We start from the raw sequence: 51,717 nt of genomic DNA, 5'->3' as shown, positions 1-51,717 counted from the left end.
GTGCTGGGGCGCTTCGCTAGGGACTCTAGCTCATCCTGTTCTGACGCGCTCAAAGTAATCGCTGGAGCAGAAAGACGGGGCATCATCGGAATCTCAGAGACGGTTCTAAAGGGTAACGCCATTTCTGCCATGCGGTACTAGGTAGCTTTAAATCCATGAGTACAACCCTTGGGAATTCATTTACTGGCGCTTGAGTAGCAGTACCTAACAGATAAGTGACGGCTTGCTCCCCGTCGGTTAAGACATCAAGTGTTCGAATAAACCTAAAATCTTGAATAGCAAGTTGTACTAACTCTATATCATTAGAATCATCCTCGATAAGTAGCATTTTTTGCGGATCAATAACCATGTTGAATCTTTATAAAAGAGCTAACAGAACACCTCTTTGCCAAATTGGCCTGAGCAATTCACATAAGTGTCCTAACGGAAAAGGTTGCTAGCTGACTATTTTTCTAAGTCGAGGGCCTAATCAAACTCGTTGTTTCTAGTAGCTGAAATTATTGGAGCTATACAAGTTTGAGGTTGATTGTTGAGAGGGCTGCCAGAGAAATAGTTCAGCTTTTCAGGACAATAAGTAGATAGCAATTACTTATTAGAGCTATAAGATTATTTTTTCATTGAACGTCCTTGAAATGGTCTATTGCCTTCAGGTTTTCAACAACTTTTATTAGAAACATGAAGCTTGAACTAGCTTAGCCACAACACTTGGCTAGGACATATGTTCCGTGTTAGGACTCCCTTAGATACTATGATGTTGATAAGTTAGGCTATAGGAAAACACAAATACACGCTTGAAATTCTTGATTCCTCAAATCCATTGCGAGTTTCAGTAGTCGTGTGCCGTGTTGTGTAGAACTTACGCGGTCACTCTCATCGAATTCCATAATTTCACGGAATCTTTAGAACTGAAATCTTCACGAAAAATCAAATTTTGCGGATTGGTGAGGCTGAGTTAGTGGATTTTAGCTCGCGCAATGGTGACTTCACAGAAGGGTAACTTCGCAGATGTCATTAAGCCAGCTTCTCAACCCTGGTTGTATCAAGGAGGGATTCAAGCTTTTTTGCTCTAAACAATAGCGTTGACAACTACGCAATTGCTGACTTTGGGACTTTGAGGCACTACTTCCATGACGTAATTTGGCCTGCTACCACTTGTAAGACTTGAGATGCGTTCAGCCATTGAGCATCAAAAGATCCGAGATGCGTTGTGGTAATTAATGTTTGGAAACGATCTTGAATGGTTTCTAAAAGCTGATTTTGGCGATTGAGATCAAGTTCTGCCAACACATCGTCCAGTAGCAATAGGGGAGGATCGCCAATGACAGATTCGATCAGCTCTAGTTCTGCCAGCTTGAGAGCAAGGACTAATGTTCGCTGCTGACCTTGCGAACCGTACTGACGAGCCGGTGTGTCGTTAATTGTAAATTCGATATCGTCTCGGTGCGGACCCACAAGAGTCGTATGCTGGTACTGTTCTGCGATCGCCCGCCGCTGAATCCTTTCCAAAAAAGCTGATTGGATAACAGTGGCATCATCTTCGTCACAGGAAACGTTCGCGGCATATCTCAATTGCAAATATTCTGTTTTGCCACTAATAGCTTCATGCCAGTATTGAGCGAGAGGTACAAGGCGCGCCAATCCCCGCGATCGCCGCCGGATCACGCGCGTTCCCAAAGCGGCCAGCTGAGCATCCCACAAGGCAAGTTGGGCTTGATCAGGTAAAACCTCTTCTTGTTTGAGTAAGGCATTGCGCTGCTTTAAGGCTTGCTGATATTGACCTAAGATATAGGCGTAAACGGGTTCCAACTGCATTAGCAGAGTGTCCAGCCAGCTTCGACGTTCGCCCGGTCCACCCCGCACGAGGTCCAGATCTAAACTGGAAAACTGAACTGCGTTCAGCGCTCCTAAAAAATCCATTTGGCGTCGTAGCTTTTCACCGTTTCGGATAGCGGTGCGTCTACTTTTGTCTCGCAACACTAAAGCAAGGTCGGCATAGCCAATATCGCGGTTCACCTCAGCGGTGATACGAGCATTAGAATGACCATCTTGAATCAAATCGCGATCGCGACTCGTACGATGAGACTTGAGCGTCGCTAGCAGTTCAACCGATTCCAATAGATTGGATTTGCCTTGAGCATTTTCCCCCAGCAGAATTGTTTTAGGCGCAGTGAAATCTATCCGCTGCTCGCTATAGTTGCGGAAATGCCTCAGTTCTAGCGTTTTGAGGAACATGAACGCTGTCAATCACCCTTGATCCTTCTTGATACAGGGTAGGGCACCGTGACCCGTTTGCCACTCAGACTAGGTTAAAGACACGCTGGTAGAAACTAAGAAAGGGGCTTTTTTAACCAGTAACTGAGCGGCTGCCTTAGGAGTCAATCCTGACACATCAACTTGAGGAATAATTTTGTTGCGTCGCTCCAAATCATGGCGATAGGTGCGGTCATAGTAGTCCAACACAACCTTACAGACCTCTCGTGGTTGCTCTTGACGAATGAGGTCAACGGCTGCTTGAGTCCGTTGTCCTCCTAATCGTTTGCGAATGCGCTCGGTGGCCGCGACCAACTCATCCCGATTGGTTTCACCATAGACTTCAACCAAGATATCGAGCCTTTCGTCTATTGAGCGCACAATTTCGAGCGTTGGCGCAATCTCCATTTGCTGAAACAGTTCAGCTGGCACACGACAAACCCCCACCCTACGGCTCTCGGCTTCAATCCATACAGGGCGTTGGGAATCGAGTTGAGACAGGCGATCGCAAATTAAATTTTCATAGTGTTCTGTAGTGGGTTGAGGCGGCATGTCCAAACTGCCAAAGCTGCTGCCTCGGTGATTAGCCAATCCTTCCAAATCAAGAACTTGTTCTCCCAAATCTTGCAGCGCATGGAGAATATGGGTCTTGCCAGTTCCCGTCATGCCACCTAGCACAATGATTTGTCGCGAAGTTTCAAAGACGTGTCGTGCCCAACGACGGAATGCTTTGTAGCCCCCTTCAAGAGTTGTGACTTGAAAGCCTGCCATTTGCAGACCCCAGCCAACGCCGCCACTTCGCATTCCTCCCCGCCAGCAGTGGACTCGTACTGTTCTGTTGGGCGCAATGTTTTTTGCCCATCTGACCATCGTCCCCAGCTTGGGTCCTAGCAGATCAAAGCCTAGTTCGACTGCTGCGTCTCGTCCCTGCTGCTTGTAGCAAATACCGACCTGAGCACGTTCTTCGTTGCTAAATAGCGGATAGCTAATAGCCCCTGGAATGTGCCCCTGGTTATATTCTCCGGGACTCCGGACATCTAGCATAGGTTCGGGAGCTGCCAGAAAATCTTGAATTTCAAGCCGTTTCACCATGCCTTAATTGTAATAGGCGGCTCTGCGTTCTTGGCAGCCACAACCGTGCCAATCCTCACGGCGGCGTATCCTAATTCGTGAAGTCGCGCGACACAGTCATCTGCACGATCGCTCGGCACCGTCGCCAATAGCCCTCCTGCCGTCTGAGGATCAAACAGAATTGGATAGTCAGGTCGGTTGGCATAGGAGACAGCATCTTTAAGCGATCGCGCGGCCTGCCTGTTCTGCGGCTGCAGTGAACTCACGATGCCGTAGTCCAAAGTGGTGTAGGCTCCCTCTAAAACAGGAAGCGACTGCAAATCGAGTTCTGCCGCTACTTCAGAAGCCGTTGTCATCTCAACCAAATGCCCTAGTAAGCCGAACCCTGTAACGTCAGTGCAGGCTGTGACGTGATAGTGCTTCAAGCACTTCATAGCCGCCTGACTAGACTGGATCATGTAGGCGATCGCGTTCTCAATCCAGCGCCCTTTTGCTCGCTTTTGCATGTCTGCCGCAAACAGCGTTCCGGTTCCCAGGGGTTGCGTCAAGATGAGGGCGTCTCCAATCTGCATTCCTTGTTTGCGCAAAATAGCATCTGGTGTGACTAGACCATTGCAGGATAACCCCAAAGCAAGTTGCTCACCTGTCGTCGTGTGGCCGCCTACTAGGGAAGCTTTAGCAGACATCAGTGATTTTTGAACGCCAGACAGCAGATGAAACAGCGTTTCGCTTTGTTTAACAGACGTGCCGTAGGGCAGTGTTGCGATTGCTAGCACGGTGTGGGGCGTTGCTCCCATGGCGTAGAGGTCATTCAGGCAGTGCTTCACCACGATTTGAGCAAACACAAACGGGTCGTCGACCAGAGCAGTGAAATAGTCCACTGTATGAACGGCAAGTTTATCAGGTGGAAGCTGAACGATCGCTGCATCATCAGGAGCCGTTAGGCCAATCAAAACGGTCTCATCAGCTAGATCAGTGGCAACAGTATCCTGCTGCAGCCGCTGCAAAGTTCGGCTCAAAACATCGCTGCCTGCTTTGGACCCACATCCAGCGCAATACATTTGAGGTATCGGAGTTGACTTTTCAGTCGTTTGTTCAGACGGCTTGGGCGACATGGTCGGAAAGTCTGAAAATAGCCGCATGAATTTGCGATCAATTCGATCTTTCCAAGCTCGCATCAGTGAGGACTCAAATGTAAACGGACCACGAGAGGCGATCGCGCTGCCATTTCCAGTATCAATAATGTTGAGATATTGCTTTTGGGGAGTAAAAGGCTGAAGCGGCTGACCGGTTAGATAGGCTTGCAAGTTGTGAAATAAGGGTTTGCCCTGCCGGACAGCAAAAACACCGGCTTTGGGACGCATATGATTCCTCATGGTGGCAACATCTCCCGCCGCGAAAATGTTGGGATGGGAACTGCTTTGTAGAGTGTCCTCGACTAGCAAAAATCCAGAGTCATCTGTCGCTAGCCCTGAGCCTTGAATCCAACCGGGAGCAGAGGCGTTTGTAACCCAGAAGACGCGATCGCACCGCACTGTTAGACCTGACTCGCAGCGTACAATTCGCTGGTGAGTGTCAGTTGGCTCGACAGCACAGACCGATTCTTGCAGGTGCAGATTAACGCCTCGCTCAACAAATCGCCGATGGAGTAGCCTACGGGTACTACGATTGCGCCCATTGGCAATGTCTTCACCCCGGTGGAAAAGGTGAACGGACAGATCTTGATGCGATTGACCCAACTGGTCCATCAAATCCCATAATCGCGCCTGCATGTTGAGTGTTAGTTCCACGCCACCAACACCACCACCCACTACTGCAAAGGAAACGGCTTTAGGTTTGGATTGGCAAATTCCGGTCAAAAATTCGTCCCATGCTTGCAAAAGATCCGGTACAGGTTTTGCAGGAATTGCATAGTCCTTAGCACCTGGTACAGCAACCGTTGCGGGCGTACTACCTGTGTCGATGGATAACACGTCAAATGCAACGGGGGGATGATGGGCACAGATTACCTGCTGATTTTCAACGTCAATGGCAACAGCCCTGTCCATCATGAGTTGACAGTGGGCAAAGCGACTGAGAGGACGCAAGTCAATGTGGGATTCATCGAAATCATACAGCCCAGAAACATGGCAGGGCAGCATTCCTGAGTAGGGGGTGTCTACAAGATTAGTGATTAGCGTTAGGCGCACTCCAGGCAGCGGCTTCATGCCAAACTTTCGCAGCACGATCGCGTGGGTATGGCCTCCGCCAATGAATACAAGGTCTTTTGCGATCGGTAGCGCAACCTGCATAACATCTCTTTGGATAGATAACCTCTTCAGGATATCGACTCTAGTTGAGAGTCAGGTGAGACGGAAAGAGGATTTAGCGCCTATTTATTTGCCATGCTGTCAACGATGATGGGAAACAAACATGCCTTTTTGGACATTGAATAGAAAAGTCTTCATCAGGCCATAGCAAAATTGGTCAAGGGGCGCTTGCTAGGATGCTGAAATCCTAAAACAATGTCTTCGGCAGGAATTCCAGCGTTCAGTAAGTCGTTGGCAACACCGTGTTGAGTCCAATCTTCTTCAACCCAGATTTTGTCATTCTCAATACGGAGATAAACGGTCACACCAAAATCTCGCCTTTTGTCATTCCATCCTATGTGGAACCAGAAGTAATGATCATGATTTTCGTCAAAAGAGACGCATTGCTTTACTCTAGATTGGTCAGCTTTTGATGCCCATTTCTGATAAGCAACTAAAACTTCTTGGATAATCCGACGATATTTCTCTAACTTATCCACTTTACAATCTCCTGTTGCTCAACAGCTATGACGAATAGAGCAATCTGGCTGTCATTAATGATGAAGGCGATACCTTCGCGCTTAAAAAAGTTTTCGTAAGTAATATCGTCAATTGCTAGATATAGCTGGTAGTCAGGCTCTGTTGCTTGAATTAGACTTCGATAGACAGCATATTGACCTATAGCATTGTGAAAATCAGTCATTGGAGATCGTCCAACAAAGCTTTTGACCTCAACAACTATCTTCTGTCCCCCCCGCTCAGCCGCAATTGGTCGTTCCGCTGCTAAGTCAGCATACAGGTCAATGTCCTTGTACTGAATACGGTAGGGATCAGCTACTATTAACCAACCATCTTTGGTCAGAGCTGCTTTCACTGCATCATGGTAGAGATCCTTTGCAGGCATAACAGCTTACTTTTTAGTCGAGCATAGTCCAGACATAAAGTATAGCTTTGGCCATCTAGGCTTGTGAACCCAATAACATCCGGGTGCTTAGCGCTATAGTCAAATGGTTCACCGTCTTACCTCAACAGAACTGGCGACGGCCTAACCCGCTCAACGTGCCCCACTATAAGGTCATGTTGAGCGGGTCGTTTAATTCACTGGAGCTATATATTACGCTTCATCTAGCGCAGCAATTCCAGGTAGGGTTTTGCCTTCTAGAAGTTCTAAGCTGGCACCACCACCTGTGGAGATGTGACTCATCTGATCAGCAACACCCACTTTTTCAACGGCTGCTACAGAGTCACCACCGCCGATGATAGTGGTGACGCCTTGGGGTGTGAGTTCTGCTAGAGTACGAGCGATCGCCTCGGTGCCTGCTGCAAACTTGTCAAATTCAAACACACCCATCGGACCGTTCCAAATAACGGACTTGCATTCTTTGAGAGCGGCTTGAAATGTGTTTACCGAGTCGGGACCAATATCGAGACCCATCCAACCATCAGGAATAGCATCAACGCTAACCGTTTGAGCATTGGCGTCGGGGGCAAAATTATCGGCAACCACAACGTCTGTAGGGAGTAGCAGATCAACGCCCTTTTCTTTGGCTTTCTCTTCCAAAGACTTAGCAAGGTCTAGCTTGTCTTCCTCAACCAAAGACTTGCCAACGTTGAGGCCGCGAGCTTTGTAGAAGGTAAAGATCATGCCACCACCAATGAGCAGCTTGTCTACCTTGTCAAGTAAGGTTTCAATGACACCAATCTTGCTAGAAACTTTAGAACCACCAATAATGGCCGCCAAAGGACGCTGAGGGCTTTCGATCGCGGCTTGGAGATACTGCAATTCCTTTTCAATCAGGTAGCCTCCAACGGAGGGACTAAGGTACTCGGTTACCCCTGCTGTGGAAGCATGAGCGCGGTGAGCAGTGCCAAAGGCATCGTTAACGTAGAGATCTGCGTTAGCCGCTAACTGCTTAGCAAATTCCGGGTCGTTGCCTTCTTCACCCGCATAGAAGCGAACGTTTTCCAACAGCGCAACCTGTCCATTCCCCAGACCATTGATTGCAGTTGCAACTGCATCGCCCACGCAGTCATCACATTTCACAACCTTCTGACCCAGTACTTCTGATAGACGATCAGCAACTGGAGTCAAGCGCATTTTGTCGACAACTTTGCCTTTTGGACGACCAAAATGACTGCACAAAACAACTTTGGCTCCTTTGCCAGTCAAGTCTTGAATCGTTGGTAGTGCGGCCCGAATCCGAGTGTCATCGGTGATATTGCCCTGATCATCCAAAGGAACATTGAAATCAGCCCGCACCAGCACGCGCTTGCCGGATACATCTGCTTCGGTTAGCGTTGCCACTGTTTTCTTTGCCACAGGCCTGAACCTCCCAGGTTGCGATTATTACGTTTATGCACGGCTCTTGCAGAGAGACCCCAACCCTTGAATTACTCTAAGATTGAAGCTGTAGCTCGCTAGCGTCAAACAAGCCACATTATTCTGTTGCCAGTGCTACAAGCTATGTCCGAGAATCATTCTACCGGAGTCTGTGTATTCGTCTGAGGGGCTATGTTCAAGACGGTTCTGTTTCCTATTGATATGAGTCCAGAGGCTCAACAAGCGGCTAGTCTAGTAGTCGACCTGGTCAAACAAAACCAGAGTCAGCTTGTTTTGTTATCTGTTGTAGAAATTCAAGAGAATGCTGAGCATCCGCAACAGGCCTCTCCTGAGGCGGTTGCCAAGCTGCTTGCTCAAGCTAAAGACCTCTTTGATCAACAAGGTGTTGAGAGCAAAGTGCTGGAGCGGACAGGACAGCCTGCCTTTGTGATTTGCGACGTTGCTGATGAGATTGAAGCTGACCTCATTGTGATGGGCTGTCGAGGGATTGGTCTAATTGAGGAAACGATGTCGGAGAGCGTTACGAATCGGGTAATTAATCTGTCGCCCTGTCCAATTTTGATCGTGCCCTGAGGTATGGGGCGAATGGAGAGATCCATGAGTTGTGCGGTCAGAACCTTGGTTTGCCACGATCTTTAACGTAATGCCACACCGATTTCGCTTACCTTCGTCAAGCTATAGCGGTATGCGTTGGAGTCAAGCACACCTCATTCCTTGCTCCCTTAGACACTGAGATGGACTCGCCCAATCTGCACCAATCTGCACAGGGCTATAGCTGAGTAAGGCGGCGTATAAGGGCTATCCCTTTATTCTCCACTGCTTTCCTCAATTCCCAGCAATCGCAACCGTACCGTATGGGATAGTGGGCTTTCAGGATCGCCGAGTTGAACCTCCAAGGTTTGATTCGTTAGCGGATCAAGATGGCTAAGGAGATTACGGAGATGGGGGGTACTGGAGCCGCTGTCTACATACACACGCTCAGCTAGCTTGTTGATCTGATTCCAAGCGCTGTAAAGCTTGGCGGTGGCCTGCTCTAGCTGAGAAGCTTGTTTAACTAAATCGGCGGTAGCATTCAAACAGCCAATGCGTAGGGCTTCTTCTAATGCCTGTTCCAAGTCGAGGTTCTCGCTGTTTAGAGCTTGCACTTGAACGGCAGCTTCCAAGTACTTAGCCAAATAACGGGCCTCGGCGGTGACTTGCTTCAGCGTATCAATATCGGGATTCAGCATGACCTCAGTTTTCAAGGTCTCTTGATGAGGTGGCGGTAGTTTCTCCATCTCTTTAACTAGGGGGGCAAGGTAGCGAGTAGGGATGGTGTTGTTTGCCGCTTTTTCTTTGATTTCTGTCGGCAGCAGATCAGATGTCATTGCGGTCCACTCATCAGAAATTTGCCGTACCTCCCGGCGAGTGATCTGCTCTCCCCGTTGCGCAGCATCGCTCACTAACTGCTGCACTTCAGGCGCTGACTGTGCTGTTTCAACAAATGCTCGTTTACTGAAATTGTTGACGGACTCTGGTTCTAGTAACCCTTCTTGGAGTAGCGTATCGGCGCTGTTTGCCAGTTCAATCAGCGAATATGCCTGGCTTTTTGTGATTTCACGATCGCGCAGCCAGTTCAAAAATCCTGTGCCCCGCCCATCACCCCCACGCTTCTCGCGATCGCGCACCGTCCGCAAAATTCGCCCTCGCCAGATATCTGTTTGTAGATCGAAGCGATCGCACACCTGCCATGCCGTCTCAATTTGCTGCTGAAATTCAAATTCGGACAGGTCTGCATCTTCAGGGTCTGGCAGCTGAAAAGTTAAATCAGTGCTAGGATCCAAAGCGGTTGCGATCGCATCAGAAGCAGGGCGAGCAGAATTCATGAGTTAAGCGCGTGAACGGCACAGGCTCATCATTGTCGCATGGATGGGTTTGAGGATAGAGGGATAAATCTTACAGGTGGCTGCTTGTTAGTTGCTAAAGCGGATCAGTTAATGCGCTGACTTATGGCCCTGTGCAGCTTGGGCAAGTACATCTTCAGTGTCTTAAGGGACAAGGAATAGGGAATGGGGTGTGCTTGATGCAAGTGCATGCTGCTATCTTCCTATAGCCAGGGTCGCGTCACTCGACCCAACTGCTCGTGTTCTTCGGCGGTCATTCTCCAACCAAGCGCACCTGCATTTTGGCGAGCCTGATGAGCATTCTTAGCACCGGGAATGGGAACGACGTTGCCTAGGCAAATTAGCCAATTGAGGGCAACCTGCGCCGGAGTTTTGTCATGGGCTTGAGCGATCGCGTTCAGGGTTGTCAGCACCAGTTCAATCTTGTCTAAGCCCTGCTTGCTAAAACGAGGGTCTAGCTTTCGCGCCCCGGTGGGAGGTTGGTAATTCTGTGTGGAATATTTACCCGTCAATAACCCTTGTGCCAAAGGGCTATAAGCCAGAATGTTCACGCCTAGCTGACGGGCCATATCTAGCACTCCGTTGCTCTCAACCTTGCGGTGTAGCAGCGAATACTGCACCTGGTTGACAGCGAGAGGCACCCCCCGGTCTGATAGGTAATGATGAGCTTCCTGCATCTGCTGAGCCGAATAGTTGCTGACCCCCACTGCTCGAATGCGACCCTGCTTGACCTCGTTTGCTAATGCATTCATCAAATCTTTCTGCTTCATGAAAAAGTCCAGAGGCCAATGCACTTGATATAGTTCGACGGCTTCTAGCTGTAGGCGCTCTAGGCTAGCCGTCAGGGTTTCAGACACAGCTTTTGTAGAAAAGCGCCACGGTAAGGGGAAATATTTCGTTGCCAGAAAGACAGGCTGATTGACCTGCTGCAAGAATCGCCCGATTAGCCGCTCCGATTCGCCAAAGCCATATATTTCAGCAGTGTCGAAAAAGTTAACCCCAGCAGCAACAGAAGCCTTGAACGCTTGCTGTAAATCTGCTTCGGTATACTCTTTGCCATAGCTCCAAAAAAGCGAATCTCCCCAGGCCCACGTTCCAACTCCCAACGCTGGAATCGTCGGTCCTTCAGGTGTAAGCGCGATCGCCTGCGGCTCAGTGTGAGACTGCGAATCCATACTTCTCCCTTTTCATAGTTTTGATACTGCTAGTCCTAAGGCCCGGAAAAAATAGCCTCTTCTAGATCTTGACGGCTGAGTGAGTACTTAAAAACGCGCTGAATATCTTCTCCACTCGACTGAGTCTTGAGATAAGACACCACGATTGAATCAACCTCCAAGCTGATATCGGCTTGCCAATTCATCTTTTCAATGTGCCATTCATGAAGTTCTTCAGCATTTTGATGACAGCCCTGCTCCCGCAGCCATTGTTCAATATCAGGTAGCGGATGATTATAGAGTGGCGTATCAGCACTTGGCATGACCATAGAGTTATTTCGTCTCCATCAATGTCTTAAATTATCTTCGGAGAAAGATTTTCGAACGGCAAGGGTTTTGGCACATCCTCTTGTGTTTTAGGTGGCGTGTCAGGCAACGGCGGAGCTCCAATAGGTCCCGTTTCTTGATCTGGGGAAGGAAGTCCCTGGTCATTTTGGGGAGAAGGCAGATCAGATACTGAGGTCCGTTCCGTTTGCAGAGGGGTAGTCTGCTCTAAAATCGCAGCTTCCGTTGAGGACGGCGATAAAACGATTTCGCCTTTCGTCCATCCGATCGCAAAGACTAAAATCAAACAGCCCACAAAAGTGACGCCCAAGATAAAGAGGGCAAAGAGTTCGCCAGGGGAAAGGGGGCGATCGGTCGGGTCTAGGTAAGCATTTTTGTTCTTGTATTTACCCCGCTCTGAAGCAGGTCGATTCAGATAAGACGGTGCTTGAATGACTGCAACTCTAGAAATACCAATGCTGTAATCATAAGCAATCCGTGCTTCTGGATTGCTGAGGGTTGCATACGCTGCGTTGAGAATTTTAAACTTCTCTGTTGCCGTTTCAGGTGGCAGCGTCGTAGTGTCGGGGTGATATAGCTTACTCAGATCCCGATAAGCACGCCGAATTTCCTGGGGAGAGGCAGTTGGCTTCACCCGCAGCAGTGTGTAGTGATTTTGGGTGGTATTGGATTCCTGCATACCCTCCCCTCTGCTAGCACCGCGCTAATTCGTAGCAGTCTCCTCGGGTGAGGCGAATTTGAGCCAGTGCAAACACAACTGGAATGATACGACTATGGTTGGTGGCGATCGCCCGCCATCCTAAATCAGCAAAAAACCAGGTCCACATCGCGGGTCCCAATACTGCAAAAAAGCTGCGAGTTGTGGCATATCGTGCGGCATTCACGGCCATTCCTCGGGAGGCCATGGCAACTGTCACTCGACCGTGAATTTGGCCCGCTATCGATAAACCTCCCCTTGTGAGCGCCTGCTTAGCCATTTGCTGTCGGGCCATCTGCATCGCAAACTGACGGGCAATCTGCTTCAGCAACCAGGGTTTCACCACCGTACTAACGGCTAAGGCGCTGCTGCCCTTAACCAAAAGCCCTAGCGGATTGTCCTGGAGTGGAATTGGCAATGCTTGATATTCAGCGCTACCTGAGATTGACTGCCGCACTCGTTTTTGTAGCGATCGCTTCTCTCTCTGCGGGAGCCGCTGCCAAGCTTTCTCCATAATGTGTAGAAAGACCTCAGATTCCAACTCAGTGGTTTCAAAAGTGTTGGAGTAAGTAATGTGGAGATGTTGGCAGACCTGTACTAATGCCTGACGATACGAAACCTGCTGACAGCGCCCTTGAATCACCGTTAGTCCATCGGCTGCTAAATAGCGAAACCGCTCTTCCAATTTGTCTAGCCACTCCTGCCGACTAGCATTGGATAGCTCAACGGCGTAGGGACGTCGCAGATAGTCCAAAGGGTTAAGTTTGGGACGAAACAGCAATTCTGTGAGAGCTTGCAATTCGTCATCGGTCGCGAGTTCAAGGGCAGAACGCAGTTCGTCCACAACAAAATACCCGAATTAGGATTGGGAGACTGTCTCATTCTAAGCATTGAGAAGTATCCCGTGCAAAAGGATTCGGAGAGATGATATGAGCAGATGACCGAATGGTAGCGTATGGAGCAGGCGTTTTACGGAAACAAAGTATGGCCCTCCAAGATGTAGTAGTTGTGGGGGCGGGCATGGCAGGACTGATCTGTGCCCGACGATTGCAGCAGGCAGGCTACCAAGTTTGTGTACTGGAAAAATCAAGAGGATTGGGCGGTCGCCTGGCAACCCGTCGCATTAATGGCGTTCCCCTAGACCATGGTGCTCGCTACATTCAACCGGAAGGAGAATGGCTGAACGCACTCACTCAGCAGCTTATTGCCCAGGGTGTGCTAACGCTTTGGCAACCCCATTGCTATGCTTTAGACCCTTCTGGGCACCTCCAGTCAGCCAAACTCACGTTGCCTTACTATGTGGCTTCCCAGGGTATGTCTGCTGTGGGCAAAGCGATCGCCGCCAATCTTGCCGTTCATCGTCAGCAACGAGTCACAGCCCTCTTACCGACGCCTGACAATACCTGGCATATTACGGCTGAACGAGTGGCAGATGGCACGTCCGTTCAGCATAGGGCGAAGGCGATTGTACTGGCTATTCCCGCTCCTCAGATTGTGCCCTTGTTAGAACCACTGCGATCGCACGCTAGCTTGGCAAAAGCCGCGACCGCTATTAGCACTGTGCAGTATGCTCCCTGCCTCACTGTGATGGCACAGTATGAGCCACCCTTTGCTTTCGTGGCTGCGCCTCTACCCTGTGATCCAACTGAGCCGTGGGCGATTGAAGGTCATCCTGATACTCCGTTCTTTTGGATTGGGTTAGACAGCAGCAAACGCTCCGTTGAGGGATTTAATGTGGTGCTTCATAGCAGCTCCAATTTTGCCCAAACCTGGCTGGATGCTGACAACCTACAGCCCGCTGGTTCAGCGCTCCTGGCTGAAGCCGGTCAATTCATTGCGTCCTGGATGATGCGTCCCCTGCGTTGGCAAGTTCATCGCTGGCGTTATGCGAGAGTTAAAGTGCCTTGTCCTGACTCCCTGCCAACCATGTCTGACCCGCTGCCGTTAGTAGCTTGTGGCGACTGGTGTGGCGATCGCCACATCAATAGTGCTTTTGAATCTGGCTGGGCTGCCGCTGATGCCGTCAATACCCTGCTCAACGGCAGTCCCCTGGCTAACTTCTCCTTGGACTAATGCCATAGCCGTCGCCACTCAGCTTGAGATGTTACAGCCTTACCCCTATTGTTGAAATACAGTCACGAGAGAATAGGGAGGAGGTGACAGGAACCAATACTCCCCGTTCCCTATTCCCTGCTCCCTGAAGACACTGAGATATACTTGACCAAGCTGCACAGGGCTATAAGTAGCGTGGTGTAAGACGTTCTGATTGGATGCGGCGTGTCGACGCTAGGATTCGCCAGCCCCCTTACTGAGCCTCTGTATCAGGCCAACTGTCTTCAATTTTGGTCAGGACGGTTGCGGCATCTGTGCCGCCCACGTAATCCACCATGCCTGTCCAAAAGGTGCCTGTACCAATCGCTCCTGGCATCAAATCAGAACCGTCAAATCGAATGACGTCAGCGTTTTTAAGAACAGCAGCCTGATTGCGAGTCAGCATGTTGGGGTAGGCATCCAGTCCAACGGCTTCATGGGGTGTGATGTAGTCTTCCTGCGCCCACAGCGTATGAGCCTCTTCAGTGGCAAGGTACTCCATCAATGCTGTCGCTGCCGGAGTATCGTTGAACTGAGCATAGACAATGCCGCCAACCAATACCGGATTGCCCTGTTCAGGCTGGATGGGTGGCAAAGCAAAGACATCTACCGTAGAGCCGGGTTCCAAGCCTTGGGGAAAAAAGTCGGCAATGAAGCTGGCTTGTCGATGCAGATAGCACCCAGGAGGTGTAGTGAAGAGAGCAGCCGGAGAATCGCCAAAGGGCGTACTAATAACAGCCGCCGTGCCGCCTCGGACCCGATTCGGGTCTTGCACAATGGTGCCGAAGGTCTCCAGGGCCTGAACGATCGCAGCATCGTTGAACGGAATTGCATTGGCCACCCACTGGTCATAGACCTCTGGACCCGCTTGACGGAGCAGAATTTCCTCTAGCCAGTCGGTACCAACCCAGCCCGTTGCAGTCCCGCTTTCCATGCCCAGGCACCAGGGCGTGTTGCCATCAGCAATCATCTGCTCCGTCAGGGCTTCCAGTTCATCCCATGTGGTTGGGACTGAGTACCCAGCCGCCTCAAACTCCGATGGGTTATACCACACCAAGCTTTTGACATCGGCCCGCATCCAAACCCCGTAGAGATTGCCATCAACGCTGGTGAGATCCAACCAGTACGGGGCATAGGCTGGCTCTAGAACCGAGCGCGACTGGGGCACGAGGTCGCCCTGCCGAGCAAAGTCCAACAGCAACCCCGGTTGAGGAAAAAGAGCAATGTCTGGTGCATCCCCAGAGTCCACCCGCACCGAAACCAAAGTCGTAAAGGCGTCTGTTCCCTCATAGACGACGTTGATGCCTGTGCGCTCTGTGAAGGGAGCGATCGCCGCCATCAGCTTCTCTTCTCCATTACCCGTCAAGGTTCCCAAGATCGTCACGGTTTCTGACGATGAATTTGATTGTTCGGCTGATCGTTCCTGAGGATTACAACCCATCAACGAGCCAATGAGACTCAGCATTGTCAATAGGAACAAGTTAAAGTGCTTCTTCATAGATGCTCAAGATCTTCGATTCACAGTCCCTGACAATCACAGTCCCTGGCAAACACTAAATGAGTAACTTCAGCTCTTCCAAGTCGGGATGTCGTGAAAAATCGATCCGTGATATGGCCCAATCAAAGTATGATTTCTGGAGAGAAATCGAATTGGGTTGTTTAATTTGCATGGCTTTTTGAATATCTTTTCCATGAAACCATACAAGGTAGTCTTTACTCTCCCAAAATCCGCCGTCGCCAAATAAAGTTCTGTAACCCTGAACATTTTGATCGAAGTTTTCTAGATTAACATTAACAATTTGTTGTCTGAACTCTTCAACTATTCGCTTACCTTGATCAAAGCAGCTTGTAAAGTCTAATGCATTAGGTAGCTTGCCATCGCCCTTTGTCCAAGTGTTTTTGACCTCTGGCCACCTCAAGCCGGGTTTGAGACTTGCTAAAGCCCAACGAATAGTCTGATAGTTGGCAATATCTCGTGCAGAACTCTCAATCCAATCATTAATATTTTCAACACCAGGAGAAGCACCATGCCTCCATTTCAAGGCTTCTCGTTCTTGCTCTTCCCAATAGGTATGAATTAGTTCGGCATTAAGTAGGTAATTTTCGATGCAGGCACGATGGGTATAGTAAACAGGCTTCTTGTCGTTAAACGGGCGAATCAATGCCACTTCATCCGAAGGTCTAGCATCAAAGTCACGATCTCTGAAAGCGATGTAATTCGGCGCTAAACCTTGCGGGTATTTTTCCAGTTCTACTTGAACGTACACCGCTAGCGTTCGTTTGCCGCCTGATGGTTTGATGACTGCATTAGCCGGAATCGCTATTTGCTGTAACAAACGTTCGTCTAGCCCTTTGGGTTTCCCTTCACAAAAGATCAGTTTGGAAGATTGGCCGATGACGCTCATAGATTAGCTATCAATTCTGAATACACAATTATCAGGAACGAGTTCCTCTATATAGTCAGAATGAGTTGAGATAATAAACTGATTATTCTTGCCTAAGCTGGGTAGAGATCGCAGAAAAGCTTGTTGCATAGGCGGATGCAAGTGCAGCTCCAACTCGTCAATTAAAACAATGGAATTATGAACATTCCATCTTACAAAATCGACCAGTATTGGAAAAATAGCTCTCTCACCGCCAGACATTTCTGAGATTTCGTATTGACGTTCTCCATCAGATAAATAGAACCAGGGTTCCTCAAGAAAATCGTCAATGTTTTGTCTTGGGACAGGTCCTTCGAAAATTCTGCTTGGAAATACTGTCTGGTAAGCGCTCTCAATCTCTTTGTACAAGTCCTTCTGTCCTGGCCGAAGTTCTTTGATTTGACCAGAAGTTAAACTTTGATGGAACTGTCTCCATTTTGAAAGCCTATCTCGCAGAACATCCTGAGTGAGGTCAATTTCTCGCCTTGGATCTTCAGGCGTCAGACTTGTAGAAGTCCGCTGCTCGGTATACCAAAGAACCGTTCCGACCTGTTCAAGAACTTTAAATCCGCGATGTCTGACTAACTGCTTAGCATACTCTCTACCTTTCAATTGAAATAGTGCTTCTTTACCATCAGGAGAAATTGCCCTGACATTTGGCTTGGTTAAATGGAGCTGAACGACCCGCCGAGTAGAAGGTATGGTCCACTTCTCTTTGTCAGAGCCAATCTCTTCGGAAAAGCTACGGGTAGCTTCTATCTCGTTTGTAGAAAACTCAATGGCCAAATCGACTCGTGAATTGAAGCCACTCCAATTGTTATCTGAGACCTCCCAATTGAATCCAGGCCAGTTTAGTTCTTCGGGATGATTTATTCGTCCACATGCAGTTCCAACGGTCGCGGCAATTGCTTGAAGAATTGAAGATTTGCCAATCCCATTAATACCAACCAAAAGTACGAGGTTCTTTGCCAAGCCTGTTTCAGGATCAGTAAAGTCAAGCGACAAATCTCTAAATCTTTTGAAGTAACTAAGCTGGGCTGTTTGAACCTTCATAAATGGAGGACAGTTTTCTAAATCAAGAATCTAAGCTTAAGTCAGCTTGAGCACTGCCATGAAGGCATCCTGTGGCACGTCCACCGTCCCGATCGCCTTCAGTCGCTTCTTACCCTTGGCTTGCTTTTGCAGCAGCTTCTTCTTTCGAGAGATGTCGCCGCCATAGCACTTGGAGAGAACGTCTTTTCGTAAGGCAGGAATGGCCTCACTGGCAACCACGCGGCTGCCGATAGAGGCTTGGAGGGGAATTTTGAACTGGTGGCGGGGAATCAATTCCTTTAGCTTTTCGACCAGCGCTTTACCGACATAGTAGGCTTTGTCGCGGTGGACGATGGTGGCTAGGGGATCGGCAGGTTCGCCATTAATGAGGATATCGAGTCGCACCAGATGATTCTCGCGGTAATCGGTGAGGTGATACTCCATGCTGGCGTAGCCCCGCGATCGCGACTTGAGTTGATCAAAAAAGTCGGTGACCACCTCGGCTAGTGGCAACTCGTACACCAAAGACGTTCTCGACTGAGCCAGATACTTCATGTCTTTGAAGTCACCCCGCCGACTCTGGCAAAGCTCCATCAAAGCGCCGACGTAGTCCTCGGGGGTAATCATTTCGACCCGCACATACGGCTCCGCGATCGATTCGCGCTCTTGAGGGGACGGCAGCGTGCTGGGATTATCAATTTCAACCACTGAGCCGTCAATGAGTTTGACGCGGTAGATGACTGACGGTGCGGTCGTAATCAAGTCCAGGTTGTATTCTCGCTCCAGCCGCTCTTGCACAATCTCCATATGCAGAAGACCAAGAAAGCCGCAGCGGAAACCGAAGCCCATCGCGCTTGAATTCTCCGGCTCATATTGCAGAGCCGCATCGCTGAGGCGTAGTTTCTCCAGAGCGTCCCGCAGATCTTCATACTGATCTGAATCGGTGGGAAACAGGCCGCAGAAGACCATCGGCTTGGCTTCCACATATCCGGGTAGTGGTTCCTCCGCTGGTTCTTTGACTAGGGTAATCGTGTCGCCCACCCGCGCATCTTCCACTGATTTAATCGCCGCTGAGAAGTAACCCACTTCGCCCGCATGAAGGACATCCACAGGAATCTGATTCGGAGATAAAACCCCAAGTTCGTCAATGGAATATTCCTTTTTAGAGGCCATCAAGCGCACAGTGTCGCCCTTTCGTAGAACACCATCCATCACTCGGAAATAGACGATGACGCCCCGGTAGGGATCGTAATAGCTGTCAAAAATGAGTGCTCGCAGCGGTTTCTCAAGGGTTTCTTGAGGCGGCGGCACGAGAAACACGATGGATTCCAAAATCTCATCGATGCCGACGCCCTCTTTGGCGGAGGCCAGAATCGCGCTGCTGCAATCCAGTCCGATGATGTCTTCGATTTCCTGCTTGATCCGGTCAGGATCCGCTCCCGGCAGGTCAATCTTGTTGAGGACCGGAATAATTTCCAGATCATGCTCGATCGCCAGATAGACGTTCGCCAGGGTCTGCGCTTCTACCCCTTGAGAGGCATCGACCACAAGCAAAGCCCCCTCGCAGGCGACCAGAGATCGCGATACCTCATAGGAAAAATCAACGTGTCCCGGCGTATCAATCAGATTTAGGACATAGTCTTCACCGTCTTTGGCGGTATAGTTCATCCGCGCCGCTTGGAGCTTGATGGTGATCCCTCGCTCCCGCTCCAGATCCATCGTATCCAGGAACTGGTCTTTCATATCGCGATCGCTCACCGTGCCCGTTTTAAGCAGCAAACGATCCGCCAGCGTTGACTTGCCGTGGTCAATGTGGGCGATGATACAAAAATTGCGAATTCTAGAAACGGGTACGTCGGTCATAAAAATGATTTTCTAAAAATCTGTTACCTAATTTTAATAGGAATTAACCCGAAGGCCAGAGTGAACAGACGAGTTTAAAGAAATTGGTGAGTCTTCACAGGAAATGTTGTTTCTCCAAAGGTCAAGCAGAAAGTCCTTTACTTCACCGTAACTCAGGGTTTTCAGCCCTTTCGGCTCCCGTGGTGATGATCATCACATTCAAAAAGTCGCATTGGTTCCCACAATAAGGACTGATTTGATTTAGCGATCGAATTCTCCGGTCTATTTGCTGAAAGAGACCATCGACAGCTCAGCATTGAATGAATGTATTCCTTTGTGAAATTTTTCGATCAGCGGTCTCAGAGCGGGCACTCTTTCGATAGATAATCCGTCCGGATAAGACAGTTTGCGATCGCCCGGTCAAAAACTTTGGGTGCTTTTGTAACGCATATGTAGGCTTCTACCCGGCAATGCCCCCTTCCAACCAATCAACTTCAACCGTGCAAGCGCATTATGGTTCTGACGTTGCTCAGACCAGCTACACCGATATGGAGAACGTGTCTTCTTGTCCATTGACAACCGCACCTCCGCTACTGTTTTGGATCGATGAGCGAGGGCATCTGCTGAGCTTAGGGTGGCCGTCGGCAAAGCAATACGATCTCGATCTGTCGGAGTGGGTTGGCCGGTCCCTTGCTCAGCTCGTCGTTGCGCCTGATCTCCATCATTTCGATTTTTGCGATAATCGTTCAACGGTTGCTGATGGTTCGTGGCAGCTACGATTTGCCCACTGCTGCATTGAGGGCCTTGTCCAGATACACCCCATAGAAGCGAACAATCGGGCGCAGCAGTGGGTCGGAACGATGCAGGTGGTGCAGGTCAATACTGAGTCTGCATGTGATCAATCGCTGGGAGAGGATGAGGCGCGATCACCCCTCACTCAGCTCACTTGGAATACTCGCCGCACGCTTGATTTGGAAACTATCTGGCGACAAACGTTAGAAGATCTGGCGAATATTTTTCCCCTGGTTTGGGGTGCGTTTTGCTCCTATCAGTCTCGTGCACCGGAGGTGTTTGTCACGGCGACGATTGCGCCCCATGCGGACCACTCTCCGCCAGCAGGAATGCTATTGCTGAACGATTATCCCGCTTTGAAAAAAGCGATTCGATCTAGGCAACCGCTCGTCACTGATGGGCTAGGTGGGGCAGAAACTGAGGGGAGCTATTTGGTTGTAGCCAATCATCATCAAGGTGAGCCAAATGGCGTCGTGATTCTGAAGTCACTGTCTGACCATGGGTGGAATAGTCTGCATCACCCACTGTTTCAAGACATTATGGATCAGGTGGGAACTGCGATCGCCCACGCCCATTCCTTCAGAGATGCTCAGGGCCTAGCGGACGAATTACAGACAGCTAACCAGCGACTTCTACAAAAGCATCATGAATTAGAAGAAGCCCGGAAGCAAGCGGAAGAGGCTTCGCGCTTGAAGAGTGAGTTTTTGGCCAATACGTCTCACGAGCTGCGGACACCCTTGAACGGCATGATCGGATTTTTGCGGCTTATTCTAGACGGCATGGCAGATGATCCGGATGAGCAGGAAGAGTTTTTGCAAGAGGCCCACAAGTCGGCCCTACATTTGCTCAACCTAATCAATGACGTTTTAGATATTGCCAAAATTGAAGCTGGCAAGATGCAAATTGATCTGTCACGGGTCAAGCTGAGTGATCTTTTTGCCGATTTGGAGAACTTTACACGACCTCAGGCCGAACAAAAAGGGTTAGAATTCACGATCAATTTGCCGGCGACCCGGGACGAAATTATTGTCAACGGTAACTATCAGCGGCTGCTACAGGTCATGCTCAATCTTGTCAGCAATGCCATTAAGTTCACCCATGAGGGCAGCATTACGATTACAGCGGAATTGAGGTCGAAGAAGGTCCAGTTTCAAAACCAAGAATGGCCCGGCATGGTTAGGGTCAGCGTCGCGGATACGGGAATTGGGGTTTCTTTGGAGAAGCAGGATCGGCTCTTTCAAACCTTCAGTCAGGTTGATGGAGAACGCACACGACAGTATGGCGGAACGGGCTTAGGACTAGCGATTTCTCAACGGCTCATTGAGGCTATGGGCGGTGTTGTACAGTTCGTCAGCATGGGGGAAGGGCTAGGATCGACGGTTACCTTTACGGCTCTGCTGTATCAGGAGCCGGTGCTGATTGAGTAAAGGCAGGCCGAACGTGATGATTTTCCGTCAGCTGAGCCGCGATCGCCTCCCAATTCTCCGCTTCGATCCAGGCCATGAGCTGCTGAATTTGCTGCTGATAAACTGTTAGCGATCGCAGCACTTCTTGGCGATTATGGCTGGCCATTAGCAACCCTAAATCGGGGTGACCGCCACCAACACGACTGGTGTCTCGAAAGCCAGAGCTGGCAAACTGTTGAGCCAGTTTTCTGACTTGCGGATCAGGTTCTTGCAAACAAGCTTGAATTAGACTGCCGCTGATCATGACCGGCAGGTGAGAAATCCAGGCAACTGCGCGATCGTGAATGGCTGGAGAACACGTGTGGACAACCGCTTTGATATCCCGAGCTAACGTTGCAAGACGATCCACGGCTGCCAGTGGCGTCTGTGCTGTTGGCGTGATGACATAAGCCCGATGGGCAAATAGATGGGGCTCGGCAACCTCAATACCAACTTCTGTTTTGCCTGCCATGGGATGGCCGCCCACGAAGTTAGGCCAGTGGCGAGTGACGGCATCCACAATCGTGCCTTTAACGGAACCGACATCCGTCAACACAGTTTGAGGCGATAAATGGGGCACCAGGGCGATCGCCGTTGACTCAATGACATGGAGCGGGGTGCAAATGAAGATGATGTCGGCATTACTTAAGGCTTGGAGGTCCATAGATGCTTGCTGAACGGCTCCTTGGGCGATCGCCGCTTCACAGGTTGCCTGACGTCGAGCCACTCCCACAACCTGATGACCTAGGCGTGTAAAGTCCAAACCTAAAGAACCACCAATCAGTCCCAGGCCAACGATGCCAATCTTCATAACGTGGACAATCCAGGGGTGAACAACAGCAAGTCTGCCAAGAGACTTTTCAGTCTAAAGCAGAGCAGGCAGTGATGGCGTCTTAGTTAAACCAGCTCACAAATCACCCTTGGGACTGATTCAAAATCACATTGGACGTCACCGCCGCAGTTTAAACTAAGGGTTAACCTCAGTGGAAACTCTATTGCCTTCTTGCGAGAAATTGACATAGCCAATTAATTTACGTAAAAACCCTGTTGTCTTTTTCATTGAGTTTTTTTGTTAGGTGCGAGTCATCAACCATCAGGACATGGCTTTTTATAGCTTGAGCCCTCTAGGCTTGCGCACCCAATAGCATTCGGGTGCTTAGCGGTATAGCCAGATGGCTTGCCGTCTTGTCCTAACGGAACTGGCAACGGCTATAACAGCCAAACATTTTAGAAAACAACAAATTTCTTGTTGAAGTCTGATTTATCGAGACGTGATGTTGGTTTATGAAGCTATCCTCCTCAAGTACGGCAGAAACCCTCCTTCAAAAATATGCCGAGGGAGAGCGGGACTTTTCTGGCAGTGTGCTAAACGAATGTGCGCTGTCTGGCGCTCAGTTGTCCCACATTGTTTTACAGAGAGCCAGTTTGAAGGTGGTCAACTTAAGTACGGCCAACCTCAGTCATAGCAACCTACGTGGGGCTATCTTAAACGTTAGTCGAATGAGCGGCGTCAATCTTAGTCAAGCTGACTTGCAACGGGCGCAGCTGAATGTAACCAACCTGATTCGTGCCGTCCTGATTGGTGCTAACTTGACTAATGCATCGCTTATTCGGGCAGAGCTTTTAAGGGCGGACCTGAGTAATGCGGATCTGACGAATGCCAATCTGCAAGAAGCTGACCTACGGGAAGCGCGTCTGCGGTGGGCGAATCTTGATAGCGCTAATCTCAACCACGGCAACTTGCGCCACAGCAGCCTGTTGGGGGCCAACCTCACCAATATTCAGGCCAACTCCGCTGACCTGGAACACGCCAAATTGAACGGTGCTTCGCTGATGGCAGCAGAGCTACGCCATGCTAATCTGCAGCGAGCCGATTTGAGCGGGGCCAATCTTCGGGGTGTGAATCTCCGGTGGGCTAACCTTAGTGGAGCTGACCTGCGTGATGCTGATTTGACCGATGCCAAGCTGAGCGGGGCCGATCTCACGGGTGCTCAACTGGAAGGCGCGATTTTGGAAGGAACCATCTTGGTTCATGCGGATCTGAGTCGCAGTAACCTGCGACGGGTGCGATGTGTCGGCTCTGACCTTTCAGGAGCCACGCTGACGGGTGCCCAGATGTACGGCATCATTGCTTATGATGTGCAAACGATTGACATTGTTTGCGACTGGATCGATCTGAGTCCACTGGCCGACCAGACCCAACACCGATATTTCAATGCTGGCATTGACGTTCACACCTTTCTGAACCAGCGTCCTCCTCAAGTCAAAATCGTCGTCGATACGGCACTGACTTGGGAAGCCAATACTGCTTTGGCAGCCTTCTATGAGCGCATTGCCAAAGGGTGTGCCGTTTTTTCCTGTCCGCCAGAGATCCAACTCACCAACCGTCGCACAGAGCTAACCTTTATTGCGGAAGATGAGATGAGGCTGTCTGCGATCGCTTACCTCGCTGTCTTACCCTTTCAAGACGGCAAAGCGATTCACACAACTCTACTAACGCTCATGTCTCAGGGACGGGAACAGGCCAGTCAGTCTTTTGCTTGGGATGAGGCTCATCGAGAGCTGCATCGGGCGATCGAATCGCTTCAGAGAAATGGGTGGGATGGTGAGCAACTGTTGCTACCTGATCTACCCTTTTTTGCCGCCTCGACCTATGTGAAGCTGGGCAATGCGTCTGGTCGATCGCTCGACCTCTATCGCAATCCTCAATTTGGGACGCGCAACTTGCAAACAACGGATGGCATCTTTTCTCTAGAAGCGAGCTTTGTGGCAACGCCTAGCTGGGAGGACTATTGGGCCTTTTTGTCTCCTATTGGCTCCTCGCTAGACAGCAACGGGAAGGTGCCAAAGCGTGACCAGCCAATAGAGCGAGGAGCTGCATTAGCTGAAAAAGCGCGAGGACAGGAGAGCCGCAAGAGAGAAGAGCACTACAACAAAAGACCGGCAAGCGAACGAGAAAGACACTGACGGTATAATTCAGATGAACTGAAACATATTACACTTGAAGTCACCTTGCGCTAGGGATGGGGTGTAAGTTGTGATAGCCATGGCGGTTTGGCTGTGGTCGGCTGAAAAGGCTCAAGGGTGTCCTAGACCGATTGAATGTTGCCCCTTGCTTCCTCTTGTGATAAAGCTTTTTTGCAGGAGAACCCTAGTGCTAGCGGTTAACTAGTATAGTAAACGCTGTCTCTAGCGGTTTCCCTCCAGCCCTGATGCATACTCCCCGCCTCCATCCCGATACCATTGCTGCAGTTCGCGACCGCGCTGATATCCTCGACATTGTCTCCGAACATGTTGTCCTAAAAAAGCAGGGCAAAGACTACGTGGGCTTATGCCCGTTCCATGAGGATAAATCCCCTAGTTTCAGCGTCAGCCCCAGCAAGCAGTTTTACTACTGCTTTTCGTGTGGGGCAGGCGGTAATGCTTACAAATTCCTGATGGAGTTGGGCAAGCGGTCTTTCTCAGATGTGGTGCTAGACCTGGCCAAGCGCTATCAGGTGCCGGTCCAAACGCTAGAGCCCGAAAAGCGTCAGGAACTCCAACGGCAGCTCACCTTACGGGAACAGCTCTATGAGATTCTCGCCGTCACGGCCAGCTTTTTCGAACATGCGCTGCACCAGTCAGACGGAGCCGCAGCCCTTGCGTATCTCACAGACCAACGGCGCTTAACACTGGACACCCTTCAGCAGTTTCAGCTGGGCTATGCGCCGGGGGGATGGCAGACGCTGTATGGCTATCTGGTTGACCAGAAACACTATCCAGTCTCGTTAGTCGAGCAAGCTGGACTAATCGTGCCTCGGTCTTCTGGTAATGGCTACTATGACCGCTTCCGCGATCGCCTGATGATTCCCATTCACGACATTCGCGGACGGGTGATTGGCTTTGGGGGGCGGGCTTTGTCCGATGAAGATAAGCCCAAGTACCTCAATTCCCCAGAGACAGAGCTGTTTGATAAAGGGCAAGTGCTCTACGGTTTAGACAAAGCCCGTACGGCGATCGCTCAGGCAGACCGGGCCGTCGTTGTTGAAGGCTACTTCGACGTGATTGCGCTTCATGCCGCTGGCAGCCCCACCGCCGTTGCCTCCTTGGGCACTGCGTTGAATGCCAATCAGGTACGACAGCTGCTGCGATACACCGAGTCGAAGCAGATCATCCTCAACTTTGATGCGGATGCTGCGGGTGTCAAAGCGGCGCAGCGGGCCATTGGCGAAGTGGCAGCGATGGCCTATCGGGGCGATGTCCAGTTGCGAGTGCTCAACATTCCCGACGGCAAGGACCCGGATGAATACCTGCAAAACTATCCCATCGAAGCATACGCAGCTTTGCTCAAAGCCGCTCCCCTCTGGATTGACTGGCAGATTCAGCAAATTGTGCAGGGTCGTGACTTGTCTCAAGCCGATGAGTTTCAAGCCTCCTCCCAAGATATCGTGGCGCTGCTGAGCGAGATCGCCAATGCCGATACTCGCACTCACTACGTCCGCCAGTGTGCAGAGCTGTTCAGCAATGGGGACGCTCGGCTCGTCCCGCTGCTGGCCGAAAACCTGATTGTGCAGGTGCGCCGGCAGCGGCGATCGCCTGCGGGCAGTCAGTCGCGTCCGGCGTTATCCTTTACCCAAACTAGCACCCTTGAAGAAGCCGAAGCCGCCCTACTGCGCGTTTTTATCCACAGCTCCGAACATCGCAGCGAAGTATTGCAAGCGCTGGAGAAGCGAGATTTGCAGTTCAGCTTTTCCCATCACCTAACGCTGTGGCAAACAGTGCGGACCCAAACGGATGCTGCCCCCAAAGACCTAGTGGTTTGGCTGCGCGATCGCACCGCTGAATCGCCCGCTTTGGCCCAAACCCAGCACCTATTTTACCTCGACGAAAAGGGCTATCGCGACGTGTTGCGCTCCTCGTTGGTCATCCGCGCGGCGATCGCCTGTCTAGAACAAACTCGCTGTGAGCGCCGCTATCGACACTTTCTTCAGCTCTGGAGTGATGGTGACTGCACCACTTCCAGCGAGCAACAAGTTTACTATCAGTCCCAGGTTTACGCCGAGAAACGTCGCATTGCCGAGCTAGAGAAAGAGCGCCAGACTACCTTTGAAGATTTAGCGCGGTTGCCGTGGCTGGGAGTCGAATGAGGACCATGCTAGCTCTCCTCGCTCGATACCGCTAAGAGTTATAGTCCTGTGCAGCTTGGTTAAGTCCATCTCAGGGTCTTAAGGGAGCAGGGAATAGGAACAGGAAATGGGGGGTGTTTGACTTAAATGCAGGCCGCTACAGGGACTTGTCCAATAGCCCCCTGGTAGCCTGGGTACTCTATGGGTAGCGTTTCTGGTATCGGCCTTTGGCGATGGCTCAAACTCTAAAAAAACAATTGGGCGATCGCGGAGAAGCGATAGTTGCTGAATGGCTGCGACGTCAGGGGTGGCGCATTGTGACCCGACAGTGGCACTGCCGTTGGGGAGAGCTAGATATTGTGGCATGTCGAGCCGGATCGCAAGCTTGCCTCACCTTCGTGGAAGTCAAAACTCGTCAGCGAGGTAGCTTGGATCAGGGCGGCAGACTTGCATTGACCTTGCAGAAGCAGCGAAAACTGTGGCGCAGTGGTCAAGCGTTTCTGTTAAGCCACTCAGGATATGAAGAATTGCCGTGCCGCTTCGATGTGGCGCTAGTGGCACCGGGCAAAGTCGTGGGAGCATTGTGGCAGCAAACCGTGGACCAATCTCTGCTCTCACTGGTGGATTACATTGAAGATGCCTTTCGCATTGAATAGTCTACCTATTTGCTTCTGCACTTGTGTTATTGCCCATTGCTATGCCGCTGTCATCCGCTGCTTTACTTGCTGACCTGCGTCACCATCGTCCGCTAGTCCACAACATTACCAACTACGTCGTCATGAATTTGACGGCCAATGCCCTGCTTGCTGTAGGTGCATCACCGGTTATGGCCCATGCCGAGGGTGAGATCGAGGACATGGTGGCCCTTGCCAATAGCGTTGTGATTAACATTGGCACCCTCAGTGACCGTTGGATCGTCGCAATGAAAAAAGCGGCCATTGCGGCTGCTCACAACCAAACCCCTTATGTCCTTGATCCGGTCGGAGCTGGGGCCACGCAGCTGCGGACCCAAACTGCCAAGGAAATCCTCAACCAGAGTTCACCTGCCGTCATTCGAGGGAATGCCTCCGAGATCTGTGCGCTGGCTCATGAAACCGTCAAAACGCTTGGGGTGGATAGCAGCCTCGATTCAGACCAAGCCATTGATGCTGCCCGCCTCCTAGCAGAGCAATACCGAACAGCGGTCGTTGTGAGTGGCAAAGTTGACCATATCGTTGATGCTCAACAACACGTTGAAATTCATAACGGCGATCGCATCATGACTCAGGTGACAGGTATGGGGTGCACCGCTACTGCTTTAATCGGAGCCTTTGTCGCCACTGCCGCTTCCCCTTTTGATGCCGTAGTGGTTGCGATGAGCGTGATGGGTGTAGCTGGGGAATTAGCGGCTCAGCAAGCGCAGGGTCCCGGAACCTTCGTGCCTCACTTCCTAGACGCCCTCGCTGCCCTCACCCCAGCAGATCTCGATGCTCGTGCCCAGGTGATTCACCGTTAAGACGCCCTATTGGTTGAGCGATTCCGACATTAGGCGTTTGCCATCATTGAAGCCAGTGGGCAACGCTAAACCCTGACGTTGTTAAGGATTCGCTATCCTTTTTACGAACCTTGCCTTCCTCTATAAAGTCGATTGCCGTACCATGAACACGGCGTCTCAAAGTTTGGTCCTAATACGAAGGGGTGACGTATGACGACAACCGCAAGCACAGCTGATGCAAGGCAACTCCTCGGTGCAGAGACCCTGAAGCATCTCAATGAACGCTCTGATGGGAAAGGATGGCTCCAGCTTCTGCGCCATCTCAGCATCATGGGTATCAGTGGCGGTCTATGGGCAACCCAGCGGGACCAGTGGGCGATCGCGCTACCGGCGCTGTTGATTTATGGCTTCAGTTTGGCTTCCATGTTTGCCGCTGTGCATGAATGCGTTCACCGCTCTGCCTTCGCCAGTCAGAAAGCCAACAAGTGGGTGGGCTGGCTGGCTGGGCTGTTGTCTGGATATAACAGCACCTTCTATCGCCGCTATCACAAGTGGCATCATCGCTACACCAAAGTCCCTGGCAAAGACCCTGAGCTGGAAGACCTCATTCCCACCAGCTTCGCTGAGTATCTGTGGGTGATGAGCGGTATTCCCTGGTGGATAGGGAAGATGCGCGGGCATTGGCACGGGGTAACCGGTCAGTTTGAGGCGATGCCCTATGTACCCGAATCAGCCTATGGGGAAGTTCAACGCTCTATTGGTTTGCAGCTCGCAGTTTATGGAGCCGCGATCACCCTCTCTCTTGCCTTCCGTCAGCCTTGGTTTGTGCTGTACTGGCTGTTGCCACTGGCAGTTGGGCAGCCGATTCTGCGCTTCATCCTGATTGCAGAACATACGGGTTGTCCCGATGGCGATAATCCGCTCACCAATACCCGCACGACCTTGACGACTTGGCCTATCAAATTGCTGATGTGGAACATGCCCTTCCATGCAGAACATCATCTGTATCCGTCCATTCCCTTTCACAAGCTGCCAGAAGCCCATGTTGAATTGACTCCCCATTTTGCCCATGTAGATTCCGGTTACGTTGGCGTTAATCGTTCTCTAGTGACAACGATGGGACAACGTGCCGCGTGACCAACCCTGCCCAATCCTTCACAATTCGAGACTTTGAACTTCAGTGTGGCGCTGTTTTACCCACGGCTACCGTGTTGTATCAAACCTATGGTGAGTTGAGGGGCGATCGCGCCAACGCTATTCTTTATCCCACCTCTTACGGTGCTCAGCATACGGATATCGACTGGTTGATTGGGCCAGAGCGCATCCTTGATCCGACTCGTTGGTTCATCATCATTCCCAACCAGCTGGGGAACGGGTTGTCTACTTCACCCAGCAATGACTCCCATTGTGGGTTGGCGGAGAACGGTTTCTGGTTCACCCACTACGATAATCTGCGAGCACAGGAACAGCTACTGCGGGAAACATGGGGTATAGAACGGTTGGCGCTTGTGTACGGCTGGTCGATGGGGGCACAGCAGGCCTATTACTGGGGTGCTCATTATCCTGATCGAGTGGAGCGAATTGCAGCCCTCTGTGGAACTGCCAAAACGACGGAACACAACCAGATATTTCTGTGGAGTCTGCGATCGGCTTTAACCGCTGATCCAGCTTGGAACGGCAGTTGTTTTGAAGGTGTGCCTGATCGGGGCTATCGGGCCTACGCCCGCATCTATGCCAGTTGGGCTGCATCTCAGCCCTACTACCGCGAAAGGATTTATCGACAGTTCGGCTACGATTCCCTTGAGGACTATCTCCAGCAAGGCTGGGAGGATAACTATCGTCGGCGCGATCCCCATGATCTCATTGCCATGATCGACACTTGGCTGCGCTGTGACGTGAGTGATACACCCATTTTTCAAGGTAATTACAGCAAGGCACTTAGCACGATTCAGGCTCAGACTTTGGTAATGCCCGCTACGACAGACTTGTACTTTACGCCGGATGATTGTGCTAATGAAGCAGCCATGATCCCTCGGGCCGTCTATCGGCCCATTCCTTCCATTTGGGGCCATCGAGCCGGTAATCCCTATCAAAATCCTGACGATGAGTCCTTCATTCGGCAATCTGTTTCAGAGTTATTAAAGCGTTAGAGCCCAAAAAATTGGACATTAGCTTCTGCGTCTCAGCCACCTAAAAATATCTTGAGGCGTAATTTTGAACGCAATTTCTGCGAGATAAGGGAGCAGGCTTTCACCGTCTAGTATTTGGGGGAGTTGGTTAGGCCGATAACACAAGACAGTTCCATTGCGATATTTCCAAGCAGGCGCTTCGTTGATGTAAGAAAGCTTGAGAAAGTCTTGAAGCGTGACGGATTGACGGGGAGCGATCGTCATCTCAACAACCTCGCGGGTTACTCATGGATTAACGCACTGCCCAAAAGGCTTACGGTTTTCTCCGGTCTCTTCAAACATTGCGGTAAATCAATTGGTAGTGTCGGCTACGACAGCAGTGAACGTCTCACCGGATGATTGGCCTGCTAAAACAGCGGTTTTCGTCAGATTCACTATGACCCAGGCACTCTCCAGCATTGCTCAGGAAAGAGGGATCAGCTACTTTCTCATTTCGTTTACCGACTTGTTTGGGGTTCAGCGTTCTAAACTGGTGCCTGCCCAGAGTATCGACACGATGTCAGCAAACGGAGCCGGGTTTGCCGGATTTGCCGCCTGGCTGGATATGACACCTGCAGATCCAGATATTCTGGCGATTCCTGATTCCAACAGTTTGTTTCAGCTGCCGTGGCAGCCGGATGTAGCCTGGATGCCAGCCGATTTATATGGTGTCGATGGCAACCCGATCGCCCAAACTCCTCGCTTAGTTTTGAAGAAAGTGCTGGCGCAAGCAGAAGAACAGGGCTACCAGGTATGCACTGGTGTTGAGTGTGAGTACTTCTTGCTCAATGCAGACGGCAGCGATTTGTCAGACGGACGCGATCGCCAGTCTAAACCCTGTTACGACCAGCAGGCCCTCATGCGCCGCTATGACGTGATTCGTGAGATCTGTGATGGCATGCTCACTCTGGGCTGGGGTCCTTATCAAAATGACCATGAAGACGCCAATGGGCAGTTTGAAATGAACTGGACTTTTGATACGGCTTTAGTCACTGCTGATCGCCAAGCGTTCTTCAAGTATATGGTCAAGAGTATTGCCGAGAAACACGGATTGCGAGCCACCTTCATGCCCAAGCCCTTTCAACACTTAACGGGTAACGGCTGTCACATGCATCTTTCGGTTTGGGACCGTGATCGCGCTACTAATCTCTTTTTAGAGGCCGAAGGAGAACTGGGACTATCATCAATGGCCTATCACTTTATCGGTGGCGTTCTAAAGTCTGGAACTGCGCTGTGTGCGTTCACCAATCCCACCATCAATTCTTACCGTCGTATCAATGCCCCTGTGACGACATCAGGCGCTACTTGGTCCCCCAACACTCTGAGCTACAGCGGCAACAACCGTACTCATACCATTCGAATTCCTGAAGCAGGCCGCTTTGAGCTGCGTCTTGCCGATGGTTCGGCCAATCCTTATCTACTCCCCGCCGCTGTTATCGCTGCTGGATTAGATGGACTTGAGCACAAACAGGATCCGGGACCCCGCCGTGACAATAACGCCTATACCGATCCGCTCCCGGCTGGAACGGTTGAAGCCTTGCCAAACAGCCTATTTGAAGCACTCGCACGGTTGGAGAACAATCCGATTCTGCCAGAACGGATGGGGCAGGACTTCGTCGCGTCTTATCTCAAACTTCAGCGTCAAGCCTGGAACGACTTCAGTCGCCAAATTACCTCCTGGGAATTGGAGACTACCCTTGACTGTTGATGTCAGGTGGAGCCAGTCCTAGCCTCCTGGAGGCTCCATCACCTGATGATAGTGAGTCCACCAGCGACTCAGAGGGTAATACACAGCAGTTGCCCAAAGGCTGCTGAGAATCGCGGAACTCAAGGCAATGCGCTGGTGCTGTAGCCAAATTTCCGGCAGTCTGGGATAGAAGGAGTCTGGAATGAGTAGGCGGTGAGCACTAATTTGTAGGGCCATCATCGTCTGAGCAATGACGGTCATGCCAAAAACGATCAGGGCTACGTAAACAAAGTCCTCTTGAATAATGCGCTGTCTCTGAATTCGAGCGGTCAGAAAACCGACTAAGGCTAGGCCCAGGGTCTGCGAAGGATAATAACCTGTCAGTCCATCGTGGATGATGCCCATAGTTAGACCCGCGATCGCCCCTTCAACGCCCGTACGCTGAACGCTCCAAGCAACGACCCAGATTAAAAGCCAGCTTGGACTGACACCCAACAATTGCATGCCCGGCAGACGCATAGGCAGCAGCAGGATACACAGCAGTGCCGATCCTGTGACCACTGCAATATTCAACCATCGATAGCGTCGTCTAGTGGCAAGACCACTCTGTCGTGCTGCTGTCATTAAGGGCGATCGCTCTCCAAAGGCTCATTAAGGGGACCTGCTTCTAGGTCAGGAGTGTCTCTTTCAGGAATGTCAGCTTTCGGCTCAAAAGGAATCACCTCAACCCATTCCACTAAACCAAGCGGTGACGTCAATTCAACAGTGACTTCAGGGGCAGGGCTTTTTGCCAAATCCATATCCACTACCCGACCGATGGGAATGTTTTGGGGAAATAGCTTGCTGTAGGAGGAGGTCACCACAACGTCGCCTACTTCAACGTCAGGAATTTTGTCAAAGAACTCCATCACGACCTGTTGACCCATTGTTCCGCGTACATACCCTGTAGCTCGACTCCGGCTGACCCTAGCGCCTACACGACTGGTGGGATCACTCAGCAAGAGGACACGACTACTGTTGGGCGAAACTGCAATGATGCGGCCAACTAATCCGCCAGGTCCCGTCACAATGTCATCTAATGTGATGCCGTCACGGCTGCCTCGGCTGATGATAATTTGCTGCCACCAGTTTCCAGCATTGCGTCCGATGACAGCAGCAGAAACACCTTCGGGGGTTGTTGTTGCAACCTCTCCCTCGACAATCTGGCGCAAGGAACGATTTTGACTTTCGATTTCGACGAGTCGCTGCTGTAATTCCTGAGCATAGCTTGATTGCAGAATGGCTTCGCGGGAGGGGCCAGGATGAAAGGGTCTGGTGACCCAGCGATATAACTCGTAAACGGCAGCCCCTCCAGTTTCTCGCACCCCCAAAGCAGCAATCACAATCAACGCTGTGATGCCAAGCTTAAGCGCATTTTGAGTCCACCATCGCCGGAGGGCAAACATCAGTGACTGCTCCGTTTAAATACCTGAACTACCGCTAAAGACACGACCCATCTGGCTGAAGTTCTCCAGCACGCGACCTGTACCTAACACAACGCAGCTCAGAGGATCCGCAGCAACGTGTACAACAATACCTGTTTCATGGCTCAGCAGCGTGTCCAGACCGGCTAGCAAAGCGCCGCCTCCAGCGAGCATAATGCCGCGATCAATAATGTCAGCAGCCAGCTCGGGAGGAGTTCTTTCAAGGGTGCGCTTGACGGCTTCGACGATGACTGCGAGAGGTTCAGCCATACTCTCACGAATTTCTCCGGCCTTCACGGTGACAGTTCTTGGCAAGCCGGATAGCAGGTGCAGTCCTCGGACATCCATAGTCAGCTCGCCGTCTTCTGAACTGGGATAAGCAGAACCAATTTTAATTTTGATTTCTTCGGCAGTCCGTTCACCAACGACGAGGTTGTGGACTTTTTTGAGATATTGAGAAATTGAATCGCTGAGTTCGTCCCCTGCAACTCGGACGGACTCACTCAGTACGGTGCCTTGAAGGCTGAGAACCGCGACTTCAGTCGTACCACCACCAATGTCGATCACCATGTTACCTGTAGGTTCTGCTACAGGTAAACCGGCTCCAATGGCAGCCGCAACGGGTTCATCGATCAGATAAACGGTACGAGCACCAGCCTGTTGGGCGGCATCCATCACGGCTCGGCGCTCAACGCCGGTAACGCCACTAGGAATACCGATCACAATTCTGGGAGACACAAGTGTCCGACCTTCATGCACCTGACGAATGAAGTGCTTGAGCATGAGTTCGGCTGTGTCAAAGTCTGCAATGACTCCATCTCGTAGCGGACGCAGTGCCGCTACGTTGCCGGGTGTTCTACCCAACATGCGCTTGGCTTCTTCGCCGACCGCTAAAGGCTTTTTTTCTACTTGGTCAATGGCAACAACGGAGGGTTCCTGCAGCACCACACCTTTGCCTGAGACATAAACCAAAGTATTAGCGGTTCCTAAGTCGATACCCATGTCTCGGGATAGAGAAAATCGGTCAAGAAAACCCACGAGACTTAGCCCCCAAAAGAACGAAATGGACGGTTGGCTGTAAAATCACCGAACTTAATGCTAGGCCATAGATGTCCGATTGGTATGAGAACAAGAGCTTGCCGAAACACTAATTCAGGGAACGCTGGCGTCTGAAGAACGCACAGATGGAGTGGATTTTATTACGTTTCGTATCAAGGCGTCCAGTGAGCCTGCTCCATAATCCGGAAAAAGTGGCACAAATACATCAAAATGACCAATGCGGAAATTTGTTTTCGAATGAAGGAAAATGGATCCTTAGAAGGGAGGTTCGGCACATCCTCCAAATGAGTTGGGCAAAATGGAGAAGCTGATAGGCGTGAAAACGGCTTCATCTCTCCTGCACTCTGCCAGGTCGATGTTGAAATTGCAAGATTTCCCATTGTTGTTAACACTCTATCAACAGGTCATAGAATCAGGAGATTATCGATATGAGCATCAATTCCGTCACGTTGGTGGGTCGGGCAGGGCGGGACCCTGAGGTGAAATACTTTGAGTCGGGAAGCGTTGTTTGCAAGTTCTCGCTGGCTGTGAATCGTCGGACTCGTAATTCGGATCAACCTGACTGGTTCAATTTAGAAATGTGGGGACGGACTGCTGAGATTGCGGCTAACTATGTCCGCAAGGGCAGTTTGATTGGGGTCAACGGAGCTTTAAAGTTTGATCAGTGGAACGATCGCTCTACTGGTGCCGTTAGAACTTCTCCGGTCATCAAGGTAGACCGTTTGGAGCTGTTGGGATCTAAACGGGATAATGAGATGCCGATGAATGATAACTATGCAGATGATGAGTTTTAGTGATCGCTCTTAATCTTTCTGCTTTGAGATGCGTTTGGTCTTTGGACATGTTGGGTGGTGGCTTTTAGGGGCTGTTTGGGGGCATTTCGCTTGCCCCCAAACCCCCTCGACCAGGACGTGCCGCCGTCCTGGACCTCGCGGAAAAGATATTGAGCCAGGAAAATATACGAGTCTTAGTCCCATAAGTTCCTACACAGCAGTAGATTGCCTGCTCAGAGGTGCAGGTTGGATTAAGGAAAGAAAACCTAAGGAAGTTCTATAGCCGTTACCAGTTCCGTTAGGGGATCTCCCGGGAAAGAATTGACCGCTGGTAAGGTGTCATTAGCGCAGTGTAATCCGCCACAGCCGAGTATTTTCAGTTTCAGAAATTTTAGGACAAGACGGCTAATTATCAGGCTAGACGGTTAGTACACGGGTGCTATTGGGTGTACAAAACTAGGTGGCTGAAGCTATACGTGGAAAAAATAACGCTATTGAAAGTCGTAGTAGTCGGAGGTTGGATTGGCGGGGTCAGGGGCGATCGCTAGCCAGAGTGGGAACTGCAAGACGGATAGCGAAATCATGCCTTCGGATTCATCGATAATGATGAATGGCAAATAATTGTTCTCTAGTAAGCGTTCGGCTCGTTGAGCCATCGGTTCTGACGATTCGAACAGCATGATGCCGCTACGAGTGCCAAAATCTGCCCGTGAGACTCCAAGGCAGTCTTGAAAGCCTCGTCGCCAGTCACCAAGACGCTCTGGGCTGTTGGCCAGGACGAGGACTCGTAGGCGATCGCCATGCATTGTATGCAGAACGGAAATGGCTGCCGAGGCCATGAGGACGTTTTGCAAGCGGCTGTTGAGGGTTTTAATGGCCCCTCGCCCACCTTGGCTGAAGAACCAATTCGCAATGCGATCAGCATGAATGGGTTCGAAGGTGCGCCTGAGTTGCCAAATGGGTCCGTAATAGTCGGGTCGTAGACGATACTGGTCTAGAAGGCTCTGGATTCGCTCAGTATCTCGAAGATAGCGAGAGGTTACCGCTGCTGCAGATTGGGGGGGAGGCTCTGGTTCTGGAGCCGCAGCCCGAACGACGTCCTGACGAGGAACGCGCGGTTCAGCAATGGTTAGCTGAAGCTGTTCAGCGGAAGTAGCGAGGTCTTGTAGGCTACCCACTAAATATTCTTTAAAGCTTTGTACCCGCACGGCTAAATCTTGAGAAGCTCCAGCGAAGGAGGTTTTCATCTCGGCGTCAATGCGATCGCGGCGGCGTTCTAATTTTTCGATCTCTAACTCTAGTGATCGCTTTTTTTGCTCCAGATCGCTGACGGCCTCTCGAACCATTCGCGCCAGATCTGCCTGCATTCGATCCTCCGTGCGTTTGAAATTCAACGCTGGTGAAGGCATGTTATCAGACTGATCTGAGCGGGAGGTAGAACTCGAAATCGGTTCGTCAGCAGACATAAGAGCGTTATCTCAAACGGACAATAGCGGAACAGTTAAGGTAGAGCGTCAATGGACAGCGGCCTTGGTTGGCAAACGCTGCTCAAGTTGCGATCGCAACTCTTCGGGCCTGAACAAGATCGGCAAGAAGTGAATGCTGTTGATTTCTCGAAAATAAAATAATGTTGGTACGGGTGACCAAAAAATATCCCAAATTTCCCAGTCTTGGTAAGGAAAGCGTCGAATACGGTTATCGCCGCGATAGATATCCAGATCAGTTTCCGTAAAAACCACCCTCAAAGTCATTGCCTGGTAGAGCAAAAATAGTCCAAACAGCAGCACAACACAGGCAAGCACTAACTGCGTTTTGCCAAACATAACGACAGCTAAGCTGGCCCAGCCTAGCCCACCCAATATCAGCGCGATAGGAATGTTGTAGCTGGGTTGTAGAGTAACGGATGCAGTGGTGGAAGAGGAAGTCACAATTTGCTCATCAGTAAACAACACGCATCATGCAAGCGTCTCACTGCAAGCCATTTTAAGGCACTTAACCCAAGTCTAGGTACCCTACGTACATCTTGTTGGCAAATTGCGATCGCGAAAGATTCATGCTTCTTTCAGCCTTTGACGATAGGACCCCTCACTAAAGGAGTGCAGAATCTGTGAATTGGCAACTGACGCCGGGGTGTTGACTTGCGCCGCTTGAGGAACAGATAAGCCGCAGGGACAAAATAGAGCGCTAGCAAAGTTAAAGGCATGAAGAGGCCTGCACAGTGAATGACGCGAACCTGTTTAAATGATGTGGGAAAACTAGAAACGGTTTTGCCTTTCAGCCTCTCGCCTTATAAAAATTTCCAAAGGACAAAGTTGTTGGCATTTCCACGTTAGGCTATAGAGTATGATGCCCTAAAAGTTGGCCTGAGAAAGCGAGATGGAAGATCTCACTAACACATCTGAAACAGATCGGGTTCCCATTAAGCTTCTGCTTTTTATTGACAAACGTCCAAGCTCTGGAGAGTACGTCAAGCAAGTCAGGTCTTATCTCAAGCAGTTAGAGACTGACCAGGCTTTCCTGCTAGATGTTGTTGATGTCAGTGAACAGCCATACTTAGTGGAGCACTTTCGATTGATTGCAACGCCAGCTCTCGTTAAATTTTCTCCGGGCGAGCAACACGTGATTTCGGGCAGCAATATCCTGACGCAGCTCGAACAAAGATGGTCTCAGTGGCAGCAGGAATCGAATACGTCGCTCAAGACCATTAATGAGCAGTTTCATCTAGAAAAGTCTAGAAATGGCAAGCAAAAAGAGCCTAATGAACTGATCCATTCTGTAGAGGTCATGAAGCTTTCAGATGAAATTTTTCGCCTCAATCAAGAGAAAGAAGACCTAGAAGCGCAGCTACAGTTCAAGAATCGTATTGTCGCAATGCTGGCTCACGATTTGCGTAACCCCTTGACAGCAGCTTCGATCGCTGTAGAAACCTTAGAACTGGGCTATGGACAAAAGTCGACTGGGCGCAGTATGTCTCTGTCACCAGAACTCACGCCGCAGCTGTTACGCCATGCGAAAAAGCAGATTCGCGCTATGGATCGCATGATTTCAGATATTTTGCAAACCGCTAAAGGAGCAGGTGCTGATCTCCAAATTCAACCGCAGGAAATCTCATTTAATGCACTTTTTGCTGAAGCATTGGCCTCTATGCAGAATCGATTTGAGGCGCGATCGCAGCAGATTAACATCGATATCCCTCAAGATTTGCCGCATGTGTATGTCGATTCAGGCCAGATTCAGCGTGTCCTATTTAATTTGCTGGACAACGCTATCAAATACACGCCGAAGGGAGGGCAAATTCATGTTTCGGCCCTGCATCGAACGACTCAAAAAATTCAGATTTGCGTGCAGGACACAGGGCCTGGTGTTCCACCAGAAAAGTGTGAAGCCATCTTTGAGGATAGCTTTCGCTTGCAGCGGGATGAAAGCAAGGACGGCTATGGGTTGGGATTAGCCCTATGCCGTCGAATTGTCCGTGCTCATTATGGTCAGATTTGGGCAGAGTCTGATCTCGGTGAAGGTAGCCAGTTCTACTTTACGCTGCCAGTTTTCCGGTCATAAAAAGAGGACAATCAGCACAAAATCGCCCTCTTTTCTCAATAACAACAGTTTGCTATTCAAGGGACAAAGACGAACTTTTAACTGAGATAGAGATGCACTTTAGTGCGAAACGGTCCCTAACTATCTGGTGAGAGCGCTAGATAACCAATTCTTCTCTCGATTAAACAGTTTCTCTAAGTAAAAGCCTCTTCATCAGGCCGGCAAAGCACAAATAAACAAGAAATTAACGATCCATCCTGGAAGCGCCTCAATCTCATGCCAGTATCAAGAACTTAGCTTTTCGCTGCGTAGATGTCAGTTCAAGCAATCAGGAAGCAGTTGGAAGAAAGTCTCGCAACGAAGAGCGAGCTTTTCGCAAAGTTGAAACACGGACTGCCTACCGCTCCTATTGCTCCCGGTGCTGATGGGATTAGCTCTGACGACGAAAACGTCTTCTCTGACGGCGTCTAGCGACTTCTTTGCGCTTACGCTTCTCAGCGGGTGTTTCGAAGTGACGTTTTTTCTTCATATCAGCGAAAATTCCAGCACTAGAAACTTTTCGCTTAAACCGCCGCAGTGCGGATTCTAAGTGTTCATGCTCTCCGAGTACCACTTGGGCCATTCAGTTGCCTCCTAATTATTCAAGGGTTTAAAAACGCTGAGGACAGAGGGTCAAAATCCCCTGTCCTCAGCAGGTTTGGGAATCTCAGTGTTCTAACTTGGAATAGGCTTAATAGCCGCGATCGCGACCACCGCCGCCGCCACCCCAGCCACCGCCGCCACCGCCACGGTTGCCAGAAGGTCTGCGTTCTGTGCGAGGCCGAGCCTTATTGACTTTGAGCGTGCGTCCCATCCACTCAGCGCCATCGAGATCCTCAATGGCTGCATCTTCCTCTTCTTCCTTATCCATCTCCACAAATGCAAAACCTCTCATACGACCAGTTTCGCGGTCTGTGGGTACTTGGATTCTTTTGACGCTACCGTACTCTTTGAAAACCTCTTGGAGATCGTCCTCGGTAGCTTGGTAGGAAAGATTTCCTACATAAACGGTCATGGCTTACCTCACAAACAAATAATAGACAAGTCGAGATCGGAATACGGGGGGTAAGCTTTCGAACCAGAAGCTAGAGAACGGAATCCCAAAAAAACCAGCGAGCACTCAGCCACCGAAACCTAATCCAGTCTACATCATATAGCCAATAACCTAGAGTTCCCACAAACTCAAAGGGGTTCGTAATGCCGTTGTTAGGAGATCAATTCACCCAAACATCGGCAATCTGCCAGCAGAGCACGTTCTTTTAGTTTTTCTATACCAACCCTAGAATTTTGACTATAGCTAGATCAAAAATATTTCCCTGCACAAAGAAATGGGCTAGTTAACCCTCCATGGCCTGGGTGACTAACTCGGCTAGCTGCTCGGCGCTATCGGGAATTGCTAAGGAAGCAGCAGCCTTAGACATTTGCTGGCGTCGCTCAGGATCGTTAATGAGCTTCAAGACGGCTTCTCCAAGAGCCTTGGGCGTTAAATCGTCTTGACGGCAGACGAGCGCAGCATTAGCCGCAGCAAAAGCAGCGGCATTGTAAGCCTGGTGATCCTCAGCGGCAAAGGGATAAGGAATCAATAAAGAGGGAGTGTGGGTGAAAGCTAATTCCGTGAGTGTCCCCGCCCCGGCCCGGCTAATCACGATATCAGCTCGGCGAAAGAGACCTGCCATCGACTTAAAAAACGGGCGATGAATGTATTGAGGATGACTCAATCGATTGACCTCTGGATCATTCTTTCCAGTCTGATGTACAACCCAAGCCCCTGTTCCACACCAGAGAGGAGCAGCGCCTCGCACCAGCCGATTGAGTGAAACGGCTCCTTGACTACCGCCAATCACCACAACGACAACGGCATCCTCTGGAATATCAATGTCTTCGGGAAGGGTGGAGTGCTGTACGAATTGCGATCGCACCGGAGTTCCCACAACTTCGCTCGCGGCTTTGGGGAGATGGCTCGTTGCGGCCTCAAACCCCAGCGCGACTTGAGAACACCAAGGACTGAGCCAGCGGGTAACTTTTCCGGGTAGAGCGTTGGATTCGTGCAGGATCGTTGGTAATCCTAATGACCGCGCCGCTAAGATTGCCGGAGCTGCGATGTAGCCGCCAGTGGTGAATACACCATCAAACTGCTCCTGTTTCAATAGCCGCCGGACCTGAAGCGTAGCTTTTAGAACCTGTCCTAACAGGCGCACAGATCCTAAACCTAATCGCCCTTGAAAGCCGCCCATTTTGACGGTGTGTAAGGGATATTGACTGGGCACCAACTCGGTTTCTAGGCGATCAGGAACGCCCAGCCACTCAATTGTATAAGCCGATAGCTGTTCGGCTGTGGCGATCGCAGGAAAAAGATGGCCTCCGGTACCACTAGCCGCAATGAGAAGTTTTTTAGCAGTCTCTGACACAGCTGTACTCTCTGTCGGTGATCAATGTCTGGATCGGTCAACGGTACCCTACGAATGCACTGTTTCTAGGGAAGCTAAAGGGTCAGGCAAGGTCGCGGTTGGTCCCTGAAACTCACCCGTAATGACATATTCCATACGGAGCTTGAGCCAGGTAATCAGCGTTTTGTCGGTCGAGATGACGGCTGCCGCTGGCTGTGGACACCGTCTTTTAAGGTCTCCAAATCCATCGCTTTCTAAGAAAGCAGGCTGCTTAATCAACCAAAAGTCGATCGCTTTTTCCTGGGACTGATAATGGCGCTGCCGTTCGCGCAAAACTTCTTCAAGAGGCTCCTCCTCAAGCAAGAACTTTTGGCTGGCAAGTAGATAGTAGTAGGTTTGCATTGAATCGTCTTGGAAAAACCGGTGTGAGGGGTGAACACTCAAAATGTTCCCACAGAGAATCGTCTCTGAGTGAGCAGCCGTCGAAAATTGATACGAAGTGTTTAATTTGCCTCTTTGTCACTAAAATGCTCCTCTCAAGACTTGCTTCATCTCGCGGACCGCTCGTTCCATGCCTACTAAGGCTGCACGACTGACGATGGTATGTCCGATGTTCAACTCTTCCATACCCTCAATACAAGCAACCGGATAAGTATTAGTGTAAGTGAGGCCATGACCGGCATTGACTCGTAAGCCCATTGAAATAGCCTGCTTGGTGCCCTCCTTTAAATAGTTCAGCTCTTCGGTTTGTTCGGCCTCACCGTGCGCTTCGGCATACCGTCCTGTGTGCAGCTCTACAAATTTTGCAGTCGTTTTTTGAGAAGCTTCGATTTGATCGAGTTCTGCATCAATGAAAAGGCTGACCGGAATTCCTGCACCCTGAAGCGTGGCGACGACTTGAGTAATGCGATCGCACTGTCCTGCAATATCTAAGCCGCCCTCAGTCGTGATTTCTTCACGTTTTTCAGGGACCAAAGTGACATAATCGGGCTTGATGTCCAAGGCAATATCCACCATTTCAGGCGTTGCTGCCATCTCTAGGTTGAGGTGAGTACGAACGGTTTGACGAAGCAGACGAACATCTCTTTCTTGAATATGACGTCGATCCTCTCTCAGGTGTACGGTAATGCCATCTGCACCAGCCAATTCAGCCAAAACAGCAGCGGCTACTGGATCAGGCTCAACCGTCATGCGAGCCTGACGAATGGTCGCGATGTGGTCAATATTGACGCCTAACGTTGGCACAACAACTCTCCTATAGAAATACGATTCGATGACGATGAGGACTTGTGGGCAGAGCAAGACAGTGCTAGCTAGGGAGCTTCCCCAGCGTGATAGGAGCTGCGAACCAATGGACCAGAACGGACGTGAGAAAAGCCCAACGATCTTGCAATGTCGCCCAAACGGTCAAACTCTCCAGGGGTCCAATATTTCTGAACAGGTAGATGAGCTAATGAAGGCTGCATATATTGTCCCAAAGTGATGCGATCGCAGGCCACTGCTCGCAGATCCTTTAACGTTTCCACAATTTCCGCTTCACTTTCACCATGGCCCAACATCAGGCCAGATTTAGTGGCAATGCGGGGATCAATCATTTTGACGTGGCGCAGAACGGCTAGGGATCGATCATAGCGGCCACCGCGCCGTACCGGATTTTGCAAGCGCTTCACCGTTTCAACATTGTGGTTGTAGCAGGCAGGCTTGGCCTGAGCCACGGCAGCAACTCGACTGTGCTGTTGCTCAACAGCGCCTTCGCCACCCCAAAAATCCGGTGTCAATACTTCTATTTCAGTGTTGGGAGTGCGATCTCGAATGGCCGCGATCGTCTTCACAAACCAGCTTGCTCCCTTATCCGACAGATCATCTCGTGCCACAGACGTCAGCACAACATACCTGAGACCCAACAGTGCAACAGATTCTGCAACCTTCCTCGGTTCTTCAGGATCAAGCGGCATGGGAGGATGACCTTTATCAACCTGGCAAAAACCGCAAGCACGAGTACAAGTTGGCCCCATGAGTAAGAAGGTCGCCGTTTTGTTGCTGTAGCATTCACCTCGGTTAGGACAACGGCCTTCCTCGCAGATAGTATGAATTCCCCGCTGTTTGACAATGCGTTGGACGGTAGATAAATCGCTGGCACGACCCATCGAAGACTTCAGCCAGGGTGGCAAATGAACCCGTTCGCGCTTTGTCTGAGTCATATCTTGCTAATTCAAACCTTAAATTCATGATCTGGTTTTGCGATCGCCAAATGCCGCCATCTGCTTCGCGTCACCGGCTCTCGACGTTTGTCGGATACGCTCAGGATCGCCTCATATCAGAACGTCGTCCTGGATGAGAAAAGCAATATTTTTCGGGGCACTCTGTAGATAGAGCTGTAGCCATCTAGGCTAGTGCATCAAATAGTATCTGGATGCTGAGCCCATATCGCCGTCTGTCCTCACGGACCTGTCGACGGCTATGCTCCCAAGCATTTTCATCTTAGCGAATGACAATTAGGCACTATGATGAATCGCTGCTATTCTACTGTCCTCTGGAGGAGATAGGTAGAAGAGAGGGATAAACGATTTGCTTTAAACCTCTATAAAATCTACTGCGCTCGGCACTGCTTCTTAAAAACTCCGCTAATATTTGCTTTACAAGTATGATCGTTTCGCCCTTAAATTCAGTTTCGCAGCGATTGGCAATTGCTAACCTAAATAGAGCGATCGCGTTATTCAAACCATCGTGTCCATTAGGTATAGTTAGAGGTTTCTTCTAGCCAGTTGCATCTTTATCGCAGAGGAGTCAGTCGTGGCAACGCACAAAATTCTGGTGATTGATGATAGTCGCGTTATTCGGATGCGCGTTCGGGACATGTTGCCGCAAGGCAATTTCGAAGTTCTGGAAGCCAAGGATGGGGTAGAGGGACTCAATGCAATTCGTGAGCAGCGACCCAACCTCATCATGCTAGATTTTTTGCTGCCTCGGATGAGTGGCTGGGAGGTCTTCCAAGAAGTCCAAGCACAGCCAGATTTACAGCGCATCCCTCTCGTCCTTATGTCTGGGCGAAAGGAAGAGGTGACCGAAAAAATTACTGAACCGTTTGAATACTTCGAATTTATTCAGAAACCGTTTGAGCAAAAAGAGCTGATCGAAGCCATCAAAAGCGCGATGACCAAGGCACGGAAACCCCGGCCCACAGCTGCCGCCGCTCCATCTGCTGCCAGTGCTGGTTCCTCTCAGGACGTTCAAGTCCTCCAAGCGAAGGTAGCCAAACTCGAAGCTGAGGTCGCTCAGCTCAAAGGACAGCTTGCTAAGATTCTGGCCTTCATCAAGCAGAAGCTGAGATAGCTTGGGAAGCTGTGTTTTTTGCCTATGGACTTATAACGGGCTGACTACCGACGCTTTCAGCCTTACTCTCTGGGGCCGCGAAACAGGAAACGGTTCTATTCCAATAAACGCCGTCCTTCTAATGCCCGGGCTAGGGTAACTTCGTCAGCATATTCGAGGTCGCCGCCCATCGGCAGACCAAAAGCAATGCGGGTTACTTTGGTAAAGGGCTTTAAAAGCTGCCCGATGTAAAGGGTTGTCGTATCGCCTTCAATACTAGGGCTAATCGCAATAATCGCTTCTTGAATGTTTTCTTTGTTGACCCGATGAACTAACGGACCAATATTAAGCTGCTCAGGTCCGATGCCCTCCATAGGGGAAATCAAACCACCCAGAACGTGGTAGCGGCCTTTATATTCGCGAGTTTTTTCCAGCGCGATAACGTCTCGTGAATCAGCCACAACACAGAGTGTTTGTAAGTCACGGCTAGTTGACTTGCAAATGTCGCAGACTGGTTCCGACGACAGGTGAAAACAAATAGAACAAAATCCCATCTGCGATTTCGCGTCTACCAAAGCCTGAGCCAAGGCTTGAACTTCTCGCTCAGGACGCTTCAGCAAATGTAGGGCTAAACGTTGGGCCGTTTTGGGACCGACGCCTGGAAGTTTCTGGAGTTCTTCGATGAGTTGGGCTAAAGGACGGGCGTAAATAGCGTTAATCCTCGACTGAGTAGATCAACAAGCGGGGGCAAAAGAGTTGCGTTTAGCAACAACGTTTTGAGTATGTCCTACTTGAGTACTTCTATTTTATGAAACTTGCAGAATTCTGACTCGATTGCGACCCCGCTGCAATGCTTGGTCCAAAGCATGTTCAGCAGTTTCTAGGAGATGGTTACCGTCGATAGTTGTCAGCGTATCCGCGATCGCCCCACCAACGCTAACGTCCAATTCTTGCGCTTCTCCCGTTGGTAAAGTAGGCGGATTTTCCAAAATAGCCGCCTGAAGCTCTTCAGCGTAACTGGTAGCAGTTTTAAGATCCAGTCCCGATATGGTTGCTGTGAATAGTCCCCGACCATCACTGTAGAGCCACGTCTTGGTGGAAGCCTGCTGCTGAAGCCGTGCCGCAACGGCAGCAAAGGTTTTCTTCAGAGGATAGCCATCCTCTAGAACGGGAAGTGCCTTGAAAATCAAAACACTGAGTGAGGGCAGTTGAGCCAGGTTCTCTTGACGTTTAAAGTGGTCCAGCTGAGTTGCGATCGCCTTTCCAATCAAATCTTGGCGAATCAGACCTGTTGTCGGTTCAATTACGCCCAGAGACTTTAGCAGCTCTTCATAACTTTGTTTGACAGCACTCATTTTCTGGGACTCTGCTGTAATCGCCTGGTCTTTCGTTTGGACAAGCTCAGTTAGACTGTCTGCTTGCTTTTGCATGCGGGCAGCCTTGAGGTTGCGGCGAATGACCGCAGGTACGGAAACCAATAGACCGATAACGACGCCAATGGCTAAAGTTCCTAGCAGAACAAGCGCCAAAGATTGACGATAACTCCAAATGAAAAGTTGAATTGTGACCAGATTTGTGTTCTGTAGCGCGAATAAGATAGCAAGGAAGGCTATCACCAGCGCAGAGATTACGTAAAGTCGCATGATGCTCGAAAATCGCTGTCCTTCCTAATTATCCTACTGGCATATGGTTTTTCGAGAAATGGCTGCTTTAGCGCTACTTTTCAGTCGTCTAAACATCAGTTTTCTGCTGATATTTAGACAGGGGTTACGGTTAACTAGCGTCTGCCTTATCGATTGGGGTGACCAATACAGGAGAAAAGATCAGTCTTCAGGCAGAGAAGCATGACAATAACGGCAATGGACATTAGCGGATGCTGGATAGGAACTTATTGGCAGGCAGCGCAACCCACACGATTTGAAGCAACGTTAATCCAAGGCGGAAGCGTTCTAGATGGTCGCATTTTGGATGAGAACTATTTAGGAGAGGCCTGGGTTAAAGGGGAACTCTTAGGTAGCCGCGTATTTTTCATCAAGCGATATCTCACCACTTCGCCAAGTCCTATTCGATATAGCGGCACCCTTTCTGAAGATGGGGATTATATGCACGGCAATTGGCGTATTGGCTATTTCGACTCTGGACCTTGGGAAGCCTATCGAGCCTATGACTCTCTGTCTGAGGAGTTGTCTCTTATCGTGGCAGAAAAGAATGCTGTGGCCATGGCATCTACGAACAATAATTTTCTGCTAGCCCAGTCTTTGTAGGGTATCGAGTTCGCCATTGAGAGCGTGTTGGGAGGGTTGATGTTCAACTCAGAGTGTTGGCTTCCATAGGGTGTAGCCCTGAATTGCTCAAGGCAGAAGTTATAGAAGAATGCACTCAATCCTGGCCAATAAGCAATCTAGCATTCACGTTCGGCTTAAGCTCAACGGCAACCGCTTCATCAGTTGGATAAAGATTCCCTAAAGAGGAACTTTGAGGTTGTTTTGCTCAGTCAGTATCTCTAAGATCGCCTGCATCCTTCTGAAATCATGTGAACCGATCAGGCCAACACTGACAGTTATCCGACTTAATCCGACCGTATTTATCTGGGCATCGCACAACGGTCAAAGCCACCATAGAGTCGATTTATTTTTAACTTAAAGTGAACCATGAACTCGCTTTCTAGCTTCATTCATATTCTCAAGGTCTGGGTCACCGGAAAACAGAATCCTTCCGCAGGTCAAGTTGCTAAAAGCTTGATCAACATATCCTACCAGATCATTTTTTGGGGATGGAATACCTTGTTTTTGTTTGTGGTGTATCTCGGTTTTTTGCCGTTGTTTGGCGCCCCCTTAATCGAATCGCTAATCTCCGGAGAAATACCGTTTCCTTTTGTCATTCCCCTGCTCAGCTTTTTAAGCGTTCCCCTAGTCTTTAGTGCTATCGGACTGACCCGTCTGAGAAAACATCCAGCCTCCCTCATGCGTCTGTTTTATGGGGTTGAAGCCCCCATCATGGCACTCTCCATATTGCGAATGTTTGTATTGCGGGAGTTGACGCCCGCCAGCACGCTGCTCATCGCGGCAGGGGCACTAGCGATCGCCACTGTGGCTCTCGAACTCTTCTTTGGCTATGCCGCCTACAGTAAAGGCTTAGCGCAATGGCAAATGGCTGCTCACACCGTAGTGCTAACCATGGGACTGTATGTGGGCGCTTTCCTAATGTTTTACACCGTGCCCATCTTGTGGGCATTTCTTGCCAGCCTGCTGCGGTTTGAATGGGTAGGGTCATTTATCAATCAACTCGGGTGGATCTGGCAACCCTATGAAACTTTGGGTCCTCTGGAAGCCATTGGCTCTTTCATTGGCAGTGTTTACCAGTCCATCCTGGTCATCTTAGGGCTAAGTTTATTTGGCTTTAGCGCCACGTTGTTTGTCGGTATGCCTTATGCGCTGGTGGTCATATTCACCCGCTCATGGGACCGCATTCGCCATGCCTTTACCCAGCAGTTTGGGCAATGGTCAACTTGGCTGACCACGGCTGGCGTAGTCGCGACTTTGGGACTGCTATTTGTGCTGACCTACCCACAGCCCCAAACTCAAGCCTTTGCGTTACTAGAGCAAACGCCTGATTCTGCGATCGCCCGTCAAGCACTCATCCAGCAGTCTCCCAAAATTCGGCGAGGACTGTTGAACGCTTATTTGATGCGATACCGCTACCTGAGTTCCTGGGAAGAAGCGGATAATCTGCAAGCCTGGTATCCCAATGTGCTGCCCATTAGCCGAGAGCAAGCGGGGCTGTTTCAGCGGTGGCACAATGCCCTACTGTCCCCGTTTTTATATCAGGGGGATCCCAGCAATATCGACCAAGTGGCTGAACTCTACGCCAACTTCTTTGATACGCCTATTCAAAAAGCAGAAGCAGACGCTATTCAGCACGCCCTGGAATCTACAGTTCAACGAGATACGGTTGAGGCCAGCCTACTGAATATTACGGACCGCGTTGTGGCCTTGGCTCGACAAGAGGTCACTGTTGAGCCTGCAGGTGACTGGGCGGAAGTGACGCTCTATGAGCGCTACGAAAACTTTACACTAGACGCTCAGGAAATTGTCTACCAGTTCTCAATGCCTGAAAGTGCTGTCTTCACTGAACTCTGGCTAGCAGAACCCGGTGTTCCAGAGCGCTATCGATTTGTCGTCTCGCCACGGGGGGCCGCGCAGGCCGTTTATAAGCAGGAGATTGAACGTATTCAGGCCGAAGATCCGGCGCTGCTAGAGCAAGTTGGTCCCCGTCAATATCGTTTGCGGGTCTTCCCCATTCCAGGACGAACCAGTCGTTCTGAACCGGGCGTGACTCATTTGTGGATGACGTATCAGGTGGCCCAGCAGGACGGTGCTTGGCCCCTGCCTCAACTCACAGAGAAACGTAATATCTACTGGACTCAGAAAACAGAGCGTGTCCGCTCAGGGAATGCAGTGCAACAACCTGAAGATATTTGGTACGAGGCGACGATCGCGGCAGATACCAAAGCCGCACCTCAGTCCCATACGGCAACGTTACCCGAGGGCTATACGGTCACCGCTACGCCCCTCGCGAAGACAACGTCTGTCGCTCTGACAGGTCAAAAATTGGCTGTCCTGATTGACACTTCGCGGAGTATGGGCGATCGCCAAGACGATCTGACTCAGGCCCTGAAAGCGGTATCAGCGATCGCTAAAGACAACACCCTTGACTGGTTCATTACATCTGATGATGGAATGGCCCCTCATAAAGTTGGAGCAACGCCCGACAGCAAGGCCCTCTCCTTCTATGGCAACCTATCCCTTACCGACCAGCTCAAACAGCTCAATAGTTTGCGTGAAGAGGCTCAGTACGATGCCATTTTCGTGCTCACCGATGCTGGCAACTATGAGTTGGAAGATAACGAAGCCGAAATTCCCGCCTTGCCAGGTTCGCTTTGGCTTGTTCATTTAGGCGGCAATGTGCCAACGGCCTATGCTGACCAGCTGCAACAGCGGTTGTCCGACTCCCAAGGAGGTGTGACAACTACCTTTGAGGAAGCAGCGGCTCGTTTTGCCAGTGAACGGCAGGCCGACGGTACCATCATGGACGGGTATCGCTGGGCGATCGCCCCAGGTGCTTCAAGCGCCAACCAGAACGGCGAAGATTTTCAGGCCCTGGCAGCTCGGCAAGCCATCCGCTGGCTCAGCCGTAGTCGCGATGTCACCCAAGTTGAAGAACTGGATGCACTGCACGCGATTGCAAAGCGCACTGAGATTGTGACACCGTATTCCTCAATGCTGGTGCTGGTCAATGATCGCCAACGCGAAGCCCTGGAAGCAGCCGAGAATAGTAGCGATCGCTTCGCTCGTGAAATTGAAACGGGAGAAGATACGCTGACGAATCCTAATAACCCGCTATCGGCCCCAGTGCCAGAAAAAACGACATCTTTGGGCGTTGTGTTGGTCGCAATCCTGCTGCTGTGGGGAAGACGGCGCCATCGTCTTCGTGCAGCCGATGATCGCTGATATCGCTCGTCGCTTCCCGATTTTGGATTCCAGAGGGTTTCAAATCTGGAATCCAGTCAGGCAGCAACCCTATAACGGGAAAAGATGGGATGAAGATGAAGGGCAAGGCCAATCTGAATCGCCCCAGACACCCCATCTCAGACCAGCCAGCGATTGTGTACAGCTTTAGCCGTCTAGGCTTAGCACCCATAGATCCGGGTGCTAAGCCCATAATCACAGGGCTCGCCGTTTTGACCTACCGGAACTGGCGACAGCTATACCAGGGTGCCACCATCGATTTTCCGCACCGCGACGACTGCCGGACGAGGAGCAGCATTGACCGTTTTGCTAGGCCAATTAGACCCTAACGGCACATTGCGCTCTTGCATAAAGGGGGTGCCATCCGTTGTCTGCATAGCAAACTTACGCGTCTCAAAAGCTCCATTCGTGCGGATCCCGTGGGTTTCGCCTGGGTGCTGTGCCGCTAGGAACAACGTCGTCTGGTCATTCGTGATGAACGGACCACACATCTCGCATTCCATTGGACCATAGCCAAACATGAAGGCTTCTCCGGCATTGGGACCAGACGTGGGAATGAACCAGACTGAGTTATTGCCGAACAGCCCCCGTAAGTTGGACTGACTTACAGGATTACCCTCTTCATCGATGCGGCTAGCAACTTCGCGATTGTGCTTGCTGGTGGACATATCCGTCACCATCCACAAATGGCCCTGGCCATCGATCTCCAAATTGTCGGGATTGGAGAAGCCGAAGCCGCCTTCCGCAGGCTCACCCCCCAGCGCTAGCATTTCCCATTGAAAACTCATCGCCGCCGGATCACTGTCTGACTCTTGCAGCTTCATAATCCAACCGTGCTCGTAGGGTGTTTCGCCATTGGGACCTTTGAAGATCTCATTGTTGGGACCACCGTCACCCCCAGGGCCACCGGAAGTGAAAGCAATAAAGAGCGTGCCATCTGCTGCGACGTCGGTATCTTCAGGTCGTGCTGTTGTCGTTGCTCCCACTGCATTCGCCGCAAAGTGAGCATCAATCAAGATAGCGCCTTGCTTTTCTTCAGCATTGCCTTCGTATAGATCGTCTAAGGTGCGGTATTGCTGGGCAAAAGCAGTAACTTCTGCGTCAGACTCGATCTTCATCATGCCCCCTTTTGGACGCTTAGGCAGGGTAATCATGCCGCCAGCAATCTTACTTGGCATATCGGGATTCACTGCGGTATCTGCTGTGAGTGGCATCCAGACACCAGACCCATCAGGGTTGAACTTGGCAGCATAGAGCATTCCCGCTTCCATAAGTTGGGAATTGGCCTTGCTTTGGGGGTCGGTAACGGTGCCATCGCTGATGAACTTGTAGACATGACCGCCCCGGCGATCGCATCCCGAATACACCGCCAATTTCTTATTCTCAACTGCCCGAACAGCGACAGCCTCGTGACGAAAACGGCCTAGCCAGGTATGCTTCACGCCGTAATCGTCAGGATTAGCCGGATCAACTTCTACCATCCAGCCATATTTGTTGCCCGTATAACCAAAGGCACTGCCCAAACCATCGA

General features: G+C 50.5%; 46 protein-coding genes (1 of these 46 cut by a window edge). 15 read left to right on the top strand and 31 right to left on the bottom strand.

The annotated features are described in order from the left end of the window. Positions 1-1,119: 1,119 nt before the first annotated feature. The 6 genes from recF to PN498_RS23730 form a co-directional block, all read right to left on the bottom strand. The gene (gene recF, locus PN498_RS23755; RefSeq protein ID WP_272065903.1) at positions 1,120-2,232 is read right to left on the bottom strand and encodes a DNA replication/repair protein RecF; all 1,113 of its coding nucleotides are present in this window, start codon (positions 2,230-2,232) and stop codon (positions 1,120-1,122) included. A 69-nt stretch (positions 2,233-2,301) separates the two neighbouring features. Continuing rightward, the gene (gene mnmH / locus PN498_RS23750; protein ID WP_272065902.1) at positions 2,302-3,342 is read right to left on the bottom strand and encodes a tRNA 2-selenouridine(34) synthase MnmH; all 1,041 of its coding nucleotides are present in this window, start codon (positions 3,340-3,342) and stop codon (positions 2,302-2,304) included. Next, positions 3,336-5,612, bottom strand: coding sequence for a selenide, water dikinase SelD (selD, locus tag PN498_RS23745; protein WP_272065901.1), 2,277 nt, complete (start codon positions 5,610-5,612; stop codon positions 3,336-3,338). The genes mnmH and selD overlap by 7 nt, the downstream gene beginning before the upstream one ends. A gap of 155 nt (positions 5,613-5,767) precedes the next feature. Then, complete coding sequence (locus PN498_RS23740; RefSeq protein ID WP_272065900.1) at positions 5,768-6,109, bottom strand: XisI protein; 342 nt, start codon at positions 6,107-6,109, stop codon at positions 5,768-5,770. After that, a complete protein-coding gene (locus PN498_RS23735; RefSeq protein ID WP_272065899.1) occupies positions 6,097-6,513 on the bottom strand; it encodes a XisH family protein in 417 nt (138 codons plus the stop codon). Before PN498_RS23735 ends, PN498_RS23740 begins: the two co-directional genes overlap by 13 nt. A 210-nt stretch (positions 6,514-6,723) precedes the next feature. Further along, positions 6,724-7,929: a phosphoglycerate kinase gene (locus PN498_RS23730; RefSeq protein ID WP_272065898.1), complete on the bottom strand. Its 1,206-nt coding sequence runs from the start codon at positions 7,927-7,929 to the stop codon at positions 6,724-6,726. Between the two features lie 192 nt (positions 7,930-8,121). On the opposite strand from PN498_RS23730, the gene PN498_RS23725 reads away from it, so the two are divergent. After that, positions 8,122-8,523 (top strand): universal stress protein, encoded by a 402-nt coding sequence (locus tag PN498_RS23725; RefSeq protein ID WP_272065897.1) that lies wholly within the window; start codon positions 8,122-8,124, stop codon positions 8,521-8,523. A 233-nt stretch (positions 8,524-8,756) separates the two neighbouring features. Here PN498_RS23725 and PN498_RS23720 read toward each other — a convergent pair whose 3' ends face one another. The 5 genes from PN498_RS23720 to PN498_RS23700 form a co-directional block, all read right to left on the bottom strand. Then, positions 8,757-9,815 (bottom strand): hypothetical protein, encoded by a 1,059-nt coding sequence (locus PN498_RS23720; protein ID WP_272065896.1) that lies wholly within the window; start codon positions 9,813-9,815, stop codon positions 8,757-8,759. Positions 9,816-10,036: 221 nt separating this feature from the next. Next, entirely contained in the window at positions 10,037-11,008 is a 972-nt protein-coding gene (locus tag PN498_RS23715) for an aldo/keto reductase (protein ID WP_272065895.1), read from the bottom strand. Positions 11,009-11,043: 35 nt separating this feature from the next. Then, positions 11,044-11,316 (bottom strand): DUF3143 domain-containing protein, encoded by a 273-nt coding sequence (locus PN498_RS23710; RefSeq protein WP_272065894.1) that lies wholly within the window; start codon positions 11,314-11,316, stop codon positions 11,044-11,046. A gap of 26 nt (positions 11,317-11,342) precedes the next feature. Continuing rightward, positions 11,343-12,011: a J domain-containing protein gene (locus PN498_RS23705; protein ID WP_272065893.1), complete on the bottom strand. Its 669-nt coding sequence runs from the start codon at positions 12,009-12,011 to the stop codon at positions 11,343-11,345. Between the two features lie 13 nt (positions 12,012-12,024). After that, complete coding sequence (locus PN498_RS23700) at positions 12,025-12,873, bottom strand: YaaW family protein (RefSeq protein WP_272065892.1); 849 nt, start codon at positions 12,871-12,873, stop codon at positions 12,025-12,027. Between the two features lie 140 nt (positions 12,874-13,013). Here PN498_RS23700 and PN498_RS23695 point away from each other — a divergent pair, with 140 nt between their 5' ends. Continuing rightward, on the top strand, positions 13,014-14,102 hold the full coding sequence (locus PN498_RS23695) for an NAD(P)/FAD-dependent oxidoreductase (RefSeq protein WP_272065891.1): 1,089 nt from the start codon (positions 13,014-13,016) through the stop codon (positions 14,100-14,102). Between the two features lie 232 nt (positions 14,103-14,334). Here the strand turns inward: PN498_RS23695 and PN498_RS23690 are convergent, their stop codons facing one another. The 4 genes from PN498_RS23690 to lepA are packed head-to-tail and all read right to left on the bottom strand — an operon-like array spanning position 14,335 to position 19,438. Further along, positions 14,335-15,618, bottom strand: coding sequence for an ABC transporter substrate-binding protein (locus PN498_RS23690; RefSeq protein ID WP_272065890.1), 1,284 nt, complete (start codon positions 15,616-15,618; stop codon positions 14,335-14,337). Positions 15,619-15,673: 55 nt separating this feature from the next. Further along, positions 15,674-16,525, bottom strand: coding sequence for a hypothetical protein (locus PN498_RS23685; protein ID WP_272065889.1), 852 nt, complete (start codon positions 16,523-16,525; stop codon positions 15,674-15,676). Between the two features lie 3 nt (positions 16,526-16,528). Beyond that, entirely contained in the window at positions 16,529-17,596 is a 1,068-nt protein-coding gene (locus PN498_RS23680; protein WP_272065888.1) for an AAA family ATPase, read from the bottom strand. A 36-nt stretch (positions 17,597-17,632) separates the two neighbouring features. Next, complete coding sequence (gene lepA, locus PN498_RS23675) at positions 17,633-19,438, bottom strand: translation elongation factor 4 (RefSeq protein ID WP_272065887.1); 1,806 nt, start codon at positions 19,436-19,438, stop codon at positions 17,633-17,635. A gap of 449 nt (positions 19,439-19,887) precedes the next feature. Here lepA and PN498_RS23670 point away from each other — a divergent pair, with 449 nt between their 5' ends. Next, a complete protein-coding gene (locus PN498_RS23670) occupies positions 19,888-21,636 on the top strand; it encodes an ATP-binding protein (protein WP_272065886.1) in 1,749 nt (582 codons plus the stop codon). Here the strand turns inward: PN498_RS23670 and PN498_RS23665 are convergent. Further along, on the bottom strand, positions 21,596-22,465 hold the full coding sequence (locus PN498_RS23665; protein WP_272065885.1) for a prephenate/arogenate dehydrogenase: 870 nt from the start codon (positions 22,463-22,465) through the stop codon (positions 21,596-21,598). The genes PN498_RS23670 and PN498_RS23665 overlap by 41 nt on opposite strands. A 473-nt stretch (positions 22,466-22,938) precedes the next feature. Between PN498_RS23665 and PN498_RS23660 the strand changes: the two genes are divergently transcribed. The 6 genes from PN498_RS23660 to PN498_RS23635 all read left to right on the top strand — a co-directional run bounded on the left by PN498_RS23660 (position 22,939) and on the right by PN498_RS23635 (position 30,383). Beyond that, on the top strand, positions 22,939-24,621 hold the full coding sequence (locus PN498_RS23660) for a pentapeptide repeat-containing protein (RefSeq protein ID WP_272065884.1): 1,683 nt from the start codon (positions 22,939-22,941) through the stop codon (positions 24,619-24,621). 245 nt (positions 24,622-24,866) lie between these two features. After that, positions 24,867-26,780, top strand: a complete 1,914-nt coding sequence (gene dnaG / locus PN498_RS23655) for a DNA primase (RefSeq protein WP_272065883.1) — start codon at positions 24,867-24,869, stop codon at positions 26,778-26,780. Between the two features lie 212 nt (positions 26,781-26,992). Then, positions 26,993-27,415, top strand: a complete 423-nt coding sequence (locus PN498_RS23650) for a YraN family protein (RefSeq protein WP_272065882.1) — start codon at positions 26,993-26,995, stop codon at positions 27,413-27,415. Between the two features lie 41 nt (positions 27,416-27,456). Then, on the top strand, positions 27,457-28,254 hold the full coding sequence (gene thiM, locus PN498_RS23645; protein WP_272065881.1) for a hydroxyethylthiazole kinase: 798 nt from the start codon (positions 27,457-27,459) through the stop codon (positions 28,252-28,254). 189 nt (positions 28,255-28,443) lie between these two features. Beyond that, positions 28,444-29,370, top strand: a complete 927-nt coding sequence (locus PN498_RS23640) for a fatty acid desaturase (RefSeq protein ID WP_272065880.1) — start codon at positions 28,444-28,446, stop codon at positions 29,368-29,370. After that, the gene (locus PN498_RS23635) at positions 29,367-30,383 is read left to right on the top strand and encodes an alpha/beta fold hydrolase (RefSeq protein WP_272065879.1); all 1,017 of its coding nucleotides are present in this window, start codon (positions 29,367-29,369) and stop codon (positions 30,381-30,383) included. Before PN498_RS23640 ends, PN498_RS23635 begins: the two co-directional genes overlap by 4 nt. Before the next feature lie 18 nt (positions 30,384-30,401). Here the strand turns inward: PN498_RS23635 and PN498_RS23630 are convergent, their stop codons facing one another. Continuing rightward, positions 30,402-30,626: a hypothetical protein gene (locus PN498_RS23630; RefSeq protein ID WP_272065878.1), complete on the bottom strand. Its 225-nt coding sequence runs from the start codon at positions 30,624-30,626 to the stop codon at positions 30,402-30,404. Between the two features lie 172 nt (positions 30,627-30,798). Here PN498_RS23630 and glnT point away from each other — a divergent pair, with 172 nt between their 5' ends. Then, entirely contained in the window at positions 30,799-32,109 is a 1,311-nt protein-coding gene (gene glnT, locus PN498_RS23625) for a type III glutamate--ammonia ligase (protein ID WP_272065877.1), read from the top strand. 18 nt (positions 32,110-32,127) lie between these two features. Here the strand turns inward: glnT and mreD are convergent, their stop codons facing one another. From mreD to PN498_RS23610, 3 genes are read right to left on the bottom strand one after another with little or no spacing between them, the layout of a single operon-like run. Beyond that, positions 32,128-32,712, bottom strand: coding sequence for a rod shape-determining protein MreD (gene mreD, locus PN498_RS23620; RefSeq protein ID WP_272065876.1), 585 nt, complete (start codon positions 32,710-32,712; stop codon positions 32,128-32,130). Then, on the bottom strand, positions 32,712-33,533 hold the full coding sequence (mreC, locus tag PN498_RS23615) for a rod shape-determining protein MreC (RefSeq protein ID WP_272065875.1): 822 nt from the start codon (positions 33,531-33,533) through the stop codon (positions 32,712-32,714). The genes mreD and mreC overlap by 1 nt, the downstream gene beginning before the upstream one ends. Before the next feature lie 15 nt (positions 33,534-33,548). After that, positions 33,549-34,553, bottom strand: a complete 1,005-nt coding sequence (locus tag PN498_RS23610) for a rod shape-determining protein (protein ID WP_272065909.1) — start codon at positions 34,551-34,553, stop codon at positions 33,549-33,551. Between the two features lie 485 nt (positions 34,554-35,038). Here PN498_RS23610 and PN498_RS23605 point away from each other — a divergent pair, with 485 nt between their 5' ends. After that, a complete protein-coding gene (locus PN498_RS23605) occupies positions 35,039-35,404 on the top strand; it encodes a single-stranded DNA-binding protein (RefSeq protein ID WP_272065874.1) in 366 nt (121 codons plus the stop codon). Positions 35,405-35,874: 470 nt separating this feature from the next. On the opposite strand, the gene PN498_RS23600 is transcribed toward PN498_RS23605, so the two are convergent. Then, the gene (locus PN498_RS23600; protein ID WP_272065873.1) at positions 35,875-36,750 is read right to left on the bottom strand and encodes a DUF3086 domain-containing protein; all 876 of its coding nucleotides are present in this window, start codon (positions 36,748-36,750) and stop codon (positions 35,875-35,877) included. Between the two features lie 147 nt (positions 36,751-36,897). Beyond that, a complete protein-coding gene (locus tag PN498_RS23595) occupies positions 36,898-37,311 on the bottom strand; it encodes a DUF3119 family protein (protein ID WP_272065872.1) in 414 nt (137 codons plus the stop codon). Between the two features lie 448 nt (positions 37,312-37,759). On the opposite strand from PN498_RS23595, the gene PN498_RS23590 reads away from it, so the two are divergent. Then, positions 37,760-38,941 (top strand): histidine kinase, encoded by a 1,182-nt coding sequence (locus PN498_RS23590; protein ID WP_272065871.1) that lies wholly within the window; start codon positions 37,760-37,762, stop codon positions 38,939-38,941. Positions 38,942-39,350: 409 nt separating this feature from the next. Here PN498_RS23590 and rpsU read toward each other — a convergent pair whose 3' ends face one another. From rpsU to lipA, 6 genes are all read right to left on the bottom strand, one after another. Then, positions 39,351-39,542: a 30S ribosomal protein S21 gene (gene rpsU / locus PN498_RS23585; protein ID WP_272065870.1), complete on the bottom strand. Its 192-nt coding sequence runs from the start codon at positions 39,540-39,542 to the stop codon at positions 39,351-39,353. Positions 39,543-39,650: 108 nt separating this feature from the next. After that, complete coding sequence (locus PN498_RS23580; protein ID WP_272065869.1) at positions 39,651-39,974, bottom strand: RNA recognition motif domain-containing protein; 324 nt, start codon at positions 39,972-39,974, stop codon at positions 39,651-39,653. A gap of 322 nt (positions 39,975-40,296) precedes the next feature. After that, positions 40,297-41,367, bottom strand: a complete 1,071-nt coding sequence (murG, locus tag PN498_RS23575; RefSeq protein WP_272065868.1) for an undecaprenyldiphospho-muramoylpentapeptide beta-N-acetylglucosaminyltransferase — start codon at positions 41,365-41,367, stop codon at positions 40,297-40,299. Positions 41,368-41,415: 48 nt separating this feature from the next. Then, positions 41,416-41,748 (bottom strand): MgPME-cyclase complex family protein, encoded by a 333-nt coding sequence (locus tag PN498_RS23570; protein ID WP_272065867.1) that lies wholly within the window; start codon positions 41,746-41,748, stop codon positions 41,416-41,418. A gap of 120 nt (positions 41,749-41,868) precedes the next feature. Beyond that, positions 41,869-42,591, bottom strand: a complete 723-nt coding sequence (locus PN498_RS23565) for a pyridoxine 5'-phosphate synthase (protein ID WP_272065866.1) — start codon at positions 42,589-42,591, stop codon at positions 41,869-41,871. A 68-nt stretch (positions 42,592-42,659) separates the two neighbouring features. Next, complete coding sequence (gene lipA, locus PN498_RS23560) at positions 42,660-43,547, bottom strand: lipoyl synthase (protein WP_272065865.1); 888 nt, start codon at positions 43,545-43,547, stop codon at positions 42,660-42,662. Positions 43,548-44,139: 592 nt separating this feature from the next. Between lipA and PN498_RS23555 the strand changes: the two genes are divergently transcribed. Continuing rightward, the gene (locus PN498_RS23555; protein ID WP_272065864.1) at positions 44,140-44,679 is read left to right on the top strand and encodes a response regulator; all 540 of its coding nucleotides are present in this window, start codon (positions 44,140-44,142) and stop codon (positions 44,677-44,679) included. Between the two features lie 95 nt (positions 44,680-44,774). On the opposite strand, the gene recR is transcribed toward PN498_RS23555, so the two are convergent. Together recR and PN498_RS23545 are read right to left on the bottom strand one after the other, a co-directional pair. Further along, positions 44,775-45,368, bottom strand: coding sequence for a recombination mediator RecR (gene recR / locus PN498_RS23550; protein ID WP_272065908.1), 594 nt, complete (start codon positions 45,366-45,368; stop codon positions 44,775-44,777). A 96-nt stretch (positions 45,369-45,464) separates the two neighbouring features. After that, complete coding sequence (locus PN498_RS23545) at positions 45,465-46,301, bottom strand: lipopolysaccharide assembly protein LapA domain-containing protein (RefSeq protein ID WP_272065863.1); 837 nt, start codon at positions 46,299-46,301, stop codon at positions 45,465-45,467. A 201-nt stretch (positions 46,302-46,502) separates the two neighbouring features. Here PN498_RS23545 and PN498_RS23540 point away from each other — a divergent pair, with 201 nt between their 5' ends. Together PN498_RS23540 and PN498_RS23535 are read left to right on the top strand one after the other, a co-directional pair. After that, positions 46,503-46,922 (top strand): hypothetical protein, encoded by a 420-nt coding sequence (locus tag PN498_RS23540; protein ID WP_272065862.1) that lies wholly within the window; start codon positions 46,503-46,505, stop codon positions 46,920-46,922. A gap of 387 nt (positions 46,923-47,309) precedes the next feature. Further along, entirely contained in the window at positions 47,310-50,168 is a 2,859-nt protein-coding gene (locus PN498_RS23535) for a TIGR02921 family PEP-CTERM protein (RefSeq protein ID WP_272065861.1), read from the top strand. A gap of 254 nt (positions 50,169-50,422) precedes the next feature. Here the strand turns inward: PN498_RS23535 and PN498_RS23530 are convergent, their stop codons facing one another. Continuing rightward, positions 50,423-51,717, bottom strand: the 3' portion of a protein-coding gene (locus tag PN498_RS23530; protein ID WP_272065860.1) for a PhoX family protein. Its footprint extends 913 nt past the window's final position; the window shows 1,295 of its 2,208 coding nt (coding positions 914-2,208); the start codon falls outside the window, past its right edge; its stop codon occupies positions 50,423-50,425.

The sequence above is a fragment of the Oscillatoria sp. CS-180 genome (genome assembly GCF_028330965.1).
Taxonomy (GTDB): Bacteria; Cyanobacteriota; Cyanobacteriia; order Phormidesmidales; family Phormidesmidaceae; genus Halomicronema.
This window is presented reverse-complemented; position numbering and strand designations above follow the sequence as displayed.

Coding starts and splice junctions, on each gene's coding strand:
- recF (WP_272065903.1), bottom strand. CDS start 2,232: ATGTTCCTCAAAACGCTAGAACTGAGGCATTTCCGCAACTATAGCGAG.
- mnmH (WP_272065902.1), bottom strand. CDS start 3,342: ATGGTGAAACGGCTTGAAATTCAAGATTTTCTGGCAGCTCCCGAACCT.
- selD (WP_272065901.1), bottom strand. CDS start 5,612: ATGCAGGTTGCGCTACCGATCGCAAAAGACCTTGTATTCATTGGCGGA.
- PN498_RS23735 (WP_272065899.1), bottom strand. CDS start 6,513: ATGCCTGCAAAGGATCTCTACCATGATGCAGTGAAAGCAGCTCTGACC.
- PN498_RS23725 (WP_272065897.1), top strand. CDS start 8,122: ATGTTCAAGACGGTTCTGTTTCCTATTGATATGAGTCCAGAGGCTCAA.
- PN498_RS23720 (WP_272065896.1), bottom strand. CDS start 9,815: ATGAATTCTGCTCGCCCTGCTTCTGATGCGATCGCAACCGCTTTGGAT.
- PN498_RS23715 (WP_272065895.1), bottom strand. CDS start 11,008: ATGGATTCGCAGTCTCACACTGAGCCGCAGGCGATCGCGCTTACACCT.
- PN498_RS23710 (WP_272065894.1), bottom strand. CDS start 11,316: ATGGTCATGCCAAGTGCTGATACGCCACTCTATAATCATCCGCTACCT.
- PN498_RS23705 (WP_272065893.1), bottom strand. CDS start 12,011: ATGCAGGAATCCAATACCACCCAAAATCACTACACACTGCTGCGGGTG.
- PN498_RS23695 (WP_272065891.1), top strand. CDS start 13,014: ATGGCCCTCCAAGATGTAGTAGTTGTGGGGGCGGGCATGGCAGGACTG.
- PN498_RS23690 (WP_272065890.1), bottom strand. CDS start 15,618: ATGAAGAAGCACTTTAACTTGTTCCTATTGACAATGCTGAGTCTCATT.
- PN498_RS23685 (WP_272065889.1), bottom strand. CDS start 16,525: ATGAGCGTCATCGGCCAATCTTCCAAACTGATCTTTTGTGAAGGGAAA.
- PN498_RS23680 (WP_272065888.1), bottom strand. CDS start 17,596: ATGAAGGTTCAAACAGCCCAGCTTAGTTACTTCAAAAGATTTAGAGAT.
- lepA (WP_272065887.1), bottom strand. CDS start 19,438: ATGACCGACGTACCCGTTTCTAGAATTCGCAATTTTTGTATCATCGCC.
- PN498_RS23670 (WP_272065886.1), top strand. CDS start 19,888: ATGCCCCCTTCCAACCAATCAACTTCAACCGTGCAAGCGCATTATGGT.
- PN498_RS23665 (WP_272065885.1), bottom strand. CDS start 22,465: ATGAAGATTGGCATCGTTGGCCTGGGACTGATTGGTGGTTCTTTAGGT.
- PN498_RS23660 (WP_272065884.1), top strand. CDS start 22,939: ATGAAGCTATCCTCCTCAAGTACGGCAGAAACCCTCCTTCAAAAATAT.
- dnaG (WP_272065883.1), top strand. CDS start 24,867: ATGCATACTCCCCGCCTCCATCCCGATACCATTGCTGCAGTTCGCGAC.
- PN498_RS23650 (WP_272065882.1), top strand. CDS start 26,993: ATGGCTCAAACTCTAAAAAAACAATTGGGCGATCGCGGAGAAGCGATA.
- thiM (WP_272065881.1), top strand. CDS start 27,457: ATGCCGCTGTCATCCGCTGCTTTACTTGCTGACCTGCGTCACCATCGT.
- PN498_RS23640 (WP_272065880.1), top strand. CDS start 28,444: ATGACGACAACCGCAAGCACAGCTGATGCAAGGCAACTCCTCGGTGCA.
- PN498_RS23630 (WP_272065878.1), bottom strand. CDS start 30,626: ATGACGATCGCTCCCCGTCAATCCGTCACGCTTCAAGACTTTCTCAAG.
- glnT (WP_272065877.1), top strand. CDS start 30,799: ATGACCCAGGCACTCTCCAGCATTGCTCAGGAAAGAGGGATCAGCTAC.
- mreD (WP_272065876.1), bottom strand. CDS start 32,712: ATGACAGCAGCACGACAGAGTGGTCTTGCCACTAGACGACGCTATCGA.
- mreC (WP_272065875.1), bottom strand. CDS start 33,533: ATGTTTGCCCTCCGGCGATGGTGGACTCAAAATGCGCTTAAGCTTGGC.
- PN498_RS23610 (WP_272065909.1), bottom strand. CDS start 34,553: ATGGGTATCGACTTAGGAACCGCTAATACTTTGGTTTATGTCTCAGGC.
- PN498_RS23605 (WP_272065874.1), top strand. CDS start 35,039: ATGAGCATCAATTCCGTCACGTTGGTGGGTCGGGCAGGGCGGGACCCT.
- PN498_RS23600 (WP_272065873.1), bottom strand. CDS start 36,750: ATGCAGGCAGATCTGGCGCGAATGGTTCGAGAGGCCGTCAGCGATCTG.
- PN498_RS23590 (WP_272065871.1), top strand. CDS start 37,760: ATGGAAGATCTCACTAACACATCTGAAACAGATCGGGTTCCCATTAAG.
- rpsU (WP_272065870.1), bottom strand. CDS start 39,542: ATGGCCCAAGTGGTACTCGGAGAGCATGAACACTTAGAATCCGCACTG.
- PN498_RS23580 (WP_272065869.1), bottom strand. CDS start 39,974: ATGACCGTTTATGTAGGAAATCTTTCCTACCAAGCTACCGAGGACGAT.
- PN498_RS23570 (WP_272065867.1), bottom strand. CDS start 41,748: ATGCAAACCTACTACTATCTACTTGCCAGCCAAAAGTTCTTGCTTGAG.
- lipA (WP_272065865.1), bottom strand. CDS start 43,547: ATGACTCAGACAAAGCGCGAACGGGTTCATTTGCCACCCTGGCTGAAG.
- PN498_RS23545 (WP_272065863.1), bottom strand. CDS start 46,301: ATGCGACTTTACGTAATCTCTGCGCTGGTGATAGCCTTCCTTGCTATC.
- PN498_RS23540 (WP_272065862.1), top strand. CDS start 46,503: ATGACAATAACGGCAATGGACATTAGCGGATGCTGGATAGGAACTTAT.
- PN498_RS23535 (WP_272065861.1), top strand. CDS start 47,310: ATGAACTCGCTTTCTAGCTTCATTCATATTCTCAAGGTCTGGGTCACC.